Below are 57,671 nucleotides of genomic sequence, written 5' to 3'. Positions count from 1 at the left end.
GAAGCATGTTATTATGGAGCTTTTCGTATTACACCTAAAAATTTTTCCAACGATGGCATGCAGCTTATTCAGGAGAAGGTCATGTCTATTGTGAGCAGCCTGATTGTGGATCGCGGACATTATAAAAAAACATTTTCTTCGTTTGCAGAACTAGAGGACCACTCTTATATGCAAACAATACGCTGGCTTTCTCAGCACACAGTGCGAGTTAAGCAGCTGTGTGCACAGATTGAACACGAAGTACAGTATGGGAAGGGATATCGAACGGAGCAGCGTATACGCAAACAAACAAAGCATACTGCTCGAAAAAATGCTTTGCTTGCAGAACGAGGAGCAATGAAAAGCTGCAACGTGCGGTTTTTTGAAGATTATAATAGCGCATCAAATCGCTATATGAAGAGAAAGCTCAAGGAATTCGAACAGCTTATTTATCAGCTCCTCCGCTTTTTGAATGATCATTTAGACAAACTCGAGAGGTTGGAGGAGAGCAGTAAACGGGAAAAACAGGCGATTCAAACTATTTTGCAGACAATTGAAAAAAATGGTTCTGTCACAGATCGTGATAAGCAAAAGTACCGGAATATGAATCTTTTAAAGGATACTGATCTGAGAAAAGCGTTGATGAAGCGTCAAGAGTACAAGGTGTTACATGAGATTGTTCGGGGGATGCACCGTGATCTGTCGGCTTTCCTTCATTCTCGTTTTTGGGGTAGTATTTCTGATGAAGGGAATGTAAGATTGCCAAATACTTTAACACCTCCCCGGCGTCAGTTATTAAAAATTTTAGAAACATCCTATCGGAAAAGCAGCACCCACATGAACGAGCCAGCCTTTTTATTTGTGCATAAACCGACATTTCTTATATATGAGTACTATTCATATTTTGCTGTTATCTCTATTTTGGAGGAAATCGGATTTCGGCCTATTGTTCCTGTCCGTGAGCAGATTCAATCGTATTTTTACCTTGATGGCCTTCAGGACGGAACAACTGTAGTGCTGGAGCGAGGGGATGCAGCGCTTCATATTGTTTTTAATGAGCTAATTGAGACGCATCCAATCGTTGCTTTAAGTAAGGGAAGTCACTTCTACAATGGAGAAGATACAAAAAAGCCAGATATCCGTATTGATTATTATAGAACAGATCATGGTATTAAGCGGTATCAATCTTCTGTTATTGTGGAAGTCAAATACAGTCCGATGTATAACATTTTTCAACCTGTCGGAAACACAAAGGCCACAGAGCAAATGTATAAATACTGGTCAATAAAGTATGTAGAAGAGCAGAATGGGAAACGTATCTTTCAGCGACGTGCGATTTATGAAGTTGTATGTGTATATCCAGGCAGCCAAGTACACGCAAAAAAAATTGAAGCTGGCTGTGGTGTATTTTTACAATTCTATCCTCATAAAACAAAACAACGGGGAGAATTTCTCGTTGGAAAAGGGGAATGTATTCGTTTGTTTCGTGAGTGGCTGCAGCTATAAGGCGTCGGGGTGATGTTTAGCTCCCAAGGTCCAAAATGGCAGCGTAGGGCTGGACCTCCGCAAAAGGCCAAAGGCGCCTTTTACTCTGGCTCACCCCTACGCTATCATAAAAGGCGGGCCCTGTCCGCTTTTCTTCATACATATTCGGAAGTAAAAATCATCAATAATAGAATTGTAGTTTTTGTAAAATAAAGAGCCTTTTTATTGCAGTTTATAGTTTACATCATATAGGATAAATAATGAGAACGTTAGCAAGGATAAATATGGAAGGAATATAAGGCATAGATAATATAAAGAAGAGAAAGGTGGGAAAATATGTTTCTGCATGTTCGAACGAAAAGGGAGCATTTTGTGTTTGAGCAATTATGGGGAGATTTTTGTGAAGAACGCGATTTGATGTTTGTTGAACGAAATTTAAACCCATCACGCTATCTGCTTATCGGTGAAGGGGAGCGCTATATAGGTACGGTAGAATGCGCTCCTTATCAAAAGCCCGAAGAGTCTAATGCTGAGTTTTTCTATCCATTTTCTCAAAATAGACTTATTACAGAATTGAATAAAAAAAGAGTATTTGAGATTGGAAAATTAAGCATTTCCAAGCATTTTCGCGGAATGGGCCATTTTAAGCGACTTGCAGTTATTTTATTTATTCATGCGCTTGAACAGAAGGTAGATTGGTATATTGCAGTTGTTACAAAACGGATGTATATGTATTTACGTTCACTTGGTTTTCAAATGGAACCGATCGATGAACCATTTCTGTTTCATGAAACATTAGTGGGTGTTCCTATCCGCCTGCATGCTTGGCAAGGAATGAAGTATTTATATTCCTTGAAGGAGTTTCGCGATGTGATTCATGCGACACCGCAAGCGCAGCAGCTCATACAGGAAAATGAAAAAAGGATTATGCTGACATATTGAGCGTTGATTTCAGAAATACAGACATTGTTCACTTATTTGTAACGAGATCACATAGATTCCTGTGATTCTTATCACAGTTTCTTGAGCTTCTTTCCTATATCCTAAAGGTGTAAGGATGAACAGGGAGGAGCTGGAACTATGTTTTGTCATCAATGTGAACAAACGCCAACAGGCGGCTGCAAAGTAATCGGAGTTTGTGGTAAGGATGAAACAATCGCAAGCTTACAGGATATACTTGTATTTGGATTAAAAGGAGTCGCTGCTTATCGCACGCATGCAGCGCAGCTTGGATATACAGATGAATTTGTTGATGCAACAACGCATGAAGCTTTATATATGACACTTACTAATTCTAACTTCAATGAACAAGAGCATATTGACATGGCGATGAAGGTCGGACAATCGGCAATTCGGGTGATGGAATTGCTTGATAAAGCTCATACGGATCGGTTTGGTATTCCTGAACCGGTAAAAATTACACAAAACAAGGTTGAAGGAAAAGCGATCGTTGTGACCGGGCATAACTTGTTCGCGTTAGAGGAGTTGTTAAAACAAACAGAAGGTAAAGGAATTAATATTTATACGCATTCTGAAATGCTCCCGGCACATGGGTATCCGCAATTAAGAAAGTATGCACATTTAAAGGGAAATATCGGTAAGGCATGGTATGATCAGCGCCGTTTGTTTGAGAAATTCCCAGGTGCTATTTTAGCAACAACAAATTGCGTAATGCCAATTAAGGGGACATATGCAGACCGTTTCTTTTCTTATGATTTAGCAGGATTAGAAGGCGTACGCAAAATCGAAAATGATGATTTCACGCCGTTGATTGAAAAAGCATTGGAATTGCCAGAGGCAAACATGGAATCAGAGGAGAAACTATTTACAGGCTTCCACCATGAAACAGTGTTGTCCATTGCTCCTGAGATTATAGAGGCAGTAAAGACAGGGGAGATTCATCGTTTCTTCGTAATTGCAGGCTGTGACGCTCCTGGCAAGGGGGGAGAATACTATCGTGAGCTTGCGACATCACTTCCTCCAGAAGCTGTTATTTTAACAACATCATGTGGGAAATTCCGTTTTAATGATATGGATTACGGCGTTGTACCAGGAACAAACATTCCGCGTTACATTGATTTAGGACAGTGTAATAACTCGGTTTCAACAATCAAGATTGCTGCGGCTTTGGCTCAGGCATTTGAATGCGAAGTAAATGATCTTCCTGTTAGTATTGTTCTATCATGGTTTGAGCAAAAAGCAGTAGCGATTTTACTCGGTTTATTTAGTCTTGGGATTCAAGATATCCGTATTGGACCGAAAGCGCCAGAGTTTATTTCTCCAGGGGTACTAGAGGTTTTGCAGGAATCTTTTAACCTACAGCTTATTACAACAGCAGCAGAAGATATGGCTGCTATGTTAGCATAAAAGAAAGTCCCCGGAAAATCTGGGGACTTTCTTTTATGCTCTTATGGGTTATATTGTGAGCGAAGCTGTATCATTTTTAGGGTACTTATAGATTTTTTCCAGACAGTTAGTTTTTAGTAGGTAAAAACGGATTTCTCCATTCCATAATGACCCCATAATTCTGTGATTCTTCATCTTCAAGATAGTTTTGTGCTATGCCGACCGGAGTGCGACCACAGTGGAGCAAAAATGTAATAACAGGATCGTATAACGTTCCTGTGACAACTCGCTGTAAATATTGTTCGGGTGTTAATTGGCTTGCGACTGTATGATAGCCTGGCATGCGGCCGCCCCCTGCAAGACGTTCTAAATTCAGATGTAATACAACATCATACATTGCTTGCATAAGATGTTTTCCGAGCTTGAGTTTGCGGAAAGACGGACGAATGCAAATATCCACTACATAAAGCGTGTTTCCATTTTGGTTATGATTGCGGATATAGCCGTTATCAGTAATTTCCGCCCATGTGTGATGAGTGTCATATCGATCTAGCTCCACAATAAGTCCTGTCATAGAGCCTGCAAGTGTACCGTTTATTTCCACACAAAGTGCACCCTGAGGGAAGCGTGTGACATGCTCTGTTAGCTGCTCTTTGTTCCACCATAATTCAGGCGGAAAAGGCGGCGGAAAGCTCTCGCTTTGAATGGCGATCAGCTCGTCAAAATCTTCTTTTGTGTAGTTTCGAATCACTGCTTGTACAAATCCGTCCTCGCTTGGAAGATAAAATTGTTTTCGGTACATTATCTCACCTATCCTTTTTTGGCTAACCTAGCATTTGTGGAGCTGGTCTTTCTAATAGAGTTGGTTCTTAGTGTGAATTTGCTAAAGCAAATTCTAATCTTACACTTTGAGAAAATATAAATTCTTAGCTGGAAGACCATTCGATATATCTGGAAATTTTAGGAGTACAGTGTAAGGGCAGCTACACCCCTGTCTTCGCCCAAGGGCAGGGGTTGCCAATCGGCGAGTTTTCTGTATTCAAAGGTATATATCTATTGTACCAAGTGCAAAGAAGGATGCAAATGAGATGGATTAAATTTCATGTAACGAAATAAAAAAGGTGCTTGCACAAGGAAGAAAGAGGGGAGTCAATCTTTCCATTGAGCTGCACCTAGAATCTCTATAATCCAAATATGCTAAAAATTATGCTTCGTCGCTTTGGTTTAGTAGCGGAATAATCAGGTACAACAGCCAGAGGCTGTTTTCGTCTTTCTAGCTGCTGCAACGCAGCCTCGAGACTTTCTACTTTCTTTTGGAGTTCCTCAATGTCATTTCGGTGCTGCAGCAGCTGATATTGTACAACGCCGTCAGCCTTTTGGCGTAATCGATCTTCATTTTGAAGGAGACGGTATTCTATATCATCTACTTGCTTTTGCAAAACGTGAAAGGAATCCGTCGCGGGGGAACTTCCCTGTGTCTTTACGGAATGGGGCTCCTCTATCGTGCTGGAGGAATTTCCCTGTGTCTTTACGGAATGGGGCTCCTCTATCGTGCTGGAGGAATTTCCCTGTGTCTTTACGGAATGGGGCTCCTCTATCGTGCTGGAGGAATTTCCCTGTGTCTTTACGGAATGGGGCTCCTCTATCGTGCTGGAGGAATTTCCCTGTGTCTTTACGGAATGGGGCTCCTCTATCGTGCTGGAGGAATTTCCCTGTGTCTTTACGGAATGGGGCTCCTCTATCGTGCTGGAGGAATTTCCCTGTGTCTTTACGGAATGGGGCTCCTCTATCGTGCTGGAGGAATTTCCCTGTGTCTTTACGGAATGGGGCTCCTCTATCGTGCTGGAGGAATTTCCCTGTGTCTTTACGGAATGGGGCTCCTCTATCGTGCTGGAGGAATTTCCCTGTGTCTTTACGGAATGGGGCTCCTCTATCGTGCTGGAGGAATTTCCCTGTGTCTTTACGGAATGGGGCTCCTCTATCGTGCTGGAGGAATCTCCCTGTGTCTTTACGGAATGGGGCTCCTCTATCGTGCTGGAGGGATCTCCCTGTGTCTTTACAGAATGGGGCTCCTCTATCGTACTGGAGGGATCTCCCTGTGTCTTTACAGAATGGGGCTCCTCTATCGTACTGGAGGAAACCTTGTTTTCTCGAGGAAGGCTAACTGTTGCTGCTGTTTCCTGAGAAGAAGAGTAGTTCGCCATAATTGTTTGTACGTCTTCTTCATTGAACACGTAATGGCCAAATTTATTTTTTTTTATTTCCAAATTCAATTGTTGAACAATTCGCATTACAACCTTCGTACTGACACCCATCTTCTCTGCAATCATCGGAGTTTTATATTCCATCTTAACATCCTCCTTGATTTTCTTGTTATAGTTGTTTTCGCTGGAAATCACACCTTCCCTTCCTGTGTGACAAAAGAAGTGTTGAATCGGCAAAGAAAGAAAAAAAGGACTAAAAGACGTGAGGATAGTGTAGTGAATGTAGAGAAATGGCGAAATGTGATGTTGGCATAGCAAGAAAATTTAATTCTTCTTTATTGGACGAAGCATGTGATTTTCGGTATGATGAAAAGTAAATATCTGTATGTATTCCTGCATATAGTGTATAAACATCAAAATAGAGATTGTGCACCATATGAGCTCTGTAGAAGCAAGTTTTCTTTCCTTTATTATGTTTTCCTATAAATAAATTTGTAGGAGGTGGCTTCCTTACTTACAAAGATAAGTGAGGAAAACGTATTTGGACATATTAAATATAAGTATGCTTGCGGTTTTAATTGCTGGTACTGCCTTTTTTGTCGCATCCGAATTTGCTCTTGTGAAAGCAAAGGGCTCTCGTATTGACTTTTTAGCAGCAGAGGGAAATAAACGGGCTCTGGCTGCAAAAACAGTACGATCAAATTTGGATAAGTATTTATCTGTTTGTCAATTAGGTATTACCGCAAGTGCCTTGGGGCTTGGATGGTTAGGAGAATCCACTGTGAAGAGGCTGTTTGAGCCCATTTTTGCAAAATTCGAGGTGCCTCCCTCATTCATCTCCATATTGTCAGTATGTCTATCTTTCGCGATTATTACCTTTTTGCATGTTGTAGTAGGAGAAATGGCACCGAAAATATTTGCGACTCAAAAAGCTGAAGCCATTACCTTGGCAGTAGCAAAGCCGCTCATACTATTTTACCAACTTGTATATCCTTTTATTTGGCTATTAAATCGGTCGGTACAATGTATTGCCCATTTGTTTGGCTTAAATCCAGATGCCGAGAATGAAGGGGCACATTCTGAGGAAGAATTAAGAATGCTTGTTTCTGAAAGTTATAGGAATGGAGAGATTAATCAGTCGGAATATAAGTATGTAAATAAGATATTTGAATTTGATGATCGTCTTGCAAAGGAAATTATGGTGCCGCGTACGGAGATGGTGACCATTGAAAAAGGGCAGCCGCTTAAGAGTGTGATGATAACGATGGCGGTTGAAAAATACACACGGTATCCGATTATTGACGGTGATAAGGATCATATCGTCGGAATGATTAACTTTAAGGATGTATTTACGGATTTCCCCAGGAGAAACAATGAAGAGGAGAGGAATGTGCAGCAATACGTTCGACCAATTATTCAGGTGATTGAATCCATTCCCATTCACGATTTATTTCTAAAGATGCAAAAAGAAAGAACGCATATGGCTATTCTTGTCGATGAATACGGCGGTACATCTGGACTGGTAACAATTGAAGATATACTTGAAGAAATTGTCGGGGAAATCCAAGATGAATTTGATACGGATGAACAGCCAGACATTCAGCATATTAATGATTATCGGACTATTGTGGAAGGAAAAGTGCTTGTGACAGAAGTAAATGGTTTATTTGGTCTTGCTATTAATGACAGTGATGTAGATACAATCGGCGGCTGGATTTTGACTGAATACTTTAATATTAGGCAGGGTGATAGTGTTCAGATTGATATGTATACATTCTGTGTGCTGCAAATGGATGGCCATTCTATTAAAAAAATAGAAATTACAAAGCAGCCATCCACGTTTTGTCCTCAGCAACCGCAGGCTGTAAAATTGATTGGACAAATGGGTTCATCGCCTCTGTGACAAACAGAGGTTTTTCTTTTCCATGGTAGGAAAGTATCAATTTCGAGCTAGAAGCAAGTTCGACGTAGTAAGAAACTTTAGCAACAAAGTGCAACCACGCTTCTGTATTTATGAAGATCTATATTACTTTAGTTATACCATTGAAAAGGAGCTAATGCTCCATTTCTCGCTGGAACATCTCATCTCGTATAAAAATTTCGTCCCTATCTACAGCTGTCTTATGAGCAAGTAATAAGCCTATTGAGGTTTCTTTTTCTTCATTTTGCACAATCGTAAAGGGCGTTTTATACTGATCTGCCAGCTTGATGTATTTAGAGAGATGAGGGTAAGCAATGGTGCCATTGAGAAGCATTTCTAAACCAGCCTGAGCCTGGACCTTTAAGACATTTTCTACTTGTGGGTATATATTGGGAGCTATTACTTGCCCGATTGTGAGAGCCAGTTCAACTCGTTCCCGAAACGTACTTAAAAATACACCTCGTTCTTCTCGATGGATTTCTTTTGCTCCATAGATTCCTTCTTGTATATAATCATCAACACTTTTGGGAGTCATTATGCTTCCCCCTCCTTAATTATAAATACTTTTATATGGTGAACAGGAATGACTCTATTTATGTACATATTTGTATTAATAAGATAATGTTAAACTTTACTTAGAGATGACAGAGGTATTAACGAACTGTTATTTTTATGATACTATTCAGAATATACAGTCGTTTTTTCTTTTGAGAAGGGGGTTTTACAATTAAGAGCTATGCTGAGCAGCAATTTTGTACATACTTGGTAGAAAATAAAGATACAATTATAGAGAATTGGAACAGGAAAATTATTGTATCACAAAATGATCCCTTCAAAAAAGAGATTCTTACCAATGGGGATCAAGTTATGTCCCTCATTATTGCTCTTATAACAGAAGAAAAGCAAATTGAGGATATTCATGCAATATGTAGAAAGATTGCGGCGGAACGGGCGCAGACTGGCGAAAATATAGGAAACTTCGTATATAATACAAACTTAGGTCGCCATGAACTGTTTGAAGCAATGTTTAAAATGGATGTGAAGGCTTTCGAACTGCAGCCGATCGCTTCGAAAATTCATCTTTGTTTTGACTATCTTATTTATTATACAGTGCTTATATATTCTGAAATTATAGGGAAAAATCTGGAAGAGAAACAACATTTTATTAAGGAAACCCATAAGGAAAGACTTACAATACTAGGGCAGATGTCAGCAAGCTTTGTACATGAGTTTCGAAATCCGCTTACCTCGATTATGGGATTTGTAAAGTTATTACGCGCAGATAATCCGGAACTGCCATATTTAGATATTATTTCTCATGAACTAGATCAGCTGAATTTTCGGATTTCGCAGTTTCTGCTCGTTTCGCGCAAAGAAATGTGGGATGAAAAAACGGATTTCTTGTTGAATGATTTGTTTCATGATACAATCCATTTCCTCTATCCGAGTCTCGTAAATGCGAATGTCTCTATTGAAGAAAATATAGAAGATTCAGTTCCTTTCTATGGACATCGGAGTGAGATTCGCCAAGTTTTTTTGAACATCCTTATGAATTCGATTGATGCCCTACAGACGGTTTCAGGGAAAAGACAAATTATCATTGATGTTTCGCAAACCAAAGACGATGTTCATATTTTGATTCAAAATAATGGGCCTAGGATTCCTGCCGACAAGCTCGAAACGATTTTTGAACCGTTTGTCACAACGAAACAGCTTGGTACAGGCATTGGATTATTCGTTTGTAAACAGATTGTGGAGAAACATAACGGTTCAGTGCAATGCGAATCAATAGAGGATTGGACAAAGTTTATTATTGTATTTAAGAAAAATGTGCTGGAGGAACGTTAGTTTGTTAAAAACAACGCCTCCAGTTTTGGCTCTTTATTGGTGAAACCGATTGCATATATGTTATAGATTTTGTTGGCCTCCACTTTTACATCAGGCAGCGATAAAATAACATTTTTCATTCCCGCCACATGTACATCCAAATCAGCACCGCCAGGGCTTACCTCAAGGAATTCTGTTGCTTGTTTGAACGGAACATTTGCGAACAGGATATCGCTGTCTTTCATTGCGAGATCTATTGCTGGCGCATCTGGTGAAAGATGGGTGAACCGGATTTTTGCCTTTCCGTACGGTAGATATGTGCCATCAGCAAAAGATAGAAGCTGCAGCTTAGCGATATCACCAGCGGCTGCGATTGTGTAGATATATCCCCCCATGGCAGGAACAATAGCCGAAAATAAAGGAGCCGATTGTGTGTTGGTTGGATACACATCAATCCGATATTGACCTTGTGGAAGTGAAACATAGTTACTGTGCTGTTTAAAAGTTATGTTTTGGACAATACGTTGACCGTTTACGTATATGTCGACTGCGGGAGTATTCGGCGAAGCATGCAGAATACGAATTTGTGCGGGCTGCATGCTTTGGGATCGTCCCTGCTGATACATAGCTATGAATTTTTGGACTTCTTCGTAATGCTTCATGTAAAACTCTATATGTTTTTGTGGATGAGAGTACTTGTAATACTTAGCAAGTTGGTCATACATCCATGCTTTCGATGCATGTATATCTGCTGCTGATGAAAGCAACCTTTTCACCTCCTAGTTTATCTCTACACTATATGCCGAGAAGGATGAGGCTTATGCTCATTTTGGGTCCCACTGTAGGAAAGTATAAATTTCCAGCCGGAAGCCAATTCGATGTAGTTGGAAATTTTAGGAATACAGTATAAGTGCAACTGCCTCTCTGTCTTCGCCTATCAGCAAATTTACTTCCTTCTGCCTCCTATTACCGTGATAATTCTGTTTGAATGAAGTGTAGTTGTACACAAGTACTATTGTCATATGCTCATGACAGTCATAACGTCGGTCACTAATAAACATAACAGGGCCGTTTTTTAGTGTTTCAAGAGATTTTTTCTTTTTCTAGGCGAATGCACATACCGTTTTACACTTGTTTTACATATTTTGTGAATGTAAACCAATTCAAAATGATGTAAGGAGTGAAAAACTATGTACGGATACGGTTATGGTTTTGGTAATCCTGGTTACGGTTATGGCTATGGAGGCGGCTATGGAGGCGGCTATGGAGGCGGTTACGGATACGGTTTCGCGCTAATTGTTGTATTGTTTATCCTTTTAATTATCATTGGAGCAGCTTGGATTTGCTAATGTCCTGATCAGCAGAGCGTCAACCACTATTGACCGATTAACAAGATGTTAATCGGTTTTCTTCATACATTCTCAAATGTATAAATTTCTGGCTGGGAAATCGTTCGATGCGGCGAGAAATTTTAGGAATGAAAGCATCAGGGCAACTAGTCCTCTGTCTTCGCTCAAGGGCAGGGCTCGCCAATCAGTGAGTTTTCTTGACACTTTAAGAAAGTATAAATTTCTAGCTGGATGCCGATTCGACGTAGCGAGAAATTTTAGGAATAAAGTATAAGGGCAACTACGCCTCTGTCTTGGCCCAAAAGCAGGCTCGCCAATCGGCGAGTTTTCTTTATTTCAAAGGTATGTATCATAATATGTTGCATGTGACTAAAAAAGCCTTCTAGAACTATGAAAACATAGTCTTGGGAGGCTTTTTGTATGAAAGAAACAAACATTTCTCTCATAAGATGATAGAAGAAGGGTGAGGGGGAGAGGAATAGATGCGCGAATATTTAATTAAGCCGTTGGTCGGACAGCCTTATCCGACTATTTCTCACGGCAACGGCATATATTTGTACGATACGAATGGAAAACGGTATTTAGATGGTTCTTCTGGAGCTATTACCGCAAGCATTGGGCATGGTGTGCAAGAAGTAATTGGGGCAATGACAAAACAGGCTGAGAAAGTAGCGTTTGTATACCGCTCCCAATTTACGAGTGAAGCGGCGGAGAGATTAGCTAAAACGTTAAGCGATAAAAGTCCAGGTGATTTGAATTGGAGCTTTTTTGTAAATAGCGGCACTGAAGCGATGGAGACGGCGATGAAGATCGCGATTCAGCATTATCAAGAACGTGGCATAACAAGCAAGCAAAAGGTTATATCACGTCATATGAGCTATCATGGTATTACAATTGGTGCGCTTTCGATGTCGGGTCATCCGCTGCGCCGCCAAAGATTCACTCCTTTGCTTGAGGATTACCCCATTTTACCACCTCCATATTGCTTTCGATGTCCATTTGGTTTGGAGCATCCTTCCTGCCAAACAGCGTGTGCCAAGCAATTAGAAAATGAGATAGAGAGAATTGGCTCCGAGCATATTGCGGCGTTTGTAGCAGAGCCGATTGTTGGTGCTGCTGGCGGAGCACTTACCCCACCTGAGGATTATTACAAAATCATAAAAAGCATATGTGAACGCTACGATATTTTATTTATAGCTGATGAGGTTATGACAGGTCTTGGTCGAACAGGAGCATGGTTTGCGATGGAACATTGGGGAGTGGTTCCTGATCTCATTGCACTTGGGAAAGGATTAACGGCCGGATATGCGCCGATGGCAGCGACATTAGTGAGCGATCGGGTGATGGAGCCGATTTTGCAAGGGTCACGGCTTGTTATGGCGGGGCACACTTTTAGTGCGAACCCCCTATCAGCAGCAGTTTCACTGGCAGTTATAGAGTATGTTGAACGTTATAGCCTCGTAGAAAACGCTGCTGAAAAGGGGGGATACTTATTAGAAAAATTGCATGATTTTAAAAAGGAGTTTCCCATTATTACAGATGTACGTGGAAAAGGGCTTCTCTTAGGACTGGAGCTTTCTATCCCATGTTTCCATCTCATTCAAGCAGCGGCAAAATACGGTTTGCTTTTGTATCCAGCAGTCGCAGGAAGGAATGGAAAAGAAGAGATAGCGGTGCTTGTTGCGCCGCCCTTGACAGTTACGCATGCGGAGATTGATGAACTGCTGCAGCTGTTGTATGCGAGTCTGCAGGAAGTAATGGGAGGGTAGCGATAATGGGGAGAACAAATCCGTTTGGAAAGATAACAACCGTAAAACAAGTGATGACGTTATTTCATGATGGTATGACACTCATGTTTGGTGGATTTGGAGGAGTTGGATCGCCTCCTACAATTATTTCTGCCATTTTAGCAGAAGGAATACGTGACATGCATCTAATAGGAAATGATACAGGATTCCCTGAAATCGGCATTGGGCCCTTAATCACAAACGAACGTGTAAGTTCTATTATTACCTCTCACATCGGCTCGAATCCAAATGCGGGACGGCTTCTCCATGAAGGGAAACTACAAATTGAATTTTGTCCGCAAGGAACGCTTGCGGAACGGATTCGTGCCGGTGGAGTTGGATTGGCTGGAGTTTTGACTGATGTTGGTATAGATACAATAGTGGAAGAAAAAAAGCAAACGGTTGTTTTAGAGGGACGTCGCTATCTTGTAGAGACTGCCTTAACGGCAGAGGTGGCTATTGTATATGCGAAGAAGGCAGATCCGTTTGGGAATCTTGTATTTGATAAAAGCGCACGAAATATGAATCCACATGTGGCCATGGCAGGCACGATTACAATCGCTGAGGTTGAGGAAATTGTAACGCTTGGCTCATTAGATCCAGACGAGATTGTAACACCGGGGGTATTTGTGGATTATGTTGTACCTTCAGAAGGGGTGAACTGGAAGTGGGCATGGGAGTAGAGGTTCGAAATCGGATTGCAAAAAGAGCTGCAAAGGAAATTCATAATGGGATGATCGTAAATTTGGGGATTGGTATTCCCTCTCTTGTACCGGATCATTTACCTGCAGATCTTCAGGTCATGTTCCATGCGGAAAATGGAATTCTTGGTCTAGGACGGAGCCCGGTAAAGGGCGAGGAAGATATGCATCTATGCAATGCTGCAGGTTTTCCGACAACAGTTATAGCAGGCGCAAGCTATTTTGACAGTTGTACGGCGTTTGGCATGATTCGAAGAGGAATGTTAGACATTACGATTCTTGGATCGCTGCAGGTAAGCGAAACAGGTGATTTGGCAAATTGGATGGTGCCAGGCCGACGAGTCCCAGGTATTGGCGGCGCAATGGATTTGGCGCAAAAGGCAAAGCGTGTGATTGTGGTTATGAGCCATGTTGATAAAGATGGGAATCCAAAAATTGTAAAAGAATGTACACTGCCGCTGACATCAAAGGGTTGTGTTCATGTCATTATTACGGATATGGCTGTTATGGAAGTAACAAAGAATGGTCTCCTTGTAACAGAACTAATGTCTCCGTATACGATTGCAGATGTTCAAACATATACGGGGGCCCCTTTTTCTGTTAGCCCTTCTCTAAGTACAATCGACTAAAATGAGGTGAAGCGGTTGGAACAGTATAAAAAAAGTGTGCGAAGCTATATTCAAGCTCATCAATTGCAAGGAGTACGTTTATTAAAACGACTTGTGCAGGAAAAAAGTGTGTCAGGAAATGAAAGCAGCGCACAAGCGATCGTTATTGAAAAATTAAGGGAGCTTGGGCTGCAACTGGACATTTGGGAACCATCTTTTCGTGAATTAGAGCGGCATCCTTATTTTGTCTCGCCGCGAAGCAGCTTTCTTGACAGTCCGAATGTTGTAGCGGTATTAAAGGGAAGCGGAGGGGGAAGGTCAATCATTCTGAATGGCCATATCGATGTAGTGCCAGAAGGGGATGAACAGCAGTGGAAGTATCATCCTTATAAAGGGGATGTGGAAGGCAATCGTCTCTATGGGCGTGGTGCTACCGATATGAAGGGAGGAAGTACGTCGCTTATTATGGCACTGGAAGCGATTATTGCCTGCGGCATTCGTTTAAAGGGGGATATATGCTTTCAAAGTGTAATTGAAGAAGAAAGCGGAGGAGCAGGATCGTTGGCTGCCATTATAAGAGGATACAAAGCTGACGGTGTTCTCATTCCCGAGCCGACAAATATGAAAATTTTCCCAAAGCAACAGGGCTCTCTATGGTTTCGCCTAACGGTAAAAGGACAATCCGCACATGGCGGTACACGCTATGAGGGGGTAAGCGCGATTGAGAAGAGCATAATTGTCATTGAACATGTACGGAGGCTGGAGAACATAAGAAATGAACGTATACAAGAACCGCTCTATCAGTCTATTCCAATCCCGGTTCCGATTAATATTGGCAGAATGAAGGGTGGAAATTGGCCATCGTCCGTGCCTGATTTGCTTGTGTTAGAAGGGAGGTACGGTGTAGCACCAGATGAGAAATTAGCAGAGGCAACACAAGAGTTTGAAAATTGGTTTCGTAAGCTGTGTGAAGCAGATGCTTGGTTTTTGGAGCACCCTGTTGAGATTGAGTGGTTTGGCGCAAGATGGGTACCTGGTTCGCTCGCAGAGGAGCATCCGCTTGCACAAACGCTCAAGCAGAATTTTACGCTTGTGCGAGGGGAAGAGCCTATTATCGAAGCCTCTCCATGGGGGACGGACGGGGGTTTGTTTACAAATGTCGCGAATATTCCGACTCTTGTATTTGGTCCAGGAGAAACGAAGGCTGCACATCAGCATGATGAGTATATAGAAATTGATAAGATGGTAGAAGCTGCCGAAATGATCGCCTGCATGCTGCTCGATTGGTGCGGGGTGGAGGAATGAAGTATTATGAATCTTTCTCAGAGCAGGGAAGGAACTACACGATAGAAGGAGTGCTGGACTACTTTAATGAACGGATTCGAGTCGATGCATATACAGGAAATTTACAGGAGATTATTAATCGAACGGAGCAATTGGCAGAGCGGCATAGCCTTTCTAAACTTATTCTAAAAGGAAAACACGAGCACTTTTCTTCTCTCATCTCAAGCGGATACACGCTTGAAGCCATCATTCCCCTCTATTTTCAAGGGCAGGCTGCCTATTTTTTCACCAAATATCGAAAAAACGATAGAAGAAACAGCATGTTTTGGATGCAAGAGGATGAGATTGTCCGTAATGTGAAAGCGCAGCAGGATACGAAGGCAAAAGAGGTCCCTCCCTCCTTTGTGCTTCGTCTTGCAACCGAGAAGGATGCAGAGGCGCTTGCACAGCTATTTAGACATGTGTTTCAAGTATACCCGACCCCACTCGATAGCCCTGAGTATATTCAAAAAACGATGCGGGAAGATACGATCTACTATGTGTATACAGCGAACGATCAAATTGTTAGTACTGCGTCAGCTGAAATGAATTGCTTGCAGGGAAATGCAGAATTGACAAATTGTGCCACAATTTTGGAGTTCCGTAAACATGGATTGATGAAGCAGCTGTTAATTGCGCTTGAGAAGGAGTTATGCATGCGGCATATCTACTGTGCATATACAATTGCGAGAGCTTTGTCTTATGGTATGAATGCAGCATTTTATCAAATTGGTTATTCCTATACAGGAAGACTGGTAAATAACTGTTATATTTTCGATAAAATGGAGGATATGAACGTTTGGGCAAAGGATTTATCACAATAAACCGAACATTCGGTATGGTATATGCCAAATGTTAAGCAAGGGGGGAGAGAGGTGCCTGCATCGTTTACAAAGGAAATGATGGAAGCAATACTAAGCGGTATTGATGAAGCGGTTCATGCAGTAGACGAGAATGGCTTTACGATTTTTTATAATGCTGCTGCTGCCAAGCATGATGGAACAAGGATAGAAGATGTGCTTGGAAAGCACGTATTAGAGGCGTTTCCATCTTTAACAAAGGAGACGAGTACGCTTCTTATGGTGCTGGAAACAAAGCGTCCGATATTACAGCAGGCACAGCGTTACCAAAATCGCAGCGGTCTGGAGGTTTGTACTGTAAATAGTACGATTCCTATTTTAGTTGAAGGCCGGGTAACTGGGGCTGTTGAAATTGCAAAGGATTATTCAGCTATTCAGAAGCTGACAGATAAGATTGTAGAGCTGCAATGGAGCAGAAAGAGAACAATTGTAGAAGATAAACAGCATAATGCAATAACATTTGAACAGATTTTGACGGAGGATCCACACTTTTTAGAAACAAAGCGTTTAGCAAAACGAGTAGCGCCGACTGATGCATCCGTGCTGTTATATGGTGAGACGGGAACTGGAAAGGAGCTATTTGTGCATGCGATTCATGAGACATCTCTCCGTAAATCAAAGCCTTTAATTGCCCAAAACTGCGCAGCCTTGCCAGAGTCATTGCTCGAGGGAATTCTATTTGGAACAGCAAAAGGAAGTTACACGGGAGCAATAGACCGAGCTGGATTATTTGAACTTGCCGATGGTGGAACGCTGCTGCTTGATGAGATCAATTCGATGCCGCTTAATTTACAAGCGAAGCTGCTACGCGTATTGGAGGATGGTATGGTTCGCCGCATTGGCGGTCAAAAAACAAGGAAGGTTGATGTCCGGGTGATGGCGGCAATGAATGAGCATCCTGAACGATGTATAGAAAATCGGACGCTGCGAGCTGATTTATACTATCGGTTAAATGTTTTTTCACTATGCATTCCACCGCTTCGGGAACGAACGGGCGACATTCTCCTGCTGGCACATCATTTCTTGCGTCACAATAATAATAAGCTTGGAAAGCAGATGAAAGGTTTTGATGCCTCTGTAAAACAACTCCTTCTTTACTATCATTGGCCAGGGAATGTGAGGGAATTGAAGCATGTTATGGAACATGCAATGATTATGACGGATGATTCAACGATTAAAATGGAGCATTTACCCTATTCATTTTCCCGGGTTCATAGGGTTCTGAATATAACATCTTTGCGTGAAACACTGCGTGAAACAGAGGAACGGCTGATTGAGCAAGCGCTGCTGCAAACAGATGGAAATATGATGCAAGCAGCAAGACTGCTGGATATACCGAGACAAACGCTGCAATATAAACTGCAAAAACATCGACAGGCTGCCGAATAATAGGGCTAAGCAGATAGAATCGTTATCAAAAAGGGATCTCTTGGGCAATTCAAGAGATCCCTTTCTAGATTTTGCGAATTTCTCATTTAGATAAACCGTGGATTATGGAAGTATTTCAATGTTTGATTGAAAGTAATGCTCTTGTGTCAAATACTCCGGTTCCTAAAGATAAGACAGAATTGTTTCAGTATATGAAAAGGTATCATGGAAGTCTCCCGGTCTAAAGAGGATGCTTCAGATCGGAAAACAAACAGGCATGCCAAAAAATAGGCATTAAAGTGCCTAAAATTGGGCATTCGACCGGAATGCATATAATCTAATTAGCCTGAAAAAGCCGTCTTTAGACGGCTTTTTCAGTTTCACCTAGTGCTTGCTCCTTTCATATAAAGAAAGTAGATGAATGTTCCGACTTTTAATATTTAGTAACGAATCAAAGCTTTGGCACAGTTTTTGCTTAGGTATAGATAAGAGCGCAACAAAGGGGGAGAATTCATGCTGCACGATATATATAAACCAAAGCGTCATTGGCAGGATATTGAACTATGGAAGGATGTAACCGAGGAGCAGTGGAATGATTGGATTTGGCAATTAACGAATACAATCAAAACATTAGAGGATTTAAAGAAGGTAATTAATCTAACACCAGATGAGGAGGAGGGAGTTAAAATTTCTACAAAAACCATCCCTCTTAATATTACACCCTATTACGCCTCCCTTATGAATCCAGATGATCATCGTTGTCCAATTCGGATGCAATCCGTTCCGATTGCGAAGGAGCTCTACAAGACAAAATATGACCAAGAAGATCCGCTTGGGGAGGATGAGGACTCTCCAACGCCTGGGCTAACGCATCGTTATCCGGATCGCGTCTTGTTTCTCGTGACAAACCAATGCTCGATGTATTGCCGATATTGTACACGCCGCCGCTTTAGCGGACAAATTGGTATGGGTGTGCCGAAAAAGCAGCTGGATGATGCGATTAACTATATCCGTAACACGACGCAGGTGCGAGATGTATTAATTTCCGGCGGTGACGGACTATTAATCAATGATAATATTTTAGAATATATTTTAAAGAATCTGCGTGCCATTCCTCATGTCGAAATTATTCGCATTGGTACAAGAGCACCGGTGGTCTTTCCTCAGCGCATCACAGAAAATCTTTGTAATATCCTCAAGAAATATCATCCGATTTGGCTGAACACACACTTCAACACATCCATTGAGATTACAGAGGAATCCAAAAGAGCTTGTGAGATGCTCGCAAACGCAGGTGTGCCTCTTGGTAATCAGGCTGTTATTCTAGCAGGAATTAATGATAGTGTAGCGATTATGAAAAAATTGATGCACGATCTCGTCAAAATTCGTGTTCGCCCGTATTACATTTATCAATGCGATTTATCAGAGGGTATCAGTCATTTTCGCGCTCCAGTTTCAAAAGGCTTGGAAATTATTGAAGGGTTGCGAGGGCATACGTCTGGTTATGCTGTGCCAACTTTCGTCATTGATGCTCCTGGCGGCGGAGGCAAGATTGCGGTACAGCCGAATTATTTAATCGCCCAAAGTCCCGATAAAGTGGTACTCCGCAATTTTGAGGGCGTCATCACCACGTATCCAGAGCCCGAGAACTATGTGCCAGGTCGTGCGGAAGGATATTTCGGTGAAGTTTATCCAGATTATGCGGAGAAAAAATCGAATATCGGCATCGCTGGTCTCATGAATGATGTAAAGCCTAACCTTGTGCCGGAGGGGCTGCAGCGTTTAGACCGTCGCAAGCAGTATGAGGCAAATCCAGAGCACTCTTCCTTGAAGGATAAACGTGAAAAGCGCGATCAGTTGAAGGAGAAGAAGTTTCAGGCGCAGATGAAGAAGCTAAGCGAAGGCAAGGATAAGGAGGAGTAGGAGATGCCAGTATGTGAGTGGTGTGGTTCAGAGCACGCGAGAGATAGCGGCAACACCGTGTTTTGGGAACTGCCGGACGGGACGAAGACGATAGGGATTACGGAGACGCCTTGTGTTTGCTGTGATGACTGTGGGATGGAGTATCAGACAGAGGAAACGGTGAAGAAGATTGAGGATCAGCTGTTTCTTATCAATACCAAGCAGCTGGAGAAACAGCTAACATATGCGGAACTGATGGCGAAGCCACGGCTATTGAAACGGAATTACTTTGATTTTTCTTCTTAGGATTTAAAAAGGTACTCAGAAATGGCTGCCATTTATCCATTAAAATTTTTAAGGCTCTGTTCGATGTTGATTTTTTATCGAAAGAAAGACCGACTAAAAATAGTCGGTCTTCTCGGTGATAGAAGGGATGTTATTAACAATTTTCATAGGGCTTTGTTATTTTAATAGCTGTAGTAGCCCTTAATTAAGGTCGAAACGATCTGCATTCATTATCTTAACCCAAGCAGCTATAAAGTCACGCACAAACTTCTCTTTGTTATCGTCTTGTGCATAAACTTCTACAATGGCACGTAGAACTGAGTTTGAACCGAACACTAGGTCAACACTAGTTGCTGTACGTACTACTTCACCTGTCTTGCGATCACGTCCTTCAAATACGTCTCCCTCTACAGGCGTCCACGCTACTCCCATGTCAAGCAAGTTAACAAAGAAGTCGTTAGTAAGTGTGCCAACACGATCAGTGAAAACCCCGTGTTTTGTGCCACCGAAGTTAGTACCTAGAACACGCATACCGCCAACAAGTGCGGTCATTTCTGGTGCAGTAAGGCCAAGCAGTTGTGCCTTGTCTACTAGTAACTCTGCTGAACTTACACTATACTGCTTCTTCTGATAGTTGCGGAAACCATCAGCGATAGGCTCTAGTACTGCAAAGCTTTCTAAGTCAGTTTGTTCTTGGGTTGCATCGCCACGTCCTGGAGCAAAAGGAACAGTTACATCAAAGCCTGCATCTTTTGCAGCTTTTTCTACTGCGGCACTACCACCAAGTACAATCAAGTCAGCTATGCTGACTTTCTTATCTAGATGACCTTGAATACTTTCTAATACAGTAAGTACTTTTGTAAGTTGTTCAGGCTGATTCACTTCCCAATCCTTCTGTGGAGTAAGACGGATGCGAGCACCATTAGCACCACCACGCATATCTGAGCCACGGAAGGTACTTGCTGAAGCCCAGGCAGTTGTTACTAGCTCGTTGATTGTAAGTCCGGAATCTAGGATCATGACTTTGATCTTTGCAACTTCTGCATCTGTTAATTCATAATCAACAGCAGGTACAGGATCTTGCCAGATAAGAACTTCTTCTGGAACTTCTGGGCCTAGATATCTTGCACGAGGACCCATGTCACGGTGTGTCAGTTTAAACCATGCACGAGCAAATACATCTGCAAACTCTTCTGGATTCTCATAGAAACGACGGGAAATCTTTTCGTAAGTTGGGTCAATACGTAAGGCCATATCCGCGGTAGTCATCATAGTCGGAACACGAACTGATGAATCCTCTGCATCTGGGGCAAGATGATCCTCAGCAGGATTGATTGCAACCCACTGATGTGCGCCTGCAGGGCTCTTTGTAAGCTCCCATTCATATCCAAACAGTAATTCAAAGAATCCATTATCCCACTGTGTTGGATTAGCGGTCCAAGCACCTTCAATACCGCTAGTGATGGCGTCACGACCTTTTCCGTTACCATGTGTGCTTATCCAACCTAAGCCTTGTGCTTCAATAGGAGCACCTTCTGGCTCTGGACCAACAAGAGCGGCGTCTCCTGCACCGTGTGCCTTACCAAAAGTATGGCCGCCGGCGATTAGTGCAACTGTTTCTTCATCGTTCATTCCCATACGTGCAAAGGTTTCGCGGATGTCACGGCCACTTGCGAGCGGATCTGGTTTACCGTTTGGACCTTCAGGGTTAACATAGATTAGCCCCATCTGAACTGCAGCAAGTGGATTCTCAAGCTCACGATCGCCTGTGTAACGCTTATCACCTAGCCATTCCATTTCAGTACCCCAGTAGATGTCTTCTTCTGGATGCCAAACGTCTGCGCGTCCTCCCCCAAAACCGAATGTCTTTCCGCCCATTGATTCAATAGCAACATTACCTGTTAGAATAAATAAGTCAGCCCAAGAGATCTTGTTGCCATACTTTTGCTTAATCGGCCATAGCAGTCGCCGGGCTTTATCGAGGTTGCCGTTGTCAGGCCAGCTGTTAAGTGGAGCAAAACGCTGTGTGCCAGTTCCACCACCACCACGGCCGTCACCGGTACGATACGTCCCTGCGGAGTGCCAAGCCATACGGATAAAGAATGGACCATAATGTCCATAGTCAGCAGGCCACCAATCTTGACTGTTTGTCATTAAATCGCGAAGATCCTGTTTAAGAGCATGGTAGTCTAATTTTTTAAATTCTTCTGCATAATCAAAGGTTTCTCCCATAGGGTTAGATTTTCTGTCATGCTGATGTAGAATGTTCAAGTTCAACTGGTTTGGCCACCAGTCTCTGTTAGACGTACCACTAGATTTGGGACTAGTAGCGCCACCGTGGTGTACCGGGCACTTTCCAATGTTAGCAGTTTCTTTAGCTTCCATACTTATTTCCCCCTTATGTGTAAATTATGTAGCAAACAATTATGCTTCTAGTCGTACGAAACTTACAAACTAGATAATAATAATTATAATATTATTATTAAACTATTACTATGATTGAAAGAATTAAAACTCACGATAAAGAATTTAATTGATAACTTTGTGAACACATCGATGGCAAAGCAGGGGTAGGGAATGCCCCTCCTTATCTACCCTTGGGCTTCGCCCTTCACAGGCTTGAAGAAGGGAATTCTTTCGGAAATCTGTTAAACTACGGGTTAATTAGTAAATTGACTTCCGATAATGGATAGTGGGTAATGAAGCGTACAGGATCAAATCAAATTCTGATTTTAGTTCAAATATATTATAACTACCAATAACACCTCATTATGTAAACATAAGGCTCTTCAGATCATTTAATTGAAGGGCTTTTAGTAGTTTTCAAGTACATTATTGACTCTCAATAATTAATTATATAAACAAAAAGGAATCTGTTACATACCATATTTTAGGATATGCTTCTGTCATATGATACGACAAGGGAAATTGACTTTTTTCTATCATTTTCTCTGTTACAAACCTTTAAAGAAGTATGACATTTATATGTTAATTGTATGTTTTTCTTAGTTACGTGAAATGCGGTTGCTATAATTCGATTATTACATACAGAAGCCGGGGGTAAACGAATGAAGAAAGTGCTAGGTATGACAACAGCAGCAATCTTTGGGTTAGGGTTCTTTGCAGCTAATGCAGATGCAGCAACGGTTGTAAATACGGATGTATTAAACGTTCGACAAGCTCCGAACACTGACTCATCCATACTTGGAAAAGTTACAACAGGACAAACACTACAAGTAAAAAATGATGCAAATGATTGGCTAGAAATTGAATATAACGGACAAAGCGCTTATGTAAGCAAACCATATACAAAAGATGACGGTGTATATTATGTAACAGCTGATATATTAAATATACGCGATGGTGCTGGCACAGATCATAATGTAATTGGTAAGTTGGAAAATGGACAAGGAGTGCAAGTGATCGGCGATGCTGGAAATGGCTGGGCAGTTATTGCCTTTAAGGACGGATCCGCATATGTCAGCAAAGAATTTTTAGGTACACAAACACCAAAACTACAAGTAAAAGCAGCACAAGAACTCCAAGTTGAGGCTACCTCATACACACCTTATGAAGAGGATGGTTATAACGGTATGACCGCGACAGGTATAGACCTGCGCAAAGACCCAAACATGAAGCTGATTGCGGTTGATCCAAAAGTCATTCCGCTCGGTTCGAAAGTATGGGTAGAAGGATATGGTGAAGCAATTGCCGGCGATACAGGCGGTGCCATTAAAGGAAACCGTATTGACGTATTAAAACCAACACTAGATGAAGCGCTGCAATGGGGACGCAAGACTGTAACAGTACGCGTACTCGAGTAATAGCAATCCATGGGGGTATTTTCGTAAAAGGGGCGTAAATCTAGCATCGCAATCTACTTTTGATGCTTTCCGTCCTTTGGGGAGTCCATATTGAGGCAGGTACAGAAAAAGAACAACGAGGCTAACCTCATTGTTCTTTTAATTTTCTGTCACATTTTGCCGAAAGAGTCCCTGCTTCAATTTCGTGAAGCGCAGCGCAGGTGGGGGTAATTCAACGGGTCAAGAATTAATTAACAAGCTAACTTCTTCTTTAAATTTTGGATAAATGTCAGGATGAAGGAGATCCTCAATTTTAGCTAACTCGTTCAACAGCTAGGGAGAGGGCCTGCAAAAAAGAGATTCTACAGTGGATTGTTTTTGATCATGTTCATATGCCCCAACTTGGATGTTTTAGGATTACCTTTGGATTAACCTTCTTTTTTGGAACGCCTACCCATACAACACATATAGCGTCTGGATTCCGAAGCTTTACGTCTTCCCAATTTGTTTGGACGCTTGCCTCAACTTTATCTTCAAAAATGTTTCGTCCCCTACAACCCTACTAATCACTGTTAGTCAATTACTGGAACATGAGGTGAATATTGGATTTTCCCACTACTCCTAATACAGTGTTATTCGTGAATCTACTAGATGACTTAGAGCTTCGTGATATTTAATAATACTAGTAATTTTTCTTCCAATTTCATTGCAAACCAAGACAATAAAAATATTAATTACCGTTATATCTTCTATTTGACTTTTCTTTTATGATATAACTATTAGATACAGGTTTGTTTATTAAATGGAGAATGAAGGATGAATTTTGAAAGGGGATACTTTGTTTGAATACGAAATACTTAGATTTATTGGCTCAAAAATATGACAGTGAAGAGAAAGTGGTAACAGAAATTATTAATCTTGAAGCTATTCTCAATCTTCCTAAGGGGACCGAACACTTTGTCAGTGATTTACATGGGGAGTACCAAGCCTTTCAACATGTGCTAAGAAATGGTTCGGGGAATGTAAAAGAGAAAATCAGGGACTTGTTTCAAGATGTTTTATTTGAAAAAGAAATAAATGAATTTGCGACATTAGTTTATTATCCTGAAGAAAAATTACAGTTAATTAAAAATAGTTTTGGCAATGAAGAAGAATTAAACCAATGGTATACAGTAATCATCGAGCGGATGATCAGGCTTATTTCTTATGCTTCCTCCAAATATACACGTTCGAAATTACGTAAAGCATTGCCGAGTCAGTTTGTGTATATTATAGAGGAGCTGTTATACAAAGCAGATAAATCTACAAATAAGGAGCAATATTATACGGAAATTGTCCAGCAGATCATCTCCTTAGGTCAGGCTGATAAGCTCATAACAGGGCTTGCTTATACGACTCAGAAATTGGTTGTCGATCATCTTCATGTAGTTGGGGATATTTATGATCGTGGACCTGAGCCTGATAAAATCATGGATACCCTAATCAACTATCATTCCGTTGATATTCAGTGGGGAAATCATGATGTACTATGGTTAGGTGCCTTTGCTGGTTCAAAGGTTTGTCTTGCTAATATTATTCGTATCTGCGCTAGATACGACAATTTGGATATTATTGAAGATGTGTATGGAATAAATCTTAGACCCCTACTCAATCTTGCGGAGAAATACTATGGGGACAATCCAGTTTTTAGACCTAAGATACATTCTGATAAAAAATTATCTGATCATGAACAATTACAAATTACGAAAATTCATCAAGCAATTGCAATGATTCAGTTCAAACTTGAAATCCCTATCATAAAGAGACGCCCGTATTTTAATATGTCAGAAAGGCTTTTGCTGGAGAAAATTGATTATGACAAGAATGAAGTAACGATTTATGGGAAAACCTACCCGCTAGAAAATACCTGCTTTGCAACGATTAACCCAGAGCGGCCTGATCAATTATTAGAAGAAGAACAGCAGGTTATGGAAAGATTATTATTTTCAGTCCAGCATTCAGAAAAGCTGGCCAGACATATGAACTTCCTTATGAAGAAAGGGAGCCTTTATTTAAAATATAACGGGAACCTATTAATACATGGCTGTATTCCTTTGGATGAAGAAGGGAATATGGAAAAAATGACGATTGAAAATAAAACCTATTCAGGTCGTGAGCTGCTTGATGTTTTTGAACGTTATTTACGGCATGCTTTTGCACATCCTGAAGAGACAGATGATCTTGCGACAGATATGGTCTGGTATTTATGGACAGGAGAATATTCATCACTCTTTGGAAAAAGGGAGATGACAACTTTTGAGAGATACTTTATTAAGGATAAGAAAACTCATAAAGAGAAAAAGAACCCATACTACCATTTACGTGAACAGGAAGAAGTTTGCCGCAAAATCCTAACTGAATTTGGCCTTAATCCTGACCAGGGGCATATTATAAATGGCCATACACCAGTTAAAGAAATTGAGGGAGAAAATCCAATTAAAGCAAATGGTAGGATGATTGTAATTGATGGAGGTTTCTCCAAAGCTTATCAATCAACAACAGGTATAGCTGGATATACGTTATTATATAATTCCTATGGTATGCAACTGGCCGCCCATAAGAAATTTAATTCAAAAGAAGATGTTCTATGTAACGGAACGGATGTTTTGTCAGTAAAAAGATTGGTGGACAAAGAATTAAAGAGAAAAAAGGTTAGAGAAACGAATATCGGTAAAGAATTATTACAGGAAATCACTATTTTGAATAGTCTGAGGGAATATCTGTATATGAATTGACACAAGTTGTTCCAATTCAATTTAAAAGAAGGATAACGGTTTGGCGGTATGAATTTGGCATTTTACTAAATTCATACCGTTTTTTATTTGGTGTATTTTTATTCTCAAAATGAGTAAATTCACTTGAGGTAATTTTCAGTCTGCTTATAAAGATACTAATGATATAAATCCTGCCAATAGAACGATGCATCTTTGGATCTTTGAGGTGAATATTATCCATAAACTGAAGACATCCTGTGATTAAAGCAATGCAAGCAAAAGCTATATGAGAGAATATTACACCGGAGCCGAAGTAATTGTTACTCGGCTTTTAATACTTTTTTAAGAATTGATTTAGAGAATCTTTAGCTTTATCGGATACGATAAAAATAATGCTACCTTAATAAAAGATACCTCAAATATGAGAAATCCCTACGGATAAGGAAGGATGAACGTGTCCATTCAAACAAGATTTTTATTATCTTATATTGGAGTCATATGTATTTCTGTCTTTTTATTGCTTACAGCGGGTTTTTTAGTTCTTTTTACTATTACCGGTGATGTTAAATCTGTGAAATATTTTTATAAAAATTCCTACACTAATAAGCCGCTGACCGCGGCTGAGGAAAATACGTTTCTTGATTTAAAGCTGCTGGCAAAGCATGCACCAGATCAATTGTTGGACGAAAAGCAACTGCAGGGAAAGGAGGATGTTGAAATTGTTGTCAGAAAGGGGACTGCTATCACTTATGCTTCTCCCGAACTGGAGCGAAAAACACTCCAACAATCCCTCCCCACCTTTGAGTCCGCCAACATAAATACGCGCGATACGATTCAAGTGAACAATACATTCTATACGTATGTAAAGTTTGATTTCTACTTCAGTAATCAGGAAGAAGGGAGTATTTTCGTTTTGCGCAAAGTCAGTTCATATGCGGAGTTGGCACGTAAGTTATTTCCGATATTATTTGCTTTGCTGCTTCTTTTGCTTGTTGTTACGCTAGGTTTTTTGAACTATGTAGTTTCGCGCAGCATCATTAAACCTATTACAATGCTGAAGCATGGAATAGAGCGTATGAAAGCAGGAGACTTGAATTTTCAGCTGCATACTTGCTCGAATGACGAGGTAGGGCAGCTCACCCAATCGTTTGAGGAAATGAGAAAGAAGTTGAAGGAGTCCATTGAGATTCAGGTGCAATACGAGGAGAATCGAAAAGAGCTGCTTTCTAATATTTCGCATGATCTCAAAACACCTATTACTTCTATTATTGGTTATGTGGAAGGAATACGGGACGGAGTTGCAAATACGCCGGAGAAAGTGGATAAATATTTGACCACTGTCTACACAAAAGCTAAGGATTTGAATGCCATTATAGATGAGCTATTTTTATTTTCTAAGCTGGATTTGCAACGTGAGCCCTTTACATTTGAAAGCGTGGATCTCCTGCAATATCTAAAGGATTATATAGAGGAGCTGCATCTTGACTTGGGTGATCAAGGAATAGAAGTTCTTTTTTCTTCGAGCCGAACTCATCCCAGCTATGTCAAGGCAGACCGAGATAAACTGAAGCGTGTGTTATCGAACTTAGTCAATAATAGTGTAAAATATATGGACAAAGAGTCAAAGCAAATCATTATTTCCTTGCTTGATGAAGAGAGTACGGTTACAGTTCAAGTTACTGATAACGGTTCGGGAATTTCATCGACTGCACTTCCTTTCATATTCGAACGTTTTTATCGTGTAGAACAATCGAGAAATAAGCGAACAGGAGGAAGCGGGCTTGGATTGGCCATTGCCAAACAAATTATTCAAGGCCACGGTGGGTCTATCAGTGCTGTGAGTGAAATAGGGGAAGGGACAACGGTTTTCTTTTCCTTGCTGAAAGTGAAAAGATCAGGGGAGATACGATGACAAAAATTTTAATTATAGAAGATGAAACGAGCATCGCTGAATTACAGCGTGACTATTTGGAGATTAACGGATTTGAGGCTGAGATACAATCTTCTGGGGAAGAGGGGCTTCACCAAGCTTTACGAGGAGATTATAATCTTATTATTTTGGATATTATGCTTCCTCATATAAGCGGATTCGAAATATGCAGACAAATTCGTGCGGAGAAAAACATTCCGATTCTGCTTGTATCGGCTAAAAAAGAAGAAATCGATAAAATACGCGGTCTCGGGTTAGGTGCAGATGATTATATCACAAAGCCATTCAGCCCAAGCGAACTTGTCGCAAGGGTGAAAGCGCACCTAGCGCGTTATGAACGGCTGGCGGGCAGCCGTTCTGCTGAGAAGGAGAAGATTATATATGTTCATGGTATTTCTATTGATCTGTCTGCTCGCCGCGTACACATTCATGAGCAAGAAGTTCCGTTCACAACAAAAGAATTTGATTTGTTAACCTGTTTTGTCACGCATCCCAATCAGGTGCTTAGCAAGGAGCAACTGTTTGAGAACATCTGGGGATTCGATTCTGCCGGAGATGTTTCTACCGTAACGGTGCATGTGCGAAAGCTCCGAGAAAAAATAGAACGCGACCCTGCAAGTCCGCAATACCTGGAAACGGTGTGGGGAGCCGGCTATCGTTTTAATATATAACTTTGCTGCACTCCTGCCATTTATGGCAGGAGTTTTTTGTTCTGTTGTAAGAAAGTATGAATTTCTAGCTAGAAATCATTCGATATAGTTGGAAATTTTAGGGGTGCAGCATAAGTGAAACTACGCCTCTGTCTTCACCCAAGGGCAGGGCTCGCCAATCGGCGAGTTTTCTTTAATAAGAAAAGTTTTCTGCTTTGTTTATAGATTTTTAAGAATTTGTTTAGAAGGAGTTTAGACCTCAGCATTATTATGAGCTTAGGCAAGTAAAACATAAAATAAAAGGAGAGCGCAGAAATGAAAAAGAAATACTTGAAATACGTTGTGTTAACAACTGCAATTACGACAGGGGTCTCTATATATTCTCAAGCCTCGGAAGTTCATGCTTCTGTCCAAAACAAAGTAGAGCAAAATCAGCAGCAAGCGTATGCTGATATGATTCAAGTAGTGAAGCTTAAAAAGTTAAATTCGATTGCACTGGAGATCACTTTCTCAAAGCCGATTCCCCAAGAGGAATTAAATCTGGACCAAGCGAAGAAAAATTTCGTGTTCAGCAATGGCTTGCAGCTGACAAACATCCCGCAGCTCAAGACGGGAGCGAAGTCCACATATATCGTACCGGTCTCTGTGCAAAAGCCCGGGGAGAAATATACATTAACTTATAAAGGGAAAAAAGTGCGTACATTCATCGGGAGCGAAAAAAAAATAGAACTAAACTCAGTACGGCAAGTAACAAACGATACGTTTGAACTTGAGTCTTTCCGGACAGATGGTATTCTTGATTATCAATATGTAGTGGCGGCAGATGCAGATAAAGTAGGAGATTTGGCTGTTACTCTTAATAAACACAACAAATACAATGGAGTACGCTATGACATCATTCCTTCCTTAAGGGATCAAAAAGTAACAATCACTCCAGATGGAGGACAGCCGATTGTAGCGAGTTATGTCCCATTTACACAAGCTACAGATGGCAGACAAGCTCCCAAATTCCGTTTACCTGCCGGACAAACACTGCAGCCGGGAATAACTTACACAGTAACAGCTGATTGGGCAACTGTAAGACAAAGCAAATTTACAACGAAGGAAGTTGCTCCGCTTGTTATTCAATCCGCTAAACAAATTAATGCAACAAGCGTTGAAATTACTTTGACAGAAGATCCAAAAGATGAACTATTCGCCTTGCGTCAAGTCAAGCTTACAGCGGAAGGCGGATCTGAGCTTATCGCCCAATACAAATTCACTTCGCGAAAAGGAGCAACCGGAACTTTCGATATTTTAAATAATGGTTCATTGCAGCCGGAGGCAACGTATAAAGTAACTCCTATAGGCGCATGGGCGGAAGCAAAAGATATTATGATTCAAAACTAGTAGGGTAGGGCCACATCGCCATCAAGGTAAAGCAATTAAATGCCCTCAGCTACAGAAAATGAATTTAGGTATTTTTGAAGAATAAACGAGTAACAAAAATAATTTTAAAGATAATTGAGCAAAGCAATGAACAAGAGAAAATCGTAATAGAGACGACAAACCTGCTTAAAGAAATTGTTGATTCTGAATGTAATAGTAATTTGAACATCTACAAAGAACCTTGGAATGATTATTTGAATTTTCGAAAGAGACAATACTACTCAGGGCGCTGTTTTAGGCGCTCTTTTCTAATATTTGTAACAAAACATAACTTCTCATAACTTCTGTTTCCTGCCTAGCATTTAGAAGATCAGGGCTTTAATTTTTAAAAAATGTATTAGTGGACAATATCTGTGTGTTAAGACAAATAAAAGCATTCCTCTCGGCTGTTGGCAAAAGAGGGATGCTGCATCGGGCCACGAGAGAATTTCTATGAGGATTTGAAACGACATCTCAAGTAATATTTTCCAGATATATTATATATATTCCAAGATATGAATTTTGTCGCTGGTTCATCTTGGGCAGAACATAACGCAGGTACGAATGCGATTGGAACAGCAATTGTTATCGGTTCTCCGATTCAAGTGTTTGCTGGAGAACATTTTTGCCAAGAGTTACAAAAGTGGACATTTTCAGCTGCTCCTATCCGTGATCCAGCTACCCAAAAAACTTTGGGAGTCATTAACATGGCAGGGCTATGGGCAGTCAACCATCCTCATATTTTATCAGTCGTAGCTTCAGCGGCACAAGATGTAAATGGGATGCTGCGCAAGCAAGTAAAGTGGGAACGATTTAAGCTGCTCAAATATTATCAAAGCAGAAATATTTCTTGGCAGTCAAAGTCCTGTTTAGCCGTTTTAGATCGAGGAGGGAAGGTGATGAAAGCATCGCCTTTATTATATGAACAAGCTTTGATTGATTCGAACCATTTCTTGATCAGCATTCCTTCTCGATCATTACCCTTAACGTCAAGGATGTATGGGGAATGTGAACATTTAAATGGGACCTGGCGTTTTGAGCTAACCCCGTATATCTATGGAGGAATGCCTATCGGTGCCATTGTTTATGTTATTCCTCCAACCTTAACAAGTTTTAAGGGCATATACTTTGCTGCAAAATCTTCCTTCACAGGTGTGATGGATGCAACGCTTCCATCTTTATCAAGTACAAATAGCTTAAATAGCGGGGCTATAATCCGCAATCTTAATGATAAGAAACAAGCTGTGGAGAAAAAATTGATTCAGTTGCCCGATTTTTATAAATCTCTCTTTGATCATAATCCTGACGGAATCTATTCTTGTGATTTACAGGCAAATTTATTGGATGTGAATCCGGCTTTGGAAAGAATGATTGGTTATACGGTTAAAGAGCTTCAAGAGATTTCGCTTCCATCACTATTTCTTCCAGAATCCCTGGAAAGGGGAATGGAATATTTAGAAAAAACAATGAAAGGAAAGCAGCAGGAATATGAGGTGGCGATTAGGCACAAAAATGGATACCGAATAGATTTAGAGGTAAATAATTTCCCTATTTTCATAGACAACGAGATTGTTGGAGTTTATGGAAGTGTAAAAGACATTACCAAAAATAAGCAAATAGAAGAAGATTTGAAATCGACCAGACAACAATTGGACTTATTCCTTAAAAATACGGTGGATTCTATTATTATTTTCGACTTAAAGCATAATGTCATAAAAGTGAATCAAGCATTTGAAGAAGTCTTTGGCTGGACTGAACAAGAAGTAATAGGAAGAAAAAAACCTATCATTCCCAGTTTTTTAGTTGCCAAATATACAGAAATCCTTCAAAAAATAGTGAATAACAGGCATGTGATGTCGTTTGAAACGATTAGGCAACGAAAAGATGGAAGTCTTATTGATGTTAGCAGCTTTGTTTCCCCAATTGTAAATGCGAAAGGAAATGTGACAGCTTTCGTATCCATCTTAAGGGATATTACGGAGCATAAACGAATGGAAGAAGCATTGAAAGAAAGCGAGAAACGATTACGTACTTTAATTAATGCGATGCCTGACGTGGTTATCCTTAAAGATGGTGAAGGAAGATGGCTTGAAGCGAACGATTCTGCTCTTTCTTATTTTCAGTTTGAGAATGTTCCTTATTATGGCAAAAAAAATAGTGAACTGGGGAAAGGAACAAAAGTTGATGTCATTCTCCCGACCTATTATAAGGCTGCGTTCGAGAGAACTGGAAGCGGCCAACGAAGCGTGAAAACCCATTCCTTTAGGGATGGGATGGTGTCGTAGCGATAGATATGTTGACAAAGGGCTATTGCTTTTGCGCTTGAGCCGAATCGTTTGTCATACCGATTATTAGGGAAAATGAAAGCAGAAAAGACCATAGATCTAGATAACAGTGAACCACCACGACCCTAAAGGTATCGTGGTTTTACGCCCACAAATATAAAATTATAGAAAAGATAAGAAAATTACTTCGAAATTCTTTATAATGTAAAAGTAGGACAGATAGTAACTTGAAAGGAATGGAGAAGTGTGAAGAAACTGGATGTACTGTTAATGGTACTCAGCTGCCTGTTTCCAATTGCAGGTGTTATGAAACAATTCCCTCTTACATTATCACTAGTTGTGGGAGGACTGTTATTTTTCATTAGTTTGGGAAGTTATTTCGCTAAACAAACCAATTGGCGAGTATTTAGCTGGATAGCATATGCTGTATTTATTACATTCTTGTTATTGCTTCGAAACCCGTATATAACGACAAGTTTCCTCTTGGAAAATATGAAAATCTCGGCATGTATTGCTATTATCCCATTTTTGTTCCGGTTTCGTACGTATGCGATTACGATAGGATTGCTTGGATTATGGGCATTCTTATTATGGGATGTAAAACAGGTCGGTTCGTTAGAAGCACTGCAGCATATTATGTATGTAACTACGTCAGAACAAATATATTTGCTGCCATTCGGGATTGGATTTTTATTTGGGGGATGGCTGGGACATATAACAAAACCTTCTCCTAAACGCGAAAAGGGGCGGAAACCGAATAAACCGAAACAGAAAAAACAGCGAAAGGGATGGAATATTACAATTCCTATTCCGAGTCTACCGAAGTTTGGTATTAAAGTATCAAAATCTCGTCGATATGAATCCCCGGTACAGCAAACAACCCGCTTGCATGACTCGAGGCAAGAGGAGAATATGGAGCAGTATGGATCAGCAGAAGAGAAACAAGATATAGAAACAGAGTTTATCCATGAAGAAACTAGAGAAACCCGAATGGGGCGAAGAAAGAAAAAGGCTAATATGTAATATTGAATTGAAAATAACTGAAGATAAGTATTACTAATGCGACGACACATGTTGTTTCACAATGCAGCTTTAAGGCGTATCAACACTTTGCTGGATACGCCTATTTTCCACTTTAAGAAGGTATAAATTTCTAGCTGGAAGCCAATTCGACGTAGTTGGAAATTTTAAAGAATCTCCAGCACTCTACTGGAGATTCTTAAGATTATTTATTAAACTTCTGCGGAAATTGCTTCACAACTCCCGCGGAGATAGTATCTGCCATTAGGATTATATGTGAGACCCCTTCATCAATCGCAACGATTCTTGCATTCCAATCCTTTGCTAAGCTTGCAGATAAGTCATTTGTCACCAATTTTAGATGCATATACAGCAACTTTTTTAGATTTTCATTTTTTAAATAAGGGTTGGCACTGCTAAGGAACGCTGCTATATCATCAGCATTTTTATACCATTCTTTGTTTAGCTGATTCACCAAGGCTTTCTTTCCGGCTTTAGCCGCGTCTACAATCTTGCCGGCAATAATAATATGTTCCTTAAGCAACTCCGTAAGTTTGTTCCCTGCCTTTTCCCCGTAGACCGGCTTCACAGCATTCCCAATATCTTCTTGATTTTTCAGCAGTCTTGACAACACCTGCTTTTGGTCTTCTGCCCCTGCTGTTGTTGCACTTGTAATATAATTACTCGTCCACAATACATGATCAATCCAAAGTTTCCTGAATTCATTTTCGAATTTTACCTCAGATTGGCTAATGCAATGTTCTTGTGGTTGAGCCACGGCACCAATTGGTTCAGCCAGTATGGTTAGCGGAAATAACAAAATAAATCAATAATAATTTCTTCATAAAAATGGCTCCTTCCAAATTGAACAAGTATCCTTAGTATTATTTGTACATAGGATTTTTTACATTCCTCAAATAAAATTACTTTGATTTTAGCTCATGAAACCAGTCGATCTGGATCATTTTTCCATTGTCTATATGGCACTCTACTATTAAGAAACACCATGTTTTTTTGATGTAACAAATGACATCAGATGGCATATATGTCGCATTCACTACCCTCTATGTATTTTTATCGCGAAACTACCTATAATCTTTAACGGAGAGATATTACAGCATACTGATACATGAACAGATAGGAGATATGGAATATGAACCATGTACAGAGTAAGTTTCCAGAAGGCTTTTTATGGGGCGGAGCAACGGCTGCTAACCAAGTGGAAGGCGGATTTTATGAAGGCAACAAAGGAATGAATATTGCCGATGTTCTTCCTGGCGGTAAAGAGCGTCTTAAGATTTTACTGTCACCTGGTTTTGATTTTAAAATTGACAAGGAAAAGTATAGCTACCCAAACCATGAAGCAATTGATTTCTATCATCGTTATCAGGAAGACATCGCATTGTTTGCAGAAATGGGCTTTAAGGTATATCGCATGTCCATTGCGTGGACACGCATTTTCCCAAATGGTAATGAATTAGAGCCGAATGAAGATGGTTTGGCGTTCTATGATCGTGTATTTGATGAATTGCATAAACACGGAATTGAACCAGTCGTTACCATCTCTCACTACGAAATGCCAGTGAATCTTGTAACAGAATATGGCGGTTGGAGAAGCCGCGAGGTTGTAACCTTCTTTGAAAGATATGTGAAAGCGATTTTCAGCCGTTACCAAGGTAAAGTGAAGTATTGGATGACGTTTAATGAAATTAATAGTGGCTTACATTTCCCAATTATGGGTCTTGGTTTTGCCATTCAAAAAGAAGAGGACAAATATCAGCCTACTTTCCAAGCTTATCACCATCAGTTCGTTGCAAGTAGCATAGCGGTAAAACTATGCCGTGAAATGATGCCAGATGCTCAAATTGGCTGTATGATTCTTTATGCGCCAGTGTATGCTTATGATTGCAACCCTGAAAATGTAATGTATGCTCTTAGGGAGCAACAGCTTTTTAATTATTTTTGTGCTGATGTGCAAGTACGCGGGGAGTATCCAGCTTTTATTAAACGTTATTTCAAGGAGCACAATATCGAGCTGGCAATACAAGAAGGCGATCTAGAGTTAATTAAAGAAAACACGGTAGACTATATTGGCTTTAGCTATTACATGTCCCGGACAGAGAAAAAGGTGAAATCAGCAGAAGATGCGGCACAAGGAAATATTCTGTCTGGTGTAAGAAATCCATTTTTAAAGGCTAGTGACTGGGGCTGGGAAATCGATCCAACAGGCTTACGCATTTCTTTAAACGAGCTTTACGATAGATACCGCATTCCGCTCTTTGTTGTAGAAAATGGTCTAGGGGCAATCGATACAGTCGAGGAAGATGGAACGATTAACGATGACTATCGCATTGATTATCTGCGTGATCACATCAAGGCAATGCGTGAGGCTATTGAAGATGGTGTGGAACTGATGGGATATACAAGCTGGGGATGTATTGACTTGGTAAGTATGTCAACAGGCGAGTTCTCTAAGCGTTATGGCCTTATCTATGTTGATAAGCATGATGATGGCAGCGGTACATTGGAACGCAAGAAGAAAAAGTCTTTCTTCTGGTATAAAAATGTGATTGCAACGAATGGGGAAGAGCTATAATCTTATATTTTATAAATGAGGTAATGTTCATTTTTCTGAATGAGATGATCCCAATATAGGCCGTACGGTAGTCTTAATAACAAAAGCTCCCATACTGAATAGTTTTTTGGAAAAATCCTGCTTCCCTTATTAGTAAGTAAGAATCAGGATTTTTTGTGTCCAGTCTTAGTCGGGATGAACCTAATAGGACCAATGTGTTAATTAATTATTGAGTGGTATATCCACAATTTATTTTCTTCAGCAGTCTCCGTAGATTTTTTTCCGCAGCTTCTCCTTCAAATAAGAATAACAAGCACATGTTGTGAAAAGACTATAACAGGTATCAAATCATAAGGGGGGACATTACATGGATAAGCAACGTGCAAAAGACATTGCAGCTTCACCAGTTATGGCAAATGTAACGTTTGATGGTCATCAAATTTATATCGAGAAGGTAGATGAGCAAAATGGAACTGCTACAATTTATCCTCTTGATCAGCCAGAAAAGAAGCAAAATGTGATGGTAGATCATTTAGTCGAGTATTAAAGGAAAGCCTGTAGATCCTTCATATCGAGACAACTTATTTCATTACCAGAATAGCAAGCAAAACCTCCCACATATAGGGAGGTTTTTGGAGTTGCAGAAAATACCAGTTGATAATTATTATAAAATCATTAAAATAGACTACACATAAGGTCAAAGATAGTCAAAGTCAAAAACGACTTTCATTTTAATAGATGGATATATAGAGAAAAGGAGTGGCGTGATATGAAATGTCAAGCATGTGGTCAACAAATGGCTGCTGTATTAGTAAATATTCGCGTAAATGGTCAAAAAAGTGAAAAGCATCTCTGTCATGCTTGCTATGAAAAGGAAAGACAGAGCGTATTCTCAATGGGAGGAAATCCATTTGGTGGATTCTTTAATCTATTTGAAGGAGGCGCATCAAAAGGAATGCCGAATATGGAAGAAGAAAAGGGACAAGCAGTAAAGGAAAGCGGTTTGCTTGGACAAATCGCACGCAATTTAAGCGACGCAGCAAAACGTGGCCGTATTGATCCTGTTATTGGCCGAGAGAAGGAAATTGATCGAGTTATTGAGATCTTGAATCGAAGAAATAAAAATAACCCTGTATTAATTGGGGAACCTGGTGTTGGTAAGACTGCGATTGCAGAGGGATTAGCGATGCGCATTGTCGAAGGAAAGGTTCCAGCTAAATTGCGGAATAAGGAAGTTTACGTACTGGATGTTGCTTCCTTAGTGTCTGATACAGGGGTTCGCGGGCAATTCGAGCAGCGTATGAAGCAATTGATCGAGGAGCTGCAGCGAAACGATAACATCATTTTGTTTATTGATGAAATTCACACAATTGTAGGGGCGGGCTCTGCTCAAGGTTCCATGGATGCGGGGAATATTTTAAAACCAGCATTGGCACGCGGTGAGCTCCAGGTTATTGGTGCAACGACTTTGAAGGAGTATCGTGTCATTGAAAAGGATGCGGCATTAGAGAGACGCTTTCAACCCGTTATGGTAAATGAGCCATCTGTAAAGGAGGCCATTTCGATTTTAATGGGCTTGAAAGAGCAGTATGAGCGTTATCATCAAGTTCAGATTCCGAATGAGGTTATCCAAGCATGCGTAATGCTTTCGAATCGTTATATTCAGGACCGTTATTTGCCAGATAAAGCGATTGATCTCCTGGATGAAGCTGGTTCAAAAGTGAATCTGCGCGGAGGCAATAAGGAGGCAGCAAGTCTTGAGCTAGCATTAAATCATGTTCGTGCGGAAAAAGCGAAAGCGACGGAGAAAGAAGATTATGAGAAAGCAGCTCAGCTTCGCGATGAGGAAAAGAGCTTACTTGAAAAATTACAAAGCGCAGAGCAATCAGATGCAGTTGTAACCGTGCAGGATATTGAACATATTATTGAAGAAAAAACGGGTATTCCTGTAAGTAAGCTACAGCAGCAGGAACAACAAAAGCTGCAAACTCTACAGCAGCGTCTAACAGAGAGAGTAATTGGGCAGGAGCAAGCTGTCGAGAAGGTGGCAAAGGCTGTACGCCGCGGCCGGGCTGGTCTAAAATCTAAAACAAGACCGACAGCCTCCTTCCTATTTGTAGGGCCAACAGGGGTTGGGAAAACAGAACTTGCTAAAACGCTGGCAGAGGAAGTATTTGGTGATCGAGAAGCGATGATTCGTCTTGATATGAGTGAGTACATGGAGAAACATTCTGTCTCTAAGCTAATCGGTTCTCCACCAGGCTATGTTGGTCATGAGGAAGCAGGTCAGTTGACTGAGAAGATCCGAAGAAAGCCGTATAGTCTTATTCTGCTTGATGAGATTGAAAAAGCACATCCAGATGTACAGCATATGTTCCTGCAAATATTAGAAGACGGTCGCTTGACGGATAGTCAGGGGCGCACTGTTAACTTTAAGGATACAATCATTATTATGACAAGCAACGCAGGTGTGACTGATAAAAAAGCAACTGTTGGATTTGCTGCATCCAGACAAGAGCAGTATAGCAATCTCCTAGATTCCTTAACTGCTTATTTTAAACCGGAATTTTTGAACCGTTTTGATGGAATCATTCCATTCAATCATTTGGAACGAGAAAGCCTAGTGAGGATTGTTCGACTTCTATTTAAGGAACTACAAGAGAATCTAAATGAACAGCACATTGAACTGGCTGTGGAAGAAGAAGCAATGCAAATAATTGCTGAAATCGGCTATCATCCAGCATTCGGTGCGCGTCCGTTGCGCCGCGTTATGCAGGAAAAGATAGAAGATGCTGTAGCAGATCTTCTTTTGGAGGATAATGTGGAGGGTATTCGTGTGTTCGCAGCAGGTGGTAATCTTCAAGTTGCGAAATTATAATGATAAAATGCTGCGCCAAGCTGTTTGCTTGGCGCAGTTATCTACATATATGCTTGAAAGGAGCAACAATTATATCGATAACAGCTAGACAGTTGTATCCGTTAAGCAAGAACGATTTTTGTTCCTCATCATACATGCTAGTTTTTTTCTTGGACGGCATGTATAATAAGTAAACAAAAAAGGAGAGAATTTCTATGAATAAGTCATTCTATCATTACATGATGAAATACAGGGATGGTCGTAAAACAGACAGTATGACGCAGCTTGCAACTAAAATTTATGAAGACTATAGCTTTCCGAAGCAATCATCAGATTATGACGAAATTAGCTCATATCTCGAGTTAAGCGGCCTATTGCTGACTATGGCTATATTTGATGAAGCATGGGATTATTATGTTACAGAAGCATAAAACAGCACACTCCGGTAAGAGAGTGTGCTGTTTTTTTACACTTTAAGAAGTATAAATTTTTAGTCGGAAGACAATTGGATATATGTGGAAATTTTAAGGAGGTGTAAGGACAACGCTGTCTCTGTCTTCGCCCGGGAAGCAGGGCTCGCCAATCGGCGAGTTTTCTTTACACTGTAGGAAAGCATAAATTTCCAGCCAGAAGCAAATTCGACGTAGCAGGAAATTTTAGGAACAAAGTGTAAGTGCAACTACGCCTCTGTCTTCGCCCAAGAACAGGGCTCGCCAATCGGCGAGTTTTCTTTAGAAAAAATCGAAAAATTCTTTTTTACATACGTGTGTATAATAAGCGTTTTCGCAGCGAGCGCATATACTGTTATCGTCACAGCACTCTTCAATCACGACTCACAAAAGGAGAGAAATACATTGACTAAGAAAAAACAACCTAAATATAGCATTGGCGATATAGTCGTGATTACATTGTATGGAACCGTTGGCAAAATTACGAACGTAAAGATGCTCGATGGTGTATATCTATATGAAGTGAATAATCACGATGGTATTTACGTGGAGCATACATTACAACTAATAACAGATTATGAGGGACGGAATGTGGAAAAAGAATGGATTGAACTGCATTATAAGTTTACCTTCGGTGATCTTGTCCAGGTAACTGGATATGAAAAAGATGTATTTCGGGTAGTTGGCTATCGTACGGAAGTTTGGCGTTATAAAAATGATGCATGGGAAGATACAATTTATGAGTTGTCTCGCATTACAGACGGTGAGTGGCTCGAGGCGGACGAATCTGATCTTACACTCCTAGCAAATGCTCAAGCGGCAAATAGTATATTAAAGAAGCTGAAAAATGACAAAACAGGTATTAACAAGCTCGACCTTGAAAAACTCAAATCTGTCAATAATTCTAAACGTGTTGGAATTAAAACCAACCGTACAGAAATTATTAATGGCTTACTTGATGTATATAATGATTATAGAGAGCTGTATCACACATTTCAAGATGAAGAGTACAAAATTGTGATGGATTTGGTTCTCAGTTACTTAACAAAACTAACCAAAAAGAAGTAATCATGTTTAGAGAGAGAAGAGAAATTGCAATAACACATGTATTGTGAAGGGTATGCCCACTATAGTTAAAAAGATAACGAGAGCTTTTATCATACGATCGGTCCACATATCGAAGTGTTCATTAGCAAATACGGTCAGACGTGATGTGTCTTCCTCTGCTTTCCAGTCAATCATGCTATTTTTTTCCACAACATCGTTCCCCCTTTAATAGCTTGTACTACATGGGTATGCACAGGCATGGTTTGATATGACTGGTACATACTAAGCCAATTAAAAAAATGTTTTTTCGTTTGTACACATAAATTTCATTTTCCCTCATAAAACAGAAATAAAGGGGTGATGAATGTGAAAGAAATTGAAGTGGTCATTGATACGGAAGAGATTGCCGAATTCTTTTACAATCAATTAATCCGAAGGGGATACGTGCCAGAGCCGGAGGAAATGGAGGAGCTGGCAGATATCACATTTGATTACTTACTTGAAAAGTGCATGATTGATGAAATTTTTGAGGAAGAAGAATAACAGCGAAAGTAGCGACGGGTTGCACTCGTCGTTTTTCATTTCTGTTTTACGAAATTGTAACAACCTTCGACTTCTAACAACTGTTATAATAGAGACAAATGTGAGAATGAGGTGAAGCAATGTTAAAGAAATTACTTAAAGCCTTATTGGGACAAAGTCATAAATATCGTTCTTATTCTAGCAGTGATTACAAGAAGCACCATCATTATGGAAATCATCACCATCATGGAAATCATCACCATTATGGTCATGGTCATTATAAAAAGAAGCATAAAAGCCATAGTGTTTTTTCTAGCTTCTTTAGTAGCTAATGACGTTTTTTTCGCGTATCTCCAGTATTTTTGATAGACCGCTGAAACTGGGTACTGTTTTACTGTATTATCGCATCGAAAGTGTAATTGGCATGGGAAGCTACGGATTTACGTATCGCGTTACTGATTTGAACACAGGGGAAGAAAAGGTGCTAAAACAGCTGCGGAAAAGTAAACAAAAGCTTGCGTCGGGAAGAAAATCATTTCAGAATGAGCAAGCAATTTTGCAGGAAATCAAGCATTCTTGTATTCCGCAGTTGTTTCATTCCTTTGTTTGGAATGATGAGCCGTTTTTTGTAATGACCTACATACAGGGAAAAACATTTGAGCAGCTCATTTTTGAAGAGCAGCACGTGTATACTGAGGAGAGGGCATTTTCCATTATTTACGATATTTTGAGGATTGTTTCGCATTTTCATAAACAGGGTATTATTCATAGAGATTTGCGCATTCCAAATATCTTAACGGAAGGCGGGCGGATCTATATTGTTGATTTTGGTTTAGCCTGCCGCATGGGTGAGAAGGATACAAGAGAGGAAACCTTTTTTGGTGAGAAGCAATATATGCGAGAGGTTCATTATCGCAGCGACTTTTATGCGCTAGGACATTTTCTTCTCTTTTTGTTGTATTCGGGCTATACACCTGTTTCAAAGAAGGAACGTCCTTGGTATGAAGAGCTGCCCCTATCTCATGACGGGAGAAGCATAATTATGCGTATGCTGCGTATAACAACGCCGTATGAAAATGCAGAGGAACTGATGAATCATATTGAAACAATGGAAAAGGAGAGAAGTATATGTTTCAAAGATTTTTAGCAAGTGTCGGCATTGGGGCAGCTAAGGTTGATACAGTATTGCAGCGCGATGAATGGGCAGTGGGAGAAGAAGTGAAGGGGATTGTCCATATTGCTGGCGGCGCTGTTGAACAAAATGTTGATAGTATTTACCTTACACTTTCTACTACGTATACACGAGAGTCAGATGACCGAAAAGTATCAATTACACAGGACTTGGCGAAAATTCGCTTAACAGATCCCCTTGTGGTCAAGCCGGGAGAAAAGCGAGAGGTGCCATTTTCCTTTACGTTACCTATTGAAACACCTTTAACATTCGGTCTCAAAAAAGTATGGATCCGTACGGGGTTAGATATTAAACATAGCATGGATCCAAGCGATACGGACTATATTCAAGTGCTGCCGGGTACTCTTATGAGTGACGTAATGCAGGCCGTACAGAGCCTTGGCTTCCGATTACGCCAAGCAGAATGCGAAGAGCTGCCGCACCGTTTGCGAGGCAGCGTTCCTTTTGCGCAGGAGCTTGAGTTTTTACCTGTATCAGGTCCGTTTTACCGAAAGCTAGATGAGTTAGAGCTCCTTGTTTTCCCGCGTTCCCTGAATGAGCTGGAGTTTATTATGGAGATTGATAGGAAAGCAAAAGGATTAGCAGGCTTATTTTCTGAGGCGCTAGATTTAGACGAGACGCGTGTTCGCTTCACAGTTACACCTTCTGATGTGGCAACACTTGCACATAGATTAGAACAGATGATAAAAAAATATTGTTAATGCATAAAATAAAAAATAGAGGGGAAGCTAAGAACCCCTCTATTTTTTATTTGAGCGAGGTTGATGAGAGCGATGAAACAACGCGTACGTTTACTAGAGTGGATGATACTTTGCGCGGGTGTTTTTATTGGCATGGCGAGTACATATGAAACAGCAGTTCTCGTTTATACTGATGTAGCGGTGAGTAAATACATCCACTCTTTTCGCAATGACATGTTTACTATGTTTTTTAGGCTTATATCAGATATAGGCTCCATTCGACTGTATGCGCCGCTTGTTTGTTTGCTGGCACTGTATTTTTTGATTCGAAAACGCTGGTTAGTTGTTGCTTTGCTAGTTGTTAGTTTATATGGTTCCCGTTATTTGAACTTTGCACTAAAGTCTTGGTTTGAGCGTGCACGACCCGACATTCATACACTTGTAACTGCCACAGGTTATAGTTTTCCGAGCGGTCACGCGATGAATGCGACAGCGTTTATCGGCTTTATTGCTTATTTGGCAATTACAGAGCATCGTTTGGAGCTTCGACAGAAAGCGATTATTATTACAGTGGCTTCCTTGTTGATTTTTTCGGTTACTTTAAGCCGTGTATACCTAGGGGTACATTATCCCACTGATATTCTTGCGGGTTGTGCAGCAGGAGGGGCTTGGCTTATACTGTGCATTTTGTTTCATCAATTTTTTTCTAAAAAAACAGCTTAGCATCAAGAGGATGCTGAAAAAGTCTATTTAACAAAGAAAAGAAGCTAGACAACTACTGCAACTGCATGTAGATGGATAACTTCTTTTCTTTGTATATGAATAAAATTTTTTAACGTGCTCAAAGCAATGACTGTTTCAGCAGCCTCTAATCTTAAAGCTGTTTTTTATTTTAAGGAGATATGGATTCTTAGCTATAAGCTAATTTAACGTAGTGGAAAAGCTTAAGCATAAAATGCAATGCAAGTGCACTTACGTCTCCATTTTCGTCTAAAGGCTCGCCAATCGGCGAGGCTTCTGTTTTCTTTATATTTGTGGGCGTAAAACCACGATACCTTTAGGTTCGTGGTAGTTCACTGATGTTTTGTTTTACTTGGTTCTACGTGAATATGGGAATGGAGAATCTGATGTTCTTGTTTTAGAAGCTCTTCAATTTCATCTGTAATGCGGTGGCTTTCTATTACATCCATAGTTGCGTTTACTTCAATTGTAATGTCCACATAAGCTTCGTTTCCATACATGCGGCCTCTGATGTCCGTAATTTTATTGACCCCGTTCACCATAGCTACTGTATGTTTATATAATTCCATCTCACCCGGATCAATGCCATCTGTTAATAAATGAGAAGCATCTTTGAATATATCCCATGCTGTTTTGCAGATGATAATCCCAACGATAAGTGCTGCAATTGGATCAAGCATCGGTACCCCATATTGGGAGGCAATGATGCCAATTGTTGTGCCAATGCTAACAAGCATATCGGAAAGATTATCCTTTGCCGCGGCTTCAAGTGCTTTGCTTTTTGTTCGCCTTGCAAGAGCCATATTGTATAAATATACGCCGTACATTACGACCGCACAAAATATAGCTACCCATGCTGCTGTTACACTAGGTGTTGTTTGTTCACTTTGAAAGAATAAACGCACGGCTCCAATCATTACATCAATTCCTACGCTTGCCATAATAAAGGAAGCTGCTAGAGAAGCGACTTGTTCGGCACGGGAATGACCGTATGGGTGATTATGATCACGTGGTTTTCTAGAAATTTTCAAGCCGATTAGTATGGCGAGGGATGCCCCGATATCTGTTAAGTTGTTCAGGCCGTCTGCGCGAAGAGCGCTTGATGCGGTAATGTAGCTCACAGTCAGCTTTATTGCTGATAAAAATATGTAGGCGGCAATACTAACAATCGCACCGTGGTCTGCTTTTTTATGAGAATATGCTTCCATGTGCATATCACACAACCTTTCGCAAAAATGTTCCTGTATAAGAGTAACAGATAAGAATTGAGTGGGTCTATACAAACATTGTTGTGCAAAAGTAGTTTTTTAGGAGCAGGATAAGAGTGTTTCGGAGAGGCAACATCTCAGATTATATATGAGGTTGATAATAATATTATTATGTAAACATATAAGTGTGTAAGTGGACGATGTTTATATTTTGATACAAACATAAAGTCAATTAAATGGAAATTCGCCCATGCAGTCAAAATACAATAGGATTAAGGAAGGGGGATGGCGGGGATTGAAAAAACAATGGGTTATTACACAAAGTGAAAGGGATCAATGTTTTGTTGATGCTTTGAGAAGGATACGGGAAAATGTTGATATCCTAAAGGAGAGCGCAGCAGAACTGGATCATGTTAAAGAAGGGATTGAAGGATCATATCATCAGATTTTAAAGGACCTAAAAGCTTTAAAACTGTACAGATAAGAGAGCATCCTTCGGGGTGCTTTTATGCTGTAAAGGCAATTTGGCATAAGGGGAATTTATAAAACAAGCGTAGTGAGAAGACTTGTACTTTCTCTTATCTTGTCATCTGTTCTTTGACGAGATAAGATTAATAAGAAGAACTGTAAAATAAAGGGGATGAAGCAAATGAATTTTGAAATGCATACCCATATCGTTTCTCATGATTTAGAAGTGCGTGTTGACGCAGAGGACAATTTATTTGAACTTCGGCTTGATGGTTATCATGTATACCCATTAGAAGAGACAGTACCTATATATAAAACTGAAAAAGAAGCAGTCGGGAAGGCTGTACCGAAAATGATTGTTTGGAATGAAGGAAAAACGATTCTCCGTTATCAACTCGTTTCTCTTCATTCTGTCAACTAAGATGAGGAGAGAGAAGGCATGAAGTTTTTTCATACGGCAGATTGGCATTTAGGAAAATTAATTCATGGTGTGTATATGACAGAGGACCAGGAGTTTGTACTGAATCAATTTGTAGAAGCCATTCGGCTAGAGAGGCCTGACGCTGTTATCATTGCGGGGGATTTGTATGACCGGGCTATTCCTCCGACTGAGGCTGTTGATTTACTTAATCGGACATTAAGAACGATTACGATTGATTTACAAACTCCTGTGTTTGCAATTGCGGGAAACCACGATAGTCCCGATCGGATCCATTTCGGAAGCGAGTTGATGAAGGCGCAAGGTTTATATCTTGCTGGACAGTTTCAATATCCGTATGAACCAGTAGAGCTTGTGGATGAGCACGGGAAGGTTCATATTCATTTAATTCCATATGCAGATCCAAGTGTTGTTCGATATAAATTAAAAAATGATGATGTGCGCAGTCATGATGATGCAATGCGTATTCTTGTAAATACGATTGCTGAAACAATGGACCAGGAAGCTCGCCATATTTTTGTTGGACATGCCTTTGTAACGCCATCGGGAGAGATGGAGGAGAATACGAGTGAAAGCGAGAGACCGTTATCAATAGGTGGCGTTGAATATGTGAATAGTCATTATTTTAAGCACTTTCATTATACGGCACTTGGGCATTTGCATCAGGCCCATTACATACGTGAGGAGAAAATTCGGTATGCGGGCTCGCCTATGAAATATTCCATTTCGGAAGAACACCATAAAAAGGGTTTTTATATTGTGGAATTGAATGGACAAGGGGATATCACGATAGAAAAGCGGGAACTGAAGCCGCTGCGTGAGATGAGAACTGTGGAAGCTAAGCTAGATGAGCTGCTGCGTCATGAAATTTGTGCAGATTATGTATTTGTAAGATTATTGGATGAAAATCCTGTTTTGCAACCAATGGAGAAAATTCGCACTGTGTATCCGAATGCAATGCATGTCGAACGAGTCTTGCATAAGCAAGGAAAGACAGATACAGGAGAAGCAGCTGCATCCCGTCATCAAATGGATGATATGTCCTTGTTAAAGGCCTTTTATAGAGAAATGCGGGGGAACGAATTGTCAGATGTGAAGCAGCAAATTTTTTTAGAAGTGCTAGACGAAGTACGTGAGCGGGAAGGAGGGCGACGATGAAGCCGATTCGACTTATTATGAATGCGTTCGGACCATATAAAGGGAAGGAAATTGTGGATTTTGAAGAATTGGGTGAGCATCGCTTATTTTCAATTTCAGGGAACACAGGTGCTGGAAAAACAACAATCTTTGATGCGATTTGTTATGCGCTCTATGGAGAAGCAAGCGGTGAAGAGCGGAATGATGCTGTTATGCTGCGCAGTCACTTTGCTGAGGATCATGTGCATACGAGCGTTGAGCTTATATTTGCTATTAGAGACCGGGTATATCGGATTATGAGGCAAATGGCGCATAAAAAGAAAGGAAATAAAACGGCAACAGGCGGAACGATTGAATTTTACGAAATTGTTGGAGAAGAGCAGGTGCCGTGCGTGGACCGTGTTCACGTGACCGATATCAATCGAAAGGTAGAAGAGCTGCTAGGTCTAAATAAGCATCAATTTAGTCAAATTGTAATGCTTCCGCAAGGGGAATTTCGTAAGCTGCTGACTTCTGAAACAGAAAATAAAGAGGAGATTTTGCGCCGTATTTTTAAAACAGACCGCTATAAGCTTATGAGGGAGCTATTGGATGGGAAACGGAAGGCACTGCACGACAAGCTGCAGGGCAAGAGGAAGGAACGCGATATTTATATACGGAACGCGATGCAGCTTCCTGTACGTGAGTCGTCTTTTTTAAAAGAGCTTACAGAACAAGAGAGTGTAAACAGCTATCAAGTGCTGCAAGCCTTAGAAGAAGAACAGGCCTTTTATCAAAGTCTATTGGCAGCATTGACAAAGAAGACGGAATTGCAAGTAAAGGAGCTTGCGGAAAAAGAGGAATTCTATCATAGGGCTAAAGCAGTCAATGATAGATTACTAGATTTACAGTTGAAGGAAGAACGCTATGAACAGCTGCTTCTTGATCGTCAAGTGATGGAGCAAAAGCAGCAGGAACTGCAGCTTGGCGAGAAGGCAAACCGTCTTGTGCCATTTGAGGACACATATCTGGAGGCTGTTCACATCGCTGGGCAAGCAGAAGCAAGGGTTGCTATGCTGCACGGGAAACAAACAGAAATAGAGCAGCGTTTCCAAAGGACTGAGCAATTGTACAACGCTGAAAAAATGAAGGAACCGCTGCGTGAGGAAGCAAAGCGAAACAGAGAAGCTTTGACAGAGCTAAAGCCTATTTTAGAAACCTTCGCCTCCAAAGAGCTGCAGCTAAAGGAAACAGAGAAGAAGCTGCAAAAGGAGAAAGAGCGGCTTCAGGCTGTTGTCCAAGAGGAGCAAAGAAGCTTAGAACAACGTAAGAATCTAACTCAAGCGCTGCAACAGCTTGATGAGTTGTTACGTGACTATGCGGCAATGCTTGAAGAGCGAGCGGCATTACGGGAGGATTTTAAAGCGCTCAAAGTATACCTGGAAGCTTCGCAATATGTGAAAGAGCAAGAGGCTCATCTATTACAGGCGAAGAGTGTGGCCGAGCAGTGGCAAAGGAAATATGAAGCAGCTGAAAAGGCAGGGCTTGCAGAACAGGCTGGACATCTTGCGCTGCAGCTAGAGGACGGTTGTCATTGTCCTGTATGTGGAAGTACTTCCCACCCGAATAAAGCGGTATTCCGTGAACAGGGAATTCATAAGGATGAACTGCAACAGCTTCGCAGCAAGCGGGAGCAGGCGGAGAAAGAGTATTTTCAATACGAGGGAATCTGGCACTCGGCAAGCAAGGATTGTGAAGACAAGGCACGGGAGATTGAAGAACGCGGCTATCATCGTGCCGAAGCTACACAAGAATATGAGATGCTCATGAAAAAAGGAACACAATTATCTGAAAAAATTGAGATCTTGAGGCAAAAGGAAACTATACGGAATGATATAAAGCTAAAAATCCAAGAGCTCGAGGCGCATATAGAAAAGCTGCAGAACGATAAAGGACAAATCGAAGCTCACCTGCAGCATATGGAGCGTTCGTACATGGAGGAGCAGGTTGCCTATAAGCATGATCAAACGAGAATTCCAGTGCATATTTCCAATATGAGTATGTGGAACAGCAAATATCAAGAAGCAGAGAGTTTGATTCAGACGTTGGAGGAGAGCTGGAAGCTAGCAGAGCGGCAGTATGAGCAAGTGACAAAGGAAAGATTTCAAATCCAAGCAGACTATGGCTCCGCGCTGCGGCAGCTAAAGGAAGCTCAAGAGCAAAAAAGTCAACGATATGAGCGTTTTGCGGCAAGCCTGCGGCAGGCCAGTTTCATAGATGAAGCCGCTTATCAAGCTGCGAAAAGGCCCCAAGAGCAAATTCTGTCCCTGCAGCAAACAATCGAGTCCTACTATTCAGCAGTACAGTTGCTTTCCAAACAAATCGAGGAGTTGCGCAGTGAGCTAACGAATGAAAAACGAACTAATGTAGAGGAATTACTGGGGACAATCGAAGAACTGCGACAACAAGCAGAACAAACGAAGGAACAGCGTCAGCATACAATGATGACCCTTCAATATATAAAACAAACTGCAGAGAATATTAGCAGAATTGATGAGGACATTCAAGAAGAAGAAACTGTTTTTCATGAGCTTGTTGATTTGTATGAGGCTGTCAAAGGCGATAATGAGAGCCGGATTTCTTTTGAACGATATATCCTTATTGAATATTTAGAGCATATTGTGCAGGCAGCAAATGAGCGGCTTCGTAAGCTTTCAAACGGTCAGTTTTATTTAAAAAGAAGCGATAGGGTGGAAAAGAGACTTCGTCAAAGCGGTCTCGGACTAGATGTGTATGATGCGTATACCGGACAAACACGCGATGTAAAAACACTATCTGGCGGCGAAAAGTTTAACGCATCTCTTTGTCTGGCGCTCGGGATGGCAGATGTGATTCAATCTTATGAGGGAGGCATTTCCATCGAAACGATGTTTATTGATGAGGGCTTCGGATCTCTTGATGAAGAATCGCTTGTAAAGGCAATCGACACGCTAATAGACTTACAAAAGTCGGGTCGTCTGATTGGTGTAATTTCCCACGTGCAAGAGTTAAAACATGCGCTTCCAGCTGTTTTGGAAGTAACAAAACAGAAGGATGGCTGTAGTCGAACACGGTTTGTGATACAGGTATAGTCATATGCAACAGAGGTACACAACTAGACCGCACAACAGTTTAATAAGATATTTACTACTCCTGGGAATTCGTAATGTTCGATGAATAACGAATAAAAAACTTTATCCATCTTGTAAATGAATCCTTCTTTTGTCTATGTTTTGTTTTTTAATTAGAAATAAGATGAACCTTGCCATTAGTTGGCAGGGTTTTCTTCATCTATCCATATATCCTCCATATGCATTTCTAATGCTTTAGCAATACGCATACATATAATCAATTCAAAATACACTAGTGTGAATACTTTATACAACTCCATAACAAATCAAAGGGAGTGCATCTTATGAAAAGAACTGCTGAACTTGTTACTGGATTGATTGGTGGAATTTTAGGATTACTTATAACGGGATTCTTATTCTTAATGCTTATATTTGACCCGTACATTTATTCAAATGATGCCGATACTCAATTTGGTGTGCTAATTCTAATTTTTGTGTATTTTATAATGCAATCTGCCTCAATAGTTTTAAGTTGCTTTGTCAACAGAATCAACAATGTTGTTTATGGAATCATTATGATTGTAATTGGTACGATATTATTGATTTTGTCTATGTTCGTTATGTTCATCCCATCATTACTACAGATTATTTCTGGATGTGTAGCATTTAGGACGTTGAGAAATAAGGAGAATTCTAATGATATTCAGTATTAATTAAGTGAATAAGGCTTACAAAAGTCGGGTCGTCTGATTGGTGTAATCTCCCACGTGCAAGAGTTAAAACATGCGCTTCTAGCTGTTTTGGAAGTAACGAAGCAGAAGGATGGCTGCAGCCGGACACGATTTGTTATACAAGTATAATCATACTGACTTACGTAACCGCTTATCCCTAGAATGGATATTATTAAAAGGAAACAAATCAATAAAATCAATTACTATTTGGTAGGCAAGAAATATTAAATGAGGAATGTTTACAAATCATTTCTAACTGATTACTCAGGAGTAGTGCTTCTCTGGAGCTCATCGATGAATCCTGCCGTCAAACCTAATTTCAGCAATACGCATACACACAATCAACTCAAAATACTCTATTCCAGACTGACAATTTCTTGTCGTTTCATATATCAATATATAACTTGTTTTTCAATGTTACACTAGAGATTGGCAGAAGGATAAGGTATGCTGAAAGAGAGTACATCCTTTTTATATTTAATGATTGATGTTATTTCATAGACAGTATTTAAGAAAAGCACCTTACTTTTTTACGCTTTAAGAAAGTATAAATTCCCAGCTAGAAGTTCATTTGACGCAGTGAGGAATTTTAGGAACAAAGTATAAGTGCAACTACGCTTCTGTCTTTGCCCAAGAACAGGGTTCGCCAATCGACGAGTTTTCTTTACACTGTAAGAAAGTATAAATTTCTAGCTAGAAGAGCATTCGACATAGCGAGAAATTTTAGGAATACAGTATAAGTGCAACTACGCTTCTGTCTTTGCCCAAGAACAGGGTTCGCCAATCGACGAGGTTTCTTTACACTGTAAGAAAGTATAAATTTCTAGCTAGAAGAGCATTCGACATAGCGAGAAATTTTAGGAATACAGTATAAGTGCAACTACGCCTCTGTCTTCGCCCAAGGGCAGGGTTTGCCAATCGGCGAGTTTTCTTTATAACAAGATAGTGAAGGACGAGGGCTGCGGTATTACAAAGGAAAAATTGAGTCGTCTTGGGGAACCATTTTACTCAAATAAAGAAAAAGGTACAGGTTTAGGTCTTATGGTATGCTTTAAAATTATTGAAGAGCATAAAGGGAGAATAGAAGTTGACAGTGAGGTAGAAAAGGGAACGACGGTTACGATACATCTGCCAATAGAAGGAATGAATTCTATAAGGGAGAATTAGAATTCAGACATTGTATCTGTAGCCGAACAAGGTTTGTTATATACATGAAAGAAAAGACTTTTAATTATAAACCGTATGTATATGTAACGTTACTATTTACTTATTGCGAAACTCCTTGTAATCTTATGTTTGAATCATAAAACTTTTAAGAAAAACAAAAGAAAGAGACAGGAGTATACGACGATGATTAAAGCAATCTTTTTTGACCTTGATGATACGCTTCTTTGGGATCAAAAGAGCGTAGCGGAAGCTTTTAAGGCAACATGCCAAGCCGCACAACAAAAATACGGAATCGATCCTGAGGCGTTTGAAGAAGCGGTTCGCAAGGAAGCAAGAGAACTGTATGCCTCTTATGAAACGTATGAATTTACACAAATGATTGGTATTAATCCATTTGAAGGACTATGGGGGAACTTCCTAGACGATGATGATAATTTCCGTAAAATGAAGGGAATTGTTCCGACATATCGAAAAGATGCGTGGACGAAGGGACTTCAAGCATTTGGGATTAATGATCCTGCATTTGGTGAAGAGCTAGCGGAAATGTTCCCTGCACAGCGCCGTAAGAGTCCGTTTGTATATGATGAAACATTCCAGGTGTTGGATGAGTTAAAGGGAAAATATCAGCTACTATTATTAACAAACGGCTCACCGGATTTACAAAATACAAAGCTTGATATTACACCTGAGTTGGTTCCTTATTTTGACCAGATCGTGATCTCTGGTGCTTTTGGAAGAGGTAAGCCAGATCCATCCATTTTTGAGCACGCCTTAGAATTAATGGGTCTTCAAAAAGATGACGTGATTATGGTTGGCGATAATTTAATGACAGATATTCTTGGAGCGTCTCGCGTTGGAATTACGTCCGTTTGGATTAATCGTCATGATAAAGAGCGAAACGAAGTAATCCCTAGCTATGAAATTAAGCATTTAGAGGAATTGTATCCTATTCTTGCTGAGCTTAATAATAAATAAAAAAACGAAAGGACGGACAGGCTCGGCAACTGTCCGCCTTTTTGTTTTTCTATTTTACACTTTAAGAAAGTAGAAATTTCTAGCAGGAAGACAGTTTGATGTAGTTGGAAATCTTAGAAATAAAGTGTAAGGGCAACTACGCCTCTGTCTTCGCCCAAGGGCAGAGCTCGTCAATCGGCGGGTTTTCTTTATCCAGTTCGCTTTTTGTCTAGCTCCTGAAGTCTTGACACTAGCTGTTCAAATAACAATCTATCATTTTTGTCTAAGGCCTCGTCAATTTGCCGCTTAACCCTTTCTATTTCCTGCTCATGTGAAATTTTTTCAATGAGGGCTTCAGCTGCTCTTGCGTGACGTTCTGATTGCTCGTACAAATGAATGGAATCAGCTTCAGGAGAGTCTAGCATTTGTAAGTAACGATGATTTAATAATTTTCCGTAGAAATTTAAAATGAGATTTACCTTTTCAGATGGATTGAGCGTTAAGTCATGTAAAGCTTGTGATACATCTTCTGTTTTTCGATAACGGTCGTAAAAGGCAAAGCCGCTTTCATCTGATTGCATACTTGAAACAACTATTGTTTTTTCGCGAGGCTTTATTTTATCAACAAAGGAGAGGTTCTCCAAAAGATGAGGACGGTGTATGATAAATTCCAATATTTTGCGTGCGTCCGTAGATTTCAGGCGATGATTGTCTAAAAACCATTTTAAGAAATTGCGCTTTTCTGTTATTGATATCCATTTTCTCATGCAAAATTCACCTGCTTTTTTAGTTTGAATGATAGCTGCAAATAGGACTACCTAAAATGATACCATAAATTGGTGAATTTCGTGATGGAAAAGTGAGGAATAAAAAGTGCTTTGTTTCAGTACATTGTTGGCTCGGTGCAGGGGAAAGATCCTCCGAGCAATGAAGTAAAAGCAATTCATCGTTCGGAGAACTGTCCTCGTTTGTTTACACTGTAAGGGAGTATAAATTTCCAACTAGAAGTCATTCGATGTAGTCGGAAATTTTAGGAATATAGTGTAAGGGCAACTACGCTTCTGCCTTCGCCCAACGGCTCGCCAATCAGCGAGTTTTCTTTACTGAATCAGCTGTGATCCTATCGTGCCATTTATTGAATAGCTAACCGAAATATCCGCGTTCAGTGAATGGGAAACAGAGCAATATTTATCTTTTGATAATGTAATAGCCCGCACTACTTTTTCTTCGGGCAGCTCTCCTTCAAGCGCATATAAAATATGAATGGTTGTAAAGCGTTTTGGATGCTCCTCTGCTCGTGTACCATCTATTTCTATATGGAAGGAGCTCGGGTTGAGACGCATTTTTTGCAAAATAGAAATAATATCAATGCCGGTGCAGCCGGCTACTGCATGTAAAAGGAGTTCTGTAGGCCTCGGACCGCTGTTTTGTCCTCCTATGTCTGTTGCTGCATCCATTTTAATTTCATGTCCTGATGGAGCACTGCCAGAAAAGGACATTTGCCCAGTCCAAGTTATGTTCATTTTCATGTGATTCCTCCTGCTACACTACGTAATATAGTGCTTTACTTTCGATTTCTGTCTGACCGGAGAATCTCGCTGTTTGTAGGTGCGTTCAGAGCGTAATTGCCGTTATTATCGATTGTCACCGTCTTTTTATCATATTCACCGTCTGCATGCTGCTTTTTCTTTACAAATGGATCTTGATTGTTTCCCATGTGTATCACCTCCTGTAATACATAGTATTTGTCAATCATATGTAAGTTTGTCAGGTGAAGATGGCGTAAAATATGGAAGTATTCTCCGTAAACAAGTACAATAATAAAAGCTAATATAAATAAAGGAGATAAATTTATGGTTAAATTTGGTTTAGTTGGTACTAACTGGATTACAGAGTCGTTTCTGCAAGCGGCGAGTCAATTGGATGATTTTTCCCTGACTGCTGTGTATTCCAGAACGAGTGAGCGGGCGACGGAATTTGCCGCAAAGTATGGCGTAACATTAACATTTACTGATTTGGAAAGCATGGCAAAAAGCTCAGAAATTGATGCAGTATATATCGCTAGTCCTAATTCATTTCATGCAGAGCAAGCTATTCTTTTCATGAATCACGGCAAGCATGTATTATGCGAGAAACCAATCGCATCGAATGCTTTTGAAGTAAAAGCTATGATTCAGGCAGCAAAGGCAAACAATGTGCTGCTTATGGAGGCGTTAAAATCTACGCTTGTTCCGAATTTTAAAACTGTGCAGCAGCATATACATACAATTGGAAAGGTCCGCAGGTATGTGGCGAGCTATTGCCAATACTCTTCTCGGTATGATGCGTATAAACAAGGTGTTGTGTTGAATGCCTTTAATCCAGCATTCTCAAATGGTGCTTTGGTAGACATTGGGATTTACTGTATCTATCCGCTCGTTGTATTATTCGGTAAACCGCTTGCGGTACAAGCAAACGGGCTGCTTCTTGAATCGGGTGTTGATGGCGAAGGCAGTATTTTGCTGAAGTATGAAGAGATGGAAGCCGTTATTATGTATTCGAAAATTACAAACTCCACAATTCCTTTTGAGATACAAGGAGAAGAAGGAAATATAAGAATAGATAAGGTAAATACACCAGAACAAGTGGAAATTTATTATCGAAATGGAACAGTAGAGAATATTACACAACCGCAAAAAGGTGATTCAATGTTTTATGAGGCAAAGGAGTTTATTGAACTGATTCAAGCAGGGAAGCTGGAATCTTCCACAAACTCTCATGCTAATTCGCTTGCTGTGATGGAAATTATTGATGAAGCCCGCAAGCAAATTGGTGTTGCGTTTCCGAGCGATAAGAAGGAATAGCTTTATGCTATTCCTTTTGTTTTGAATAGACAGGTGTTTTATTTGCCCAGCAGGGATAGATACGGCGCTGGTTCGTACAAAAAGTGCAGCAGACATTTTGGTTTATACCGTATATATGTGTACGATACTATCTAGAGAATATATCCTTCTAGGTCGCTTATATGAGAAGCTAGGAGCTCTTTGGCTAAAACTGCAGTGATAGGATCAAAAAGAAACGATACACCGTACGGAGTTATATGTCGGAGGGATTGTATGAGAACTTTTTCCAAACCAATAGTTGTAGTAAGTAAGTGTCTAGAATTTGATGCATGTCGTTATAATGGCGACGTTATCTCAGATCCAATTGTAAAAAGTCTAATGCCGTATGTGCGGTTTATCCCCATTTGTCCGGAGGTGGAAATCGGTCTCGGAACACCACGGGAAACCATTCGCATTGTGGAGGAGAAGCAGAGTGGGATGCAGCGGCTTGTGCAGCCATCAACTGGAGAAGATGTAACAGATCGGATGCAGCAGTTTGCAGAACGTTTTTTAGGCTCTTTGCCTGATGTAGATGGCTTTCTTTTAAAAAATCGCTCCCCAAGCTGCGGTACACGCGATGTTAAAATATATGCTGGAAGTAATAAATCTCCCAGCAACGGCAAAGGCAGCGGCTTGTTTGGCGGAAAGGTTATAGAGCGATTTGGCCATCTTGCGGTTGAAGAGGAGGGAAGGCTCAAGAATTTTACACTTCGGGAGCATTTTTTTACGAAGCTCTTTACAATTACTGAGTTTAAAGTCTTGAAATCGCAACCAACTATGAAGCGTCTTGTGCAGTTTCATGCGGATCAAAAATATTTGTTTATGGCATATAACCAGACAAAGCTAAAGGAAATGGGTCGAATTGTCGCAAATCATGAGAAGCGTCCGGTGGCAGATGTGTTTGCTGCTTATGAACAGGCTTTATATGCACTATTAAAGCGAGCGGCGCGTTATACATCCAATATTAATGTTTGTCAGCATATTTTTGGGTATTTTAAAGATTCGCTTAAGAAAGAGGAAAAGGAGCATTTTCTGTCGCTTCTCCAAAAGTATCAGGAGAAGAAAATTCCGTTAAGCAGCGTGTTGACTTTGCTGCGGTCGTGGGCTATTCGGTTTGAAGAACAATATTTACTGAGACAAACATATTTCGAGCCGTATCCTGAGGCGTTGGTGGAAATTACTGATTCCGGAAAAGGACGCGACTACTAAAATAAGAAGAGTATCGTCCTTTTAAGTAATCCTGCATTGTTGTAGAACAATGTAGGATTTTTTTTAGACTATTGTACTAGCATACGCTTTACAATAAACTAAGGACATTTTTGCTCAAATTATCTGTGTTGGGGTTCGTTATCATATGCTGTTATGCAGAAATGATAAGGGGTGTGAACGATGGATTTTTCATTAACGAATGAGCAGCAAATGATTCGAGATATGGTTCGCGAGGTTGCGGCAAAGGAGATTGCGCCAAAGGCAGTATACTATGATCAAACGGGTGAGTTCCCGCAAGAGACGTTCCAAAAGCTAGGGGAGCTTGGACTGCTGGGGATTCCGTTTCCTGAAGAATACGGTGGTTCTGGCGGAGATATGATTTCTTATGCGCTCGCAGTAGAAGAAATCGGTCGTGCTTGTGGTGGCACAGGACTCAGCTATGCGGCTACGATTTCTCTCGGAGCAGCTCCTATTTATTATTTTGGTACGGAGGAGCAAAAACAAAAGTATCTGGTTCCAATGGCATTGGGCAAAACCTTGGGGGCATTTGGA

50 protein-coding genes and 4 pseudogenes (2 of these 54 cut by a window edge) are annotated in these 57,671 nt (G+C 40.5%); 41 read left to right on the top strand and 13 right to left on the bottom strand.

Annotation, left to right across the window (positions count from 1 at the left end):
• The 3 genes from EP737_RS03425 to hcp all read left to right on the top strand — a co-directional run.
• Positions 1-1,485, top strand: partial view of a hypothetical protein gene (locus EP737_RS03425; protein WP_425455835.1) — the 3' portion only. 372 nt of this gene lie to the left of the window's left edge; the window shows 1,485 of its 1,857 coding nt (coding positions 373-1,857); its start codon lies beyond the left edge, outside the window; it ends in the stop codon at positions 1,483-1,485.
• 315 nt (positions 1,486-1,800) lie between these two features.
• The gene (locus EP737_RS03420) at positions 1,801-2,406 is read left to right on the top strand and encodes a hypothetical protein (RefSeq protein WP_129726496.1); all 606 of its coding nucleotides are present in this window, start codon (positions 1,801-1,803) and stop codon (positions 2,404-2,406) included.
• Positions 2,407-2,544: 138 nt separating this feature from the next.
• Positions 2,545-3,831 carry a hydroxylamine reductase gene (gene hcp, locus EP737_RS03415; RefSeq protein WP_129726495.1) on the top strand — a complete coding sequence of 429 codons (1,287 nt, stop codon included), beginning with the start codon at positions 2,545-2,547 and terminating at the stop codon, positions 3,829-3,831.
• Positions 3,832-3,937: 106 nt separating this feature from the next.
• Here hcp and EP737_RS03410 read toward each other — a convergent pair whose 3' ends face one another.
• Entirely contained in the window at positions 3,938-4,612 is a 675-nt protein-coding gene (locus EP737_RS03410) for a GNAT family N-acetyltransferase (RefSeq protein ID WP_129726494.1), read from the bottom strand.
• 379 nt (positions 4,613-4,991) lie between these two features.
• Positions 4,992-6,158 carry a hypothetical protein gene (locus EP737_RS03405; RefSeq protein ID WP_129726493.1) on the bottom strand — a complete coding sequence of 389 codons (1,167 nt, stop codon included), beginning with the start codon at positions 6,156-6,158 and terminating at the stop codon, positions 4,992-4,994.
• A gap of 397 nt (positions 6,159-6,555) precedes the next feature.
• Between EP737_RS03405 and EP737_RS03400 the strand changes: the two genes are divergently transcribed.
• A complete protein-coding gene (locus tag EP737_RS03400; protein WP_129726492.1) occupies positions 6,556-7,917 on the top strand; it encodes a hemolysin family protein in 1,362 nt (453 codons plus the stop codon).
• Positions 7,918-8,068: 151 nt separating this feature from the next.
• Here EP737_RS03400 and EP737_RS03395 read toward each other — a convergent pair whose 3' ends face one another.
• Complete coding sequence (locus EP737_RS03395) at positions 8,069-8,470, bottom strand: YueI family protein (RefSeq protein WP_129726491.1); 402 nt, start codon at positions 8,468-8,470, stop codon at positions 8,069-8,071.
• A 191-nt stretch (positions 8,471-8,661) separates the two neighbouring features.
• On the opposite strand from EP737_RS03395, the gene EP737_RS03390 reads away from it, so the two are divergent.
• On the top strand, positions 8,662-9,783 hold the full coding sequence (locus EP737_RS03390; protein ID WP_129726490.1) for a histidine kinase N-terminal domain-containing protein: 1,122 nt from the start codon (positions 8,662-8,664) through the stop codon (positions 9,781-9,783).
• On the opposite strand, the gene EP737_RS03385 is transcribed toward EP737_RS03390, so the two are convergent.
• On the bottom strand, positions 9,780-10,487 hold the full coding sequence (locus EP737_RS03385; RefSeq protein ID WP_129726694.1) for a DUF4397 domain-containing protein: 708 nt from the start codon (positions 10,485-10,487) through the stop codon (positions 9,780-9,782). The genes EP737_RS03390 and EP737_RS03385 overlap by 4 nt on opposite strands.
• A 543-nt stretch (positions 10,488-11,030) precedes the next feature.
• On the opposite strand from EP737_RS03385, the pseudogene EP737_RS26175 reads away from it, so the two are divergent.
• From EP737_RS26175 to EP737_RS03340, 9 genes and pseudogenes are all read left to right on the top strand, one after another.
• A pseudogene (locus tag EP737_RS26175) lies at positions 11,031-11,111 on the top strand (YjcZ family sporulation protein); the annotation flags it as partial.
• A 482-nt stretch (positions 11,112-11,593) separates the two neighbouring features.
• Entirely contained in the window at positions 11,594-12,880 is a 1,287-nt protein-coding gene (locus EP737_RS03375) for an aspartate aminotransferase family protein (RefSeq protein WP_129726488.1), read from the top strand.
• A 74-nt stretch (positions 12,881-12,954) separates the two neighbouring features.
• Positions 12,955-13,581 (top strand): CoA transferase subunit A, encoded by a 627-nt coding sequence (locus EP737_RS03370; protein ID WP_425455843.1) that lies wholly within the window; start codon positions 12,955-12,957, stop codon positions 13,579-13,581.
• On the top strand, positions 13,566-14,228 hold the full coding sequence (locus EP737_RS03365; protein ID WP_129726486.1) for a 3-oxoacid CoA-transferase subunit B: 663 nt from the start codon (positions 13,566-13,568) through the stop codon (positions 14,226-14,228). The genes EP737_RS03370 and EP737_RS03365 overlap by 16 nt, the downstream gene beginning before the upstream one ends.
• A gap of 15 nt (positions 14,229-14,243) precedes the next feature.
• On the top strand, positions 14,244-15,512 hold the full coding sequence (locus EP737_RS03360; RefSeq protein WP_129726485.1) for a peptidase: 1,269 nt from the start codon (positions 14,244-14,246) through the stop codon (positions 15,510-15,512).
• Positions 15,509-16,354, top strand: coding sequence for a putative beta-lysine N-acetyltransferase (gene ablB / locus EP737_RS03355; RefSeq protein WP_129726484.1), 846 nt, complete (start codon positions 15,509-15,511; stop codon positions 16,352-16,354). The genes EP737_RS03360 and ablB overlap by 4 nt, the downstream gene beginning before the upstream one ends.
• A gap of 51 nt (positions 16,355-16,405) precedes the next feature.
• Entirely contained in the window at positions 16,406-17,779 is a 1,374-nt protein-coding gene (locus tag EP737_RS03350; RefSeq protein ID WP_342772878.1) for a sigma-54 interaction domain-containing protein, read from the top strand.
• A gap of 492 nt (positions 17,780-18,271) precedes the next feature.
• Positions 18,272-19,681, top strand: coding sequence for a lysine 2,3-aminomutase (gene kamA / locus EP737_RS03345; protein ID WP_129726482.1), 1,410 nt, complete (start codon positions 18,272-18,274; stop codon positions 19,679-19,681).
• Between the two features lie 3 nt (positions 19,682-19,684).
• Positions 19,685-19,966, top strand: a complete 282-nt coding sequence (locus EP737_RS03340; protein ID WP_129726481.1) for a YokU family protein — start codon at positions 19,685-19,687, stop codon at positions 19,964-19,966.
• Between the two features lie 180 nt (positions 19,967-20,146).
• On the opposite strand, the gene katG is transcribed toward EP737_RS03340, so the two are convergent.
• Positions 20,147-22,330: a catalase/peroxidase HPI gene (gene katG, locus EP737_RS03335; RefSeq protein ID WP_129726480.1), complete on the bottom strand. Its 2,184-nt coding sequence runs from the start codon at positions 22,328-22,330 to the stop codon at positions 20,147-20,149.
• Positions 22,331-23,013: 683 nt separating this feature from the next.
• Between katG and EP737_RS03330 the strand changes: the two genes are divergently transcribed.
• Together EP737_RS03330 and fbp are read left to right on the top strand one after the other, a co-directional pair.
• A complete protein-coding gene (locus EP737_RS03330; protein ID WP_129726479.1) occupies positions 23,014-23,769 on the top strand; it encodes a 3D domain-containing protein in 756 nt (251 codons plus the stop codon).
• Between the two features lie 821 nt (positions 23,770-24,590).
• Positions 24,591-26,522 carry a fructose-1,6-bisphosphatase gene (gene fbp / locus EP737_RS03325; RefSeq protein WP_129726478.1) on the top strand — a complete coding sequence of 644 codons (1,932 nt, stop codon included), beginning with the start codon at positions 24,591-24,593 and terminating at the stop codon, positions 26,520-26,522.
• Positions 26,523-26,538: 16 nt separating this feature from the next.
• Here fbp and EP737_RS26810 read toward each other — a convergent pair whose 3' ends face one another.
• Positions 26,539-26,787 (bottom strand): DUF2306 domain-containing protein, encoded by a 249-nt coding sequence (locus EP737_RS26810; RefSeq protein WP_425455842.1) that lies wholly within the window; start codon positions 26,785-26,787, stop codon positions 26,539-26,541.
• Positions 26,788-26,955: 168 nt separating this feature from the next.
• Here EP737_RS26810 and EP737_RS03315 point away from each other — a divergent pair, with 168 nt between their 5' ends.
• The 5 genes from EP737_RS03315 (at position 26,956) to EP737_RS03295 (ending at position 33,796) form a co-directional block, all read left to right on the top strand.
• The gene (locus EP737_RS03315) at positions 26,956-28,413 is read left to right on the top strand and encodes a sensor histidine kinase (RefSeq protein WP_129726477.1); all 1,458 of its coding nucleotides are present in this window, start codon (positions 26,956-26,958) and stop codon (positions 28,411-28,413) included.
• On the top strand, positions 28,410-29,102 hold the full coding sequence (locus EP737_RS03310) for a response regulator transcription factor (protein WP_129726476.1): 693 nt from the start codon (positions 28,410-28,412) through the stop codon (positions 29,100-29,102). The genes EP737_RS03315 and EP737_RS03310 overlap by 4 nt, the downstream gene beginning before the upstream one ends.
• Positions 29,103-29,396: 294 nt before the next feature.
• Positions 29,397-30,470, top strand: a complete 1,074-nt coding sequence (locus EP737_RS03305; protein ID WP_129726475.1) for a hypothetical protein — start codon at positions 29,397-29,399, stop codon at positions 30,468-30,470.
• A 533-nt stretch (positions 30,471-31,003) separates the two neighbouring features.
• Positions 31,004-32,773: a PAS domain-containing protein gene (locus EP737_RS26170; protein WP_246040168.1), complete on the top strand. Its 1,770-nt coding sequence runs from the start codon at positions 31,004-31,006 to the stop codon at positions 32,771-32,773.
• Positions 32,774-33,019: 246 nt separating this feature from the next.
• Entirely contained in the window at positions 33,020-33,796 is a 777-nt protein-coding gene (locus EP737_RS03295) for a DUF3959 family protein (protein WP_129726474.1), read from the top strand.
• Positions 33,797-33,998: 202 nt separating this feature from the next.
• Here EP737_RS03295 and EP737_RS03290 read toward each other — a convergent pair whose 3' ends face one another.
• Positions 33,999-34,616 (bottom strand): glycosyltransferase, encoded by a 618-nt coding sequence (locus EP737_RS03290; protein ID WP_425455841.1) that lies wholly within the window; start codon positions 34,614-34,616, stop codon positions 33,999-34,001.
• Between the two features lie 330 nt (positions 34,617-34,946).
• Between EP737_RS03290 and EP737_RS03285 the strand changes: the two genes are divergently transcribed.
• The 5 genes from EP737_RS03285 to EP737_RS03265 all read left to right on the top strand — a co-directional run bounded on the left by EP737_RS03285 (position 34,947) and on the right by EP737_RS03265 (position 40,742).
• On the top strand, positions 34,947-36,389 hold the full coding sequence (locus EP737_RS03285; RefSeq protein ID WP_129726473.1) for a glycoside hydrolase family 1 protein: 1,443 nt from the start codon (positions 34,947-34,949) through the stop codon (positions 36,387-36,389).
• Positions 36,390-36,735: 346 nt separating this feature from the next.
• Entirely contained in the window at positions 36,736-36,915 is a 180-nt protein-coding gene (locus tag EP737_RS03280) for a small acid-soluble spore protein H (RefSeq protein ID WP_129726472.1), read from the top strand.
• A gap of 222 nt (positions 36,916-37,137) precedes the next feature.
• Positions 37,138-39,246: an ATP-dependent Clp protease ATP-binding subunit gene (locus EP737_RS03275; RefSeq protein ID WP_129726471.1), complete on the top strand. Its 2,109-nt coding sequence runs from the start codon at positions 37,138-37,140 to the stop codon at positions 39,244-39,246.
• 194 nt (positions 39,247-39,440) lie between these two features.
• The gene (locus EP737_RS03270; protein WP_129726470.1) at positions 39,441-39,656 is read left to right on the top strand and encodes a YozE family protein; all 216 of its coding nucleotides are present in this window, start codon (positions 39,441-39,443) and stop codon (positions 39,654-39,656) included.
• Between the two features lie 423 nt (positions 39,657-40,079).
• A complete protein-coding gene (locus tag EP737_RS03265; RefSeq protein WP_129726469.1) occupies positions 40,080-40,742 on the top strand; it encodes a hypothetical protein in 663 nt (220 codons plus the stop codon).
• Between the two features lie 6 nt (positions 40,743-40,748).
• Here EP737_RS03265 and EP737_RS03260 read toward each other — a convergent pair whose 3' ends face one another.
• On the bottom strand, positions 40,749-40,931 hold the full coding sequence (locus EP737_RS03260; protein WP_246040166.1) for a DUF3930 family protein: 183 nt from the start codon (positions 40,929-40,931) through the stop codon (positions 40,749-40,751).
• 156 nt (positions 40,932-41,087) lie between these two features.
• Here EP737_RS03260 and EP737_RS03255 point away from each other — a divergent pair, with 156 nt between their 5' ends.
• From EP737_RS03255 to EP737_RS03235, 4 genes are all read left to right on the top strand, one after another.
• A complete protein-coding gene (locus EP737_RS03255; RefSeq protein WP_129726468.1) occupies positions 41,088-41,264 on the top strand; it encodes a YozD family protein in 177 nt (58 codons plus the stop codon).
• A gap of 310 nt (positions 41,265-41,574) precedes the next feature.
• On the top strand, positions 41,575-42,390 hold the full coding sequence (locus EP737_RS03245; RefSeq protein ID WP_129726466.1) for a serine/threonine protein kinase: 816 nt from the start codon (positions 41,575-41,577) through the stop codon (positions 42,388-42,390).
• Positions 42,372-43,136, top strand: a complete 765-nt coding sequence (locus tag EP737_RS03240; protein WP_129726465.1) for a sporulation protein — start codon at positions 42,372-42,374, stop codon at positions 43,134-43,136. The genes EP737_RS03245 and EP737_RS03240 overlap by 19 nt, the downstream gene beginning before the upstream one ends.
• 63 nt (positions 43,137-43,199) lie before the next feature.
• Entirely contained in the window at positions 43,200-43,838 is a 639-nt protein-coding gene (locus tag EP737_RS03235) for a phosphatase PAP2 family protein (protein ID WP_425455833.1), read from the top strand.
• Between the two features lie 350 nt (positions 43,839-44,188).
• Here the strand turns inward: EP737_RS03235 and EP737_RS03230 are convergent, their stop codons facing one another.
• The gene (locus tag EP737_RS03230; RefSeq protein ID WP_129726689.1) at positions 44,189-45,064 is read right to left on the bottom strand and encodes a cation diffusion facilitator family transporter; all 876 of its coding nucleotides are present in this window, start codon (positions 45,062-45,064) and stop codon (positions 44,189-44,191) included.
• 295 nt (positions 45,065-45,359) lie between these two features.
• On the opposite strand from EP737_RS03230, the gene EP737_RS03225 reads away from it, so the two are divergent.
• The 5 genes and pseudogenes from EP737_RS03225 to EP737_RS26800 all read left to right on the top strand — a co-directional run.
• Positions 45,360-45,548, top strand: a complete 189-nt coding sequence (locus tag EP737_RS03225; RefSeq protein WP_129726463.1) for a hypothetical protein — start codon at positions 45,360-45,362, stop codon at positions 45,546-45,548.
• Between the two features lie 165 nt (positions 45,549-45,713).
• Positions 45,714-45,953 (top strand): DUF2584 family protein, encoded by a 240-nt coding sequence (locus EP737_RS03220; protein WP_129726462.1) that lies wholly within the window; start codon positions 45,714-45,716, stop codon positions 45,951-45,953.
• Between the two features lie 18 nt (positions 45,954-45,971).
• Complete coding sequence (locus tag EP737_RS03215) at positions 45,972-47,129, top strand: exonuclease SbcCD subunit D (RefSeq protein ID WP_129726461.1); 1,158 nt, start codon at positions 45,972-45,974, stop codon at positions 47,127-47,129.
• Positions 47,126-47,656 (top strand): annotated as a pseudogene (locus EP737_RS26805) (AAA family ATPase); the annotation flags it as partial. The gene EP737_RS03215 and the pseudogene EP737_RS26805, both read left to right, overlap by 4 nt.
• 1,671 nt (positions 47,657-49,327) lie before the next feature.
• Positions 49,328-50,218, top strand: a pseudogene (locus EP737_RS26800) (SbcC/MukB-like Walker B domain-containing protein); the annotation flags it as partial.
• 176 nt (positions 50,219-50,394) lie between these two features.
• Here the strand turns inward: EP737_RS26800 and EP737_RS26490 are convergent.
• Positions 50,395-50,517: a hypothetical protein gene (locus EP737_RS26490; RefSeq protein ID WP_281278869.1), complete on the bottom strand. Its 123-nt coding sequence runs from the start codon at positions 50,515-50,517 to the stop codon at positions 50,395-50,397.
• A gap of 24 nt (positions 50,518-50,541) precedes the next feature.
• Between EP737_RS26490 and EP737_RS03205 the strand changes: the two genes are divergently transcribed.
• The 3 genes and pseudogenes from EP737_RS03205 (at position 50,542) to EP737_RS03195 (ending at position 53,070) form a co-directional block, all read left to right on the top strand.
• On the top strand, positions 50,542-50,910 hold the full coding sequence (locus EP737_RS03205; RefSeq protein ID WP_129726459.1) for a hypothetical protein: 369 nt from the start codon (positions 50,542-50,544) through the stop codon (positions 50,908-50,910).
• 969 nt (positions 50,911-51,879) lie between these two features.
• Positions 51,880-52,095, top strand: a pseudogene (locus EP737_RS03200) (ATP-binding protein); the annotation flags it as partial.
• Between the two features lie 183 nt (positions 52,096-52,278).
• Positions 52,279-53,070, top strand: coding sequence for an HAD family hydrolase (locus EP737_RS03195; protein WP_129726458.1), 792 nt, complete (start codon positions 52,279-52,281; stop codon positions 53,068-53,070).
• Between the two features lie 188 nt (positions 53,071-53,258).
• Here the strand turns inward: EP737_RS03195 and EP737_RS03190 are convergent, their stop codons facing one another.
• From EP737_RS03190 to EP737_RS25415, 3 genes are all read right to left on the bottom strand, one after another.
• Positions 53,259-53,816 (bottom strand): YpiB family protein, encoded by a 558-nt coding sequence (locus EP737_RS03190; RefSeq protein WP_129726457.1) that lies wholly within the window; start codon positions 53,814-53,816, stop codon positions 53,259-53,261.
• Between the two features lie 333 nt (positions 53,817-54,149).
• Positions 54,150-54,578 carry an OsmC family protein gene (locus EP737_RS03185; RefSeq protein WP_129726456.1) on the bottom strand — a complete coding sequence of 143 codons (429 nt, stop codon included), beginning with the start codon at positions 54,576-54,578 and terminating at the stop codon, positions 54,150-54,152.
• Between the two features lie 35 nt (positions 54,579-54,613).
• The gene (locus EP737_RS25415; RefSeq protein WP_165350687.1) at positions 54,614-54,766 is read right to left on the bottom strand and encodes a hypothetical protein; all 153 of its coding nucleotides are present in this window, start codon (positions 54,764-54,766) and stop codon (positions 54,614-54,616) included.
• Positions 54,767-54,902: 136 nt separating this feature from the next.
• Between EP737_RS25415 and EP737_RS03180 the strand changes: the two genes are divergently transcribed.
• The 3 genes from EP737_RS03180 to EP737_RS03170 form a co-directional block, all read left to right on the top strand.
• The gene (locus EP737_RS03180; protein ID WP_129726455.1) at positions 54,903-55,892 is read left to right on the top strand and encodes a Gfo/Idh/MocA family protein; all 990 of its coding nucleotides are present in this window, start codon (positions 54,903-54,905) and stop codon (positions 55,890-55,892) included.
• 252 nt (positions 55,893-56,144) lie between these two features.
• Positions 56,145-57,119, top strand: coding sequence for a YbgA family protein (locus tag EP737_RS03175; RefSeq protein ID WP_129726454.1), 975 nt, complete (start codon positions 56,145-56,147; stop codon positions 57,117-57,119).
• 180 nt (positions 57,120-57,299) lie between these two features.
• Positions 57,300-57,671 carry the 5' portion of an acyl-CoA dehydrogenase gene (locus EP737_RS03170; RefSeq protein WP_129726453.1) on the top strand. Its footprint extends 774 nt past the window's final position, so the window shows 372 of its 1,146 coding nt (coding positions 1-372); it begins with the start codon at positions 57,300-57,302; its stop codon lies beyond the right edge, outside the window.

The organism is Ectobacillus funiculus (assembly GCF_004138295.1).
In the GTDB taxonomy this organism is placed as follows: Bacteria; Bacillota; Bacilli; order Bacillales; family Bacillaceae_G; genus Ectobacillus; species Ectobacillus funiculus.
Note: the sequence above shows the minus strand (reverse complement) of the source record. Positions and strands in the feature narration are given on the sequence as shown.

What these genes read in the sequence shown, in the direction of transcription:
- EP737_RS03275 (WP_129726471.1), top strand. Translation starts at nt 37,138, where the DNA reads ATGAAATGTCAAGCATGTGGTCAACAAATGGCTGCTGTATTAGTAAAT.
- EP737_RS03185 (WP_129726456.1), bottom strand. Translation starts at nt 54,578, where the DNA reads ATGAAAATGAACATAACTTGGACTGGGCAAATGTCCTTTTCTGGCAGT.
- EP737_RS03230 (WP_129726689.1), bottom strand. Translation starts at nt 45,064, where the DNA reads ATGGAAGCATATTCTCATAAAAAAGCAGACCACGGTGCGATTGTTAGT.
- EP737_RS03370 (WP_425455843.1), top strand. Translation starts at nt 12,955, where the DNA reads ATGACACTCATGTTTGGTGGATTTGGAGGAGTTGGATCGCCTCCTACA.
- EP737_RS26490 (WP_281278869.1), bottom strand. Translation starts at nt 50,517, where the DNA reads ATGGAGTTGTATAAAGTATTCACACTAGTGTATTTTGAATTGATTATA.
- EP737_RS03375 (WP_129726488.1), top strand. Translation starts at nt 11,594, where the DNA reads ATGCGCGAATATTTAATTAAGCCGTTGGTCGGACAGCCTTATCCGACT.
- EP737_RS03285 (WP_129726473.1), top strand. Translation starts at nt 34,947, where the DNA reads ATGAACCATGTACAGAGTAAGTTTCCAGAAGGCTTTTTATGGGGCGGA.
- kamA (WP_129726482.1), top strand. Translation starts at nt 18,272, where the DNA reads ATGCTGCACGATATATATAAACCAAAGCGTCATTGGCAGGATATTGAA.
- EP737_RS03310 (WP_129726476.1), top strand. Translation starts at nt 28,410, where the DNA reads ATGACAAAAATTTTAATTATAGAAGATGAAACGAGCATCGCTGAATTA.
- EP737_RS03235 (WP_425455833.1), top strand. Translation starts at nt 43,200, where the DNA reads ATGAGAGCGATGAAACAACGCGTACGTTTACTAGAGTGGATGATACTT.
- hcp (WP_129726495.1), top strand. Translation starts at nt 2,545, where the DNA reads ATGTTTTGTCATCAATGTGAACAAACGCCAACAGGCGGCTGCAAAGTA.
- EP737_RS03240 (WP_129726465.1), top strand. Translation starts at nt 42,372, where the DNA reads ATGTTTCAAAGATTTTTAGCAAGTGTCGGCATTGGGGCAGCTAAGGTT.
- EP737_RS03270 (WP_129726470.1), top strand. Translation starts at nt 39,441, where the DNA reads ATGAATAAGTCATTCTATCATTACATGATGAAATACAGGGATGGTCGT.
- EP737_RS26170 (WP_246040168.1), top strand. Translation starts at nt 31,004, where the DNA reads ATGAATTTTGTCGCTGGTTCATCTTGGGCAGAACATAACGCAGGTACG.
- EP737_RS03195 (WP_129726458.1), top strand. Translation starts at nt 52,279, where the DNA reads ATGATTAAAGCAATCTTTTTTGACCTTGATGATACGCTTCTTTGGGAT.
- EP737_RS03175 (WP_129726454.1), top strand. Translation starts at nt 56,145, where the DNA reads ATGAGAACTTTTTCCAAACCAATAGTTGTAGTAAGTAAGTGTCTAGAA.
- EP737_RS03245 (WP_129726466.1), top strand. Translation starts at nt 41,575, where the DNA reads ATGACGTTTTTTTCGCGTATCTCCAGTATTTTTGATAGACCGCTGAAA.
- EP737_RS03330 (WP_129726479.1), top strand. Translation starts at nt 23,014, where the DNA reads ATGAAGAAAGTGCTAGGTATGACAACAGCAGCAATCTTTGGGTTAGGG.
- EP737_RS03405 (WP_129726493.1), bottom strand. Translation starts at nt 6,158, where the DNA reads ATGGAATATAAAACTCCGATGATTGCAGAGAAGATGGGTGTCAGTACG.
- EP737_RS03410 (WP_129726494.1), bottom strand. Translation starts at nt 4,612, where the DNA reads ATGTACCGAAAACAATTTTATCTTCCAAGCGAGGACGGATTTGTACAA.
- EP737_RS03305 (WP_129726475.1), top strand. Translation starts at nt 29,397, where the DNA reads ATGAAAAAGAAATACTTGAAATACGTTGTGTTAACAACTGCAATTACG.
- EP737_RS03280 (WP_129726472.1), top strand. Translation starts at nt 36,736, where the DNA reads ATGGATAAGCAACGTGCAAAAGACATTGCAGCTTCACCAGTTATGGCA.
- EP737_RS03340 (WP_129726481.1), top strand. Translation starts at nt 19,685, where the DNA reads ATGCCAGTATGTGAGTGGTGTGGTTCAGAGCACGCGAGAGATAGCGGC.
- EP737_RS03190 (WP_129726457.1), bottom strand. Translation starts at nt 53,816, where the DNA reads ATGAGAAAATGGATATCAATAACAGAAAAGCGCAATTTCTTAAAATGG.
- EP737_RS03180 (WP_129726455.1), top strand. Translation starts at nt 54,903, where the DNA reads ATGGTTAAATTTGGTTTAGTTGGTACTAACTGGATTACAGAGTCGTTT.
- EP737_RS03420 (WP_129726496.1), top strand. Translation starts at nt 1,801, where the DNA reads ATGTTTCTGCATGTTCGAACGAAAAGGGAGCATTTTGTGTTTGAGCAA.
- EP737_RS03215 (WP_129726461.1), top strand. Translation starts at nt 45,972, where the DNA reads ATGAAGTTTTTTCATACGGCAGATTGGCATTTAGGAAAATTAATTCAT.
- katG (WP_129726480.1), bottom strand. Translation starts at nt 22,330, where the DNA reads ATGGAAGCTAAAGAAACTGCTAACATTGGAAAGTGCCCGGTACACCAC.
- EP737_RS03205 (WP_129726459.1), top strand. Translation starts at nt 50,542, where the DNA reads ATGAAAAGAACTGCTGAACTTGTTACTGGATTGATTGGTGGAATTTTA.
- EP737_RS03220 (WP_129726462.1), top strand. Translation starts at nt 45,714, where the DNA reads ATGAATTTTGAAATGCATACCCATATCGTTTCTCATGATTTAGAAGTG.
- EP737_RS25415 (WP_165350687.1), bottom strand. Translation starts at nt 54,766, where the DNA reads ATGGGAAACAATCAAGATCCATTTGTAAAGAAAAAGCAGCATGCAGAC.
- EP737_RS03395 (WP_129726491.1), bottom strand. Translation starts at nt 8,470, where the DNA reads ATGACTCCCAAAAGTGTTGATGATTATATACAAGAAGGAATCTATGGA.
- EP737_RS03385 (WP_129726694.1), bottom strand. Translation starts at nt 10,487, where the DNA reads ATGTATGACCAACTTGCTAAGTATTACAAGTACTCTCATCCACAAAAA.
- ablB (WP_129726484.1), top strand. Translation starts at nt 15,509, where the DNA reads ATGAAGTATTATGAATCTTTCTCAGAGCAGGGAAGGAACTACACGATA.